The sequence below is a fragment of the Streptomyces spororaveus genome, assembly GCF_016755875.1.
GTDB classification, from domain to species: Bacteria; Actinomycetota; Actinomycetes; order Streptomycetales; family Streptomycetaceae; genus Streptomyces; species Streptomyces spororaveus.
Map to the genome: position 1 here is coordinate 110,649 of NZ_BNED01000002.1, position 54,519 is coordinate 165,167.

The 54,519-nt window shown below is 69.4% G+C and carries 60 protein-coding genes and 1 pseudogene (1 of these 61 cut by a window edge); 29 read left to right on the plus strand and 32 right to left on the minus strand.

Features of this window, described 5'->3' with window-relative positions:
- Together Sspor_RS00795 and Sspor_RS00800 are read left to right on the plus strand one after the other, a co-directional pair.
- Window positions 1-856: the 3' end of a putative T7SS-secreted protein gene (locus tag Sspor_RS00795; protein WP_202197223.1), read on the plus strand. 3,875 nt of this gene lie to the left of the window's left edge; the window shows 856 of its 4,731 coding nt (coding positions 3,876-4,731); its start codon lies beyond the left edge, outside the window; its stop codon occupies window positions 854-856.
- 97 nt (window positions 857-953) lie between these two features.
- Window positions 954-1,487 carry an SMI1/KNR4 family protein gene (locus Sspor_RS00800; protein WP_202197224.1) on the plus strand — a complete coding sequence of 178 codons (534 nt, stop codon included), beginning with the start codon at window positions 954-956 and terminating at the stop codon, window positions 1,485-1,487.
- 970 nt (window positions 1,488-2,457) lie between these two features.
- Here Sspor_RS00800 and Sspor_RS00805 read toward each other — a convergent pair.
- From Sspor_RS00805 to Sspor_RS00825, 5 genes are all read right to left on the minus strand, one after another.
- A complete protein-coding gene (locus Sspor_RS00805; RefSeq protein ID WP_202197225.1) occupies window positions 2,458-2,604 on the minus strand; it encodes a hypothetical protein in 147 nt (48 codons plus the stop codon).
- Window positions 2,592-2,876, minus strand: coding sequence for a hypothetical protein (locus Sspor_RS00810; RefSeq protein WP_202197226.1), 285 nt, complete (start codon window positions 2,874-2,876; stop codon window positions 2,592-2,594). The genes Sspor_RS00805 and Sspor_RS00810 overlap by 13 nt, the downstream gene beginning before the upstream one ends.
- A gap of 150 nt (window positions 2,877-3,026) precedes the next feature.
- Entirely contained in the window at window positions 3,027-3,401 is a 375-nt protein-coding gene (locus tag Sspor_RS00815) for a DUF6009 family protein (protein WP_202197227.1), read from the minus strand.
- Window positions 3,398-4,912 carry a DNA primase family protein gene (locus tag Sspor_RS00820; RefSeq protein WP_202197228.1) on the minus strand — a complete coding sequence of 505 codons (1,515 nt, stop codon included), beginning with the start codon at window positions 4,910-4,912 and terminating at the stop codon, window positions 3,398-3,400. Before Sspor_RS00820 ends, Sspor_RS00815 begins: the two co-directional genes overlap by 4 nt.
- Window positions 4,909-6,012, minus strand: a complete 1,104-nt coding sequence (locus tag Sspor_RS00825) for a bifunctional DNA primase/polymerase (RefSeq protein WP_202197229.1) — start codon at window positions 6,010-6,012, stop codon at window positions 4,909-4,911. The genes Sspor_RS00820 and Sspor_RS00825 overlap by 4 nt, the downstream gene beginning before the upstream one ends.
- Window positions 6,013-7,070: 1,058 nt before the next feature.
- On the opposite strand from Sspor_RS00825, the gene Sspor_RS40990 reads away from it, so the two are divergent.
- Window positions 7,071-7,205: a hypothetical protein gene (locus tag Sspor_RS40990; RefSeq protein WP_272934809.1), complete on the plus strand. Its 135-nt coding sequence runs from the start codon at window positions 7,071-7,073 to the stop codon at window positions 7,203-7,205.
- A gap of 560 nt (window positions 7,206-7,765) precedes the next feature.
- Here Sspor_RS40990 and Sspor_RS00830 read toward each other — a convergent pair.
- Window positions 7,766-8,428: a hypothetical protein gene (locus Sspor_RS00830; protein WP_202197230.1), complete on the minus strand. Its 663-nt coding sequence runs from the start codon at window positions 8,426-8,428 to the stop codon at window positions 7,766-7,768.
- Between the two features lie 358 nt (window positions 8,429-8,786).
- Complete coding sequence (locus tag Sspor_RS00835) at window positions 8,787-9,728, minus strand: LysR family transcriptional regulator (RefSeq protein WP_237403572.1); 942 nt, start codon at window positions 9,726-9,728, stop codon at window positions 8,787-8,789.
- A gap of 64 nt (window positions 9,729-9,792) precedes the next feature.
- On the opposite strand from Sspor_RS00835, the gene Sspor_RS00840 reads away from it, so the two are divergent.
- Entirely contained in the window at window positions 9,793-10,791 is a 999-nt protein-coding gene (locus tag Sspor_RS00840; protein ID WP_202197231.1) for an NADP-dependent oxidoreductase, read from the plus strand.
- Window positions 10,792-11,474: 683 nt separating this feature from the next.
- Window positions 11,475-11,726, plus strand: a pseudogene (locus Sspor_RS00850) (transposase family protein); the annotation flags it as partial.
- Window positions 11,727-11,782: 56 nt separating this feature from the next.
- Here the strand turns inward: Sspor_RS00850 and Sspor_RS00855 are convergent.
- The gene (locus Sspor_RS00855; RefSeq protein ID WP_202197232.1) at window positions 11,783-12,202 is read right to left on the minus strand and encodes a MarR family winged helix-turn-helix transcriptional regulator; all 420 of its coding nucleotides are present in this window, start codon (window positions 12,200-12,202) and stop codon (window positions 11,783-11,785) included.
- 104 nt (window positions 12,203-12,306) lie between these two features.
- Here Sspor_RS00855 and Sspor_RS00860 point away from each other — a divergent pair, with 104 nt between their 5' ends.
- Window positions 12,307-13,065, plus strand: coding sequence for an alpha/beta fold hydrolase (locus Sspor_RS00860; RefSeq protein WP_202197233.1), 759 nt, complete (start codon window positions 12,307-12,309; stop codon window positions 13,063-13,065).
- A 492-nt stretch (window positions 13,066-13,557) separates the two neighbouring features.
- On the opposite strand, the gene Sspor_RS00870 is transcribed toward Sspor_RS00860, so the two are convergent.
- Entirely contained in the window at window positions 13,558-13,884 is a 327-nt protein-coding gene (locus Sspor_RS00870) for a helix-turn-helix transcriptional regulator (protein ID WP_202197234.1), read from the minus strand.
- 125 nt (window positions 13,885-14,009) lie between these two features.
- Here Sspor_RS00870 and Sspor_RS00875 point away from each other — a divergent pair, with 125 nt between their 5' ends.
- From Sspor_RS00875 to Sspor_RS00885, 3 genes are all read left to right on the plus strand, one after another.
- On the plus strand, window positions 14,010-14,363 hold the full coding sequence (locus tag Sspor_RS00875) for an STAS domain-containing protein (protein WP_202197235.1): 354 nt from the start codon (window positions 14,010-14,012) through the stop codon (window positions 14,361-14,363).
- 297 nt (window positions 14,364-14,660) lie between these two features.
- Window positions 14,661-14,843: a DUF5133 domain-containing protein gene (locus Sspor_RS00880; protein WP_272934811.1), complete on the plus strand. Its 183-nt coding sequence runs from the start codon at window positions 14,661-14,663 to the stop codon at window positions 14,841-14,843.
- Window positions 14,844-15,620: 777 nt separating this feature from the next.
- Entirely contained in the window at window positions 15,621-16,904 is a 1,284-nt protein-coding gene (locus tag Sspor_RS00885; RefSeq protein WP_202197236.1) for an AI-2E family transporter, read from the plus strand.
- A 207-nt stretch (window positions 16,905-17,111) separates the two neighbouring features.
- Here the strand turns inward: Sspor_RS00885 and Sspor_RS00890 are convergent, their stop codons facing one another.
- The 5 genes from Sspor_RS00890 to Sspor_RS00910 form a co-directional block, all read right to left on the minus strand.
- Complete coding sequence (locus Sspor_RS00890; RefSeq protein WP_202197237.1) at window positions 17,112-17,279, minus strand: hypothetical protein; 168 nt, start codon at window positions 17,277-17,279, stop codon at window positions 17,112-17,114.
- A gap of 1,019 nt (window positions 17,280-18,298) precedes the next feature.
- Complete coding sequence (locus Sspor_RS00895; RefSeq protein WP_202197290.1) at window positions 18,299-18,442, minus strand: hypothetical protein; 144 nt, start codon at window positions 18,440-18,442, stop codon at window positions 18,299-18,301.
- Window positions 18,443-19,154: 712 nt separating this feature from the next.
- Window positions 19,155-20,075: a hypothetical protein gene (locus Sspor_RS00900; protein ID WP_202197238.1), complete on the minus strand. Its 921-nt coding sequence runs from the start codon at window positions 20,073-20,075 to the stop codon at window positions 19,155-19,157.
- Window positions 20,072-20,983: a hypothetical protein gene (locus Sspor_RS00905; protein ID WP_202197239.1), complete on the minus strand. Its 912-nt coding sequence runs from the start codon at window positions 20,981-20,983 to the stop codon at window positions 20,072-20,074. Before Sspor_RS00905 ends, Sspor_RS00900 begins: the two co-directional genes overlap by 4 nt.
- Before the next feature lie 143 nt (window positions 20,984-21,126).
- A complete protein-coding gene (locus tag Sspor_RS00910; RefSeq protein WP_202197240.1) occupies window positions 21,127-21,594 on the minus strand; it encodes a hypothetical protein in 468 nt (155 codons plus the stop codon).
- Window positions 21,595-21,927: 333 nt separating this feature from the next.
- Here Sspor_RS00910 and Sspor_RS00915 point away from each other — a divergent pair, with 333 nt between their 5' ends.
- Window positions 21,928-22,503: a zf-HC2 domain-containing protein gene (locus Sspor_RS00915; protein WP_202197241.1), complete on the plus strand. Its 576-nt coding sequence runs from the start codon at window positions 21,928-21,930 to the stop codon at window positions 22,501-22,503.
- Here the strand turns inward: Sspor_RS00915 and Sspor_RS00920 are convergent.
- Together Sspor_RS00920 and Sspor_RS00925 are read right to left on the minus strand one after the other, a co-directional pair.
- Window positions 22,407-23,660 carry an NAD(P)/FAD-dependent oxidoreductase gene (locus tag Sspor_RS00920; protein ID WP_202197242.1) on the minus strand — a complete coding sequence of 418 codons (1,254 nt, stop codon included), beginning with the start codon at window positions 23,658-23,660 and terminating at the stop codon, window positions 22,407-22,409. The two genes, Sspor_RS00915 and Sspor_RS00920, sit on opposite strands and share 97 nt — an antisense overlap.
- 416 nt (window positions 23,661-24,076) lie before the next feature.
- Window positions 24,077-24,559, minus strand: coding sequence for a hypothetical protein (locus Sspor_RS00925; protein WP_202197243.1), 483 nt, complete (start codon window positions 24,557-24,559; stop codon window positions 24,077-24,079).
- Window positions 24,560-24,922: 363 nt separating this feature from the next.
- Between Sspor_RS00925 and Sspor_RS00930 the strand changes: the two genes are divergently transcribed.
- Window positions 24,923-25,225 (plus strand): hypothetical protein, encoded by a 303-nt coding sequence (locus Sspor_RS00930; protein ID WP_202197244.1) that lies wholly within the window; start codon window positions 24,923-24,925, stop codon window positions 25,223-25,225.
- 71 nt (window positions 25,226-25,296) lie between these two features.
- Here the strand turns inward: Sspor_RS00930 and Sspor_RS00935 are convergent, their stop codons facing one another.
- Window positions 25,297-25,596 carry a hypothetical protein gene (locus tag Sspor_RS00935; protein WP_202197245.1) on the minus strand — a complete coding sequence of 100 codons (300 nt, stop codon included), beginning with the start codon at window positions 25,594-25,596 and terminating at the stop codon, window positions 25,297-25,299.
- 276 nt (window positions 25,597-25,872) lie between these two features.
- On the opposite strand from Sspor_RS00935, the gene Sspor_RS00940 reads away from it, so the two are divergent.
- Together Sspor_RS00940 and Sspor_RS00945 are read left to right on the plus strand one after the other, a co-directional pair.
- Window positions 25,873-27,030, plus strand: coding sequence for a hypothetical protein (locus Sspor_RS00940; protein ID WP_202197246.1), 1,158 nt, complete (start codon window positions 25,873-25,875; stop codon window positions 27,028-27,030).
- Window positions 27,031-27,065: 35 nt separating this feature from the next.
- The gene (locus Sspor_RS00945) at window positions 27,066-27,392 is read left to right on the plus strand and encodes a hypothetical protein (protein ID WP_202197247.1); all 327 of its coding nucleotides are present in this window, start codon (window positions 27,066-27,068) and stop codon (window positions 27,390-27,392) included.
- Between the two features lie 9 nt (window positions 27,393-27,401).
- Here Sspor_RS00945 and Sspor_RS00950 read toward each other — a convergent pair whose 3' ends face one another.
- Entirely contained in the window at window positions 27,402-28,028 is a 627-nt protein-coding gene (locus Sspor_RS00950) for a hypothetical protein (protein WP_202197248.1), read from the minus strand.
- Window positions 28,029-28,461: 433 nt separating this feature from the next.
- Complete coding sequence (locus Sspor_RS00955) at window positions 28,462-28,773, minus strand: hypothetical protein (protein WP_202197291.1); 312 nt, start codon at window positions 28,771-28,773, stop codon at window positions 28,462-28,464.
- Between the two features lie 236 nt (window positions 28,774-29,009).
- On the opposite strand from Sspor_RS00955, the gene Sspor_RS00960 reads away from it, so the two are divergent.
- Together Sspor_RS00960 and Sspor_RS00965 are read left to right on the plus strand one after the other, a co-directional pair.
- Window positions 29,010-29,972: an IS481 family transposase gene (locus Sspor_RS00960; protein ID WP_202197249.1), complete on the plus strand. Its 963-nt coding sequence runs from the start codon at window positions 29,010-29,012 to the stop codon at window positions 29,970-29,972.
- A 67-nt stretch (window positions 29,973-30,039) separates the two neighbouring features.
- A protein-coding gene (locus Sspor_RS00965; RefSeq protein ID WP_417839375.1) for an IS5 family transposase occupies window positions 30,040-30,869 on the plus strand; the annotation gives its coding sequence in 2 pieces (ribosomal slippage) (window positions 30,040-30,376 and window positions 30,376-30,869; 831 coding nt in all).
- 17 nt (window positions 30,870-30,886) lie between these two features.
- Here the strand turns inward: Sspor_RS00965 and Sspor_RS00970 are convergent.
- Window positions 30,887-31,804: a LysR family transcriptional regulator gene (locus Sspor_RS00970; RefSeq protein WP_202197250.1), complete on the minus strand. Its 918-nt coding sequence runs from the start codon at window positions 31,802-31,804 to the stop codon at window positions 30,887-30,889.
- A 71-nt stretch (window positions 31,805-31,875) separates the two neighbouring features.
- Between Sspor_RS00970 and Sspor_RS00975 the strand changes: the two genes are divergently transcribed.
- From Sspor_RS00975 to Sspor_RS00985, 3 genes are all read left to right on the plus strand, one after another.
- Window positions 31,876-32,538, plus strand: coding sequence for a maleylpyruvate isomerase family mycothiol-dependent enzyme (locus Sspor_RS00975; RefSeq protein WP_202197251.1), 663 nt, complete (start codon window positions 31,876-31,878; stop codon window positions 32,536-32,538).
- Complete coding sequence (locus tag Sspor_RS00980; RefSeq protein ID WP_237403573.1) at window positions 32,535-33,023, plus strand: anthrone oxygenase family protein; 489 nt, start codon at window positions 32,535-32,537, stop codon at window positions 33,021-33,023. The genes Sspor_RS00975 and Sspor_RS00980 overlap by 4 nt, the downstream gene beginning before the upstream one ends.
- 228 nt (window positions 33,024-33,251) lie before the next feature.
- Complete coding sequence (locus tag Sspor_RS00985; RefSeq protein WP_237403574.1) at window positions 33,252-33,797, plus strand: GNAT family N-acetyltransferase; 546 nt, start codon at window positions 33,252-33,254, stop codon at window positions 33,795-33,797.
- 29 nt (window positions 33,798-33,826) lie between these two features.
- On the opposite strand, the gene Sspor_RS00990 is transcribed toward Sspor_RS00985, so the two are convergent.
- The 3 genes from Sspor_RS00990 to Sspor_RS01000 form a co-directional block, all read right to left on the minus strand.
- On the minus strand, window positions 33,827-34,657 hold the full coding sequence (locus Sspor_RS00990) for an IS5 family transposase (RefSeq protein ID WP_237403579.1): 831 nt from the start codon (window positions 34,655-34,657) through the stop codon (window positions 33,827-33,829).
- Window positions 34,658-34,693: 36 nt separating this feature from the next.
- Window positions 34,694-34,957, minus strand: coding sequence for a hypothetical protein (locus Sspor_RS00995; RefSeq protein ID WP_202197253.1), 264 nt, complete (start codon window positions 34,955-34,957; stop codon window positions 34,694-34,696).
- Between the two features lie 244 nt (window positions 34,958-35,201).
- Window positions 35,202-35,741: a hypothetical protein gene (locus Sspor_RS01000; protein ID WP_202197254.1), complete on the minus strand. Its 540-nt coding sequence runs from the start codon at window positions 35,739-35,741 to the stop codon at window positions 35,202-35,204.
- Between the two features lie 327 nt (window positions 35,742-36,068).
- Between Sspor_RS01000 and Sspor_RS01005 the strand changes: the two genes are divergently transcribed.
- On the plus strand, window positions 36,069-36,527 hold the full coding sequence (locus tag Sspor_RS01005; RefSeq protein ID WP_237403575.1) for a lamin tail domain-containing protein: 459 nt from the start codon (window positions 36,069-36,071) through the stop codon (window positions 36,525-36,527).
- 270 nt (window positions 36,528-36,797) lie between these two features.
- Window positions 36,798-37,085 carry a hypothetical protein gene (locus Sspor_RS01010; RefSeq protein WP_202197255.1) on the plus strand — a complete coding sequence of 96 codons (288 nt, stop codon included), beginning with the start codon at window positions 36,798-36,800 and terminating at the stop codon, window positions 37,083-37,085.
- 113 nt (window positions 37,086-37,198) lie between these two features.
- On the opposite strand, the gene Sspor_RS01015 is transcribed toward Sspor_RS01010, so the two are convergent.
- From Sspor_RS01015 to Sspor_RS01035, 4 genes are all read right to left on the minus strand, one after another.
- Window positions 37,199-37,786 (minus strand): IPT/TIG domain-containing protein, encoded by a 588-nt coding sequence (locus Sspor_RS01015; protein WP_202197256.1) that lies wholly within the window; start codon window positions 37,784-37,786, stop codon window positions 37,199-37,201.
- 16 nt (window positions 37,787-37,802) lie between these two features.
- Window positions 37,803-38,387, minus strand: coding sequence for an IPT/TIG domain-containing protein (locus tag Sspor_RS01020; RefSeq protein ID WP_202197257.1), 585 nt, complete (start codon window positions 38,385-38,387; stop codon window positions 37,803-37,805).
- Window positions 38,388-38,707: 320 nt separating this feature from the next.
- Window positions 38,708-40,840, minus strand: coding sequence for a group II intron reverse transcriptase/maturase (gene ltrA, locus Sspor_RS41255; RefSeq protein ID WP_308445510.1), 2,133 nt, complete (start codon window positions 40,838-40,840; stop codon window positions 38,708-38,710).
- Between the two features lie 463 nt (window positions 40,841-41,303).
- On the minus strand, window positions 41,304-41,522 hold the full coding sequence (locus Sspor_RS01035; RefSeq protein ID WP_202197259.1) for a hypothetical protein: 219 nt from the start codon (window positions 41,520-41,522) through the stop codon (window positions 41,304-41,306).
- A 373-nt stretch (window positions 41,523-41,895) separates the two neighbouring features.
- On the opposite strand from Sspor_RS01035, the gene Sspor_RS01040 reads away from it, so the two are divergent.
- Both Sspor_RS01040 and Sspor_RS01045 read left to right on the plus strand, forming a co-directional pair.
- The gene (locus Sspor_RS01040; RefSeq protein ID WP_202197260.1) at window positions 41,896-42,150 is read left to right on the plus strand and encodes a hypothetical protein; all 255 of its coding nucleotides are present in this window, start codon (window positions 41,896-41,898) and stop codon (window positions 42,148-42,150) included.
- Window positions 42,151-42,418: 268 nt separating this feature from the next.
- A complete protein-coding gene (locus Sspor_RS01045) occupies window positions 42,419-43,234 on the plus strand; it encodes an alpha/beta hydrolase (protein ID WP_202197261.1) in 816 nt (271 codons plus the stop codon).
- Here the strand turns inward: Sspor_RS01045 and Sspor_RS01050 are convergent.
- Window positions 43,231-44,529: an NsdA family TPR-like regulatory protein gene (locus tag Sspor_RS01050; RefSeq protein ID WP_202197262.1), complete on the minus strand. Its 1,299-nt coding sequence runs from the start codon at window positions 44,527-44,529 to the stop codon at window positions 43,231-43,233. The genes Sspor_RS01045 and Sspor_RS01050 overlap by 4 nt on opposite strands.
- Before the next feature lie 225 nt (window positions 44,530-44,754).
- On the opposite strand from Sspor_RS01050, the gene Sspor_RS01055 reads away from it, so the two are divergent.
- The 5 genes from Sspor_RS01055 to galE all read left to right on the plus strand — a co-directional run bounded on the left by Sspor_RS01055 (window position 44,755) and on the right by galE (window position 49,719).
- The gene (locus Sspor_RS01055; protein WP_202197263.1) at window positions 44,755-45,135 is read left to right on the plus strand and encodes a DUF6415 family natural product biosynthesis protein; all 381 of its coding nucleotides are present in this window, start codon (window positions 44,755-44,757) and stop codon (window positions 45,133-45,135) included.
- Between the two features lie 552 nt (window positions 45,136-45,687).
- The gene (locus Sspor_RS01060; RefSeq protein WP_202197264.1) at window positions 45,688-46,287 is read left to right on the plus strand and encodes a sigma-70 family RNA polymerase sigma factor; all 600 of its coding nucleotides are present in this window, start codon (window positions 45,688-45,690) and stop codon (window positions 46,285-46,287) included.
- A 1-nt stretch (window position 46,288) separates the two neighbouring features.
- Window positions 46,289-48,067 (plus strand): IclR family transcriptional regulator domain-containing protein, encoded by a 1,779-nt coding sequence (locus Sspor_RS40140; RefSeq protein ID WP_237403576.1) that lies wholly within the window; start codon window positions 46,289-46,291, stop codon window positions 48,065-48,067.
- Window positions 48,068-48,226: 159 nt separating this feature from the next.
- Window positions 48,227-48,466: a chaplin gene (locus tag Sspor_RS01070; protein WP_202197265.1), complete on the plus strand. Its 240-nt coding sequence runs from the start codon at window positions 48,227-48,229 to the stop codon at window positions 48,464-48,466.
- A gap of 257 nt (window positions 48,467-48,723) precedes the next feature.
- Window positions 48,724-49,719 carry a UDP-glucose 4-epimerase GalE gene (galE, locus tag Sspor_RS01075; protein ID WP_202197266.1) on the plus strand — a complete coding sequence of 332 codons (996 nt, stop codon included), beginning with the start codon at window positions 48,724-48,726 and terminating at the stop codon, window positions 49,717-49,719.
- Between the two features lie 15 nt (window positions 49,720-49,734).
- Here the strand turns inward: galE and Sspor_RS01080 are convergent.
- The 4 genes from Sspor_RS01080 to Sspor_RS01095 all read right to left on the minus strand — a co-directional run bounded on the left by Sspor_RS01080 (window position 49,735) and on the right by Sspor_RS01095 (window position 53,336).
- A protein-coding gene (locus Sspor_RS01080) for an IS5 family transposase (RefSeq protein WP_371589749.1) occupies window positions 49,735-50,564 on the minus strand; the annotation gives its coding sequence in 2 pieces (ribosomal slippage) (window positions 49,735-50,223 and window positions 50,226-50,564; 828 coding nt in all).
- 67 nt (window positions 50,565-50,631) lie between these two features.
- Window positions 50,632-51,183, minus strand: a complete 552-nt coding sequence (locus Sspor_RS01085; protein WP_202197267.1) for an alpha/beta hydrolase — start codon at window positions 51,181-51,183, stop codon at window positions 50,632-50,634.
- 287 nt (window positions 51,184-51,470) lie between these two features.
- Window positions 51,471-52,040 (minus strand): GNAT family N-acetyltransferase, encoded by a 570-nt coding sequence (locus Sspor_RS01090; protein ID WP_202197122.1) that lies wholly within the window; start codon window positions 52,038-52,040, stop codon window positions 51,471-51,473.
- Window positions 52,041-52,049: 9 nt separating this feature from the next.
- Window positions 52,050-53,336, minus strand: coding sequence for an NsdA family TPR-like regulatory protein (locus Sspor_RS01095; RefSeq protein ID WP_202197121.1), 1,287 nt, complete (start codon window positions 53,334-53,336; stop codon window positions 52,050-52,052).
- A 194-nt stretch (window positions 53,337-53,530) separates the two neighbouring features.
- On the opposite strand from Sspor_RS01095, the gene Sspor_RS01100 reads away from it, so the two are divergent.
- Together Sspor_RS01100 and Sspor_RS01105 are read left to right on the plus strand one after the other, a co-directional pair.
- Entirely contained in the window at window positions 53,531-53,950 is a 420-nt protein-coding gene (locus tag Sspor_RS01100; RefSeq protein ID WP_202197120.1) for a hypothetical protein, read from the plus strand.
- Entirely contained in the window at window positions 53,947-54,405 is a 459-nt protein-coding gene (locus Sspor_RS01105; protein WP_202197119.1) for a DUF6415 family natural product biosynthesis protein, read from the plus strand. The genes Sspor_RS01100 and Sspor_RS01105 overlap by 4 nt, the downstream gene beginning before the upstream one ends.
- Window positions 54,406-54,519 lie beyond the last annotated feature (114 nt).

Here is a 54,519-nt window from a genome sequence, read left to right on the forward strand (position 1 = left end):
GGGCCAGCGGCCCCTGTCCCAGACGGAACGCCGCACGGACACCGACGACGAGCGCTTCTTCGCCATCGTCACCGACCTGATCGGTACCCCGACCGAACTCGTCGACGAGTCGGGCGAGCTGGCCTGGCGCACCCGCGCCACCCTCTGGGGCACGACCACGTGGAACCGTGACGCCACGGCATACACCCCATTCCGCTTCCCGGGCCAGTACTTCGACCCCGAATCGGGACTCCACTACAACTACTTCCGCTACTACGACCCCGAATCGGCCCGCTACCTCAGCCAGGACCCCCTCGGCCTCGCCCCGGCCCCGAACCCCACGGCCTACGTCCACAACCCCCTGTTGTGGGCCGATCCCCTCGGCCTCCTCCCCTGCAAGAAGAACGAGCCGGACGACCCAACGTGGGACGGCAGGGTCGTCTACGGCAAACCGGACGCCGAGGGACGCCCAACAGCAATGCACGCCACGCTGGGGCGGGACATGATGGGGAAGAACCCCACAGATCCCCACGGGGATCCGCCCGGTTGGCAGAAGGACCAGGGGTACAACCGAGCCCACCTCCTTGGCGCACAGCTCGGCGGATCCAACTGGAATCCAGCGAATTTCGTCACCATGCACGCCTACGCCAATTCTCCCGTCATGCGGCACATTGAGAACCAGGTCAGGGCCGCAGTGGAAGGCGGCGAGACAATCCAGTACAGCGTCACCCCCCGATACAACGGGACTGATAAAATTCCCACCGGGGTATACATCGAGGCTTATGGATCCAACGGCTTCAAGTTCACCCAGCACCGCAGCACCGGAATAACCGAATCAGGCAACACCGCGTTCATTCCCAATCAACCGAGGCAGTGACGAGAGCAGTCGAGCAGGCACGACTCGCCGACACCTGCCCGCCTACCGTCATCCCGTCCATCCGGACTCGCCAACCCTCAGGAACAGGACCCCCGCCGTGAGCAACGCCCTTGCACGCCTTCTCGAAATCGCCCCTGCACCGAGCCAGCCCCTCGACAAGGGCTGGAGCGAGGTCGAACAAACTCTCGCGGTAGGGCTCCCCAACGACTACAAGGAGCTCATCGGCGTCTACGGAGGAAGCAACTGGGACGACTACCTCTATGTCCTGGAGCCCGACTGCCCCAACAAGCACTACGACCTCCTCAAGTGGGCCAAGTACCAGTTCGAAGACCTGCAAGAACTGTGGACGTTTGAAAAGAAGCCGGAAGAACTGGAGACCGAAGGGTCCGTAGTTATCCCGTGGGCAACCACCGACAACGGAGAATGCCTTTACTGGCTCGTTCTTCCTGGTGTCGATCCGAACGAATGGACCGTCATGGTGAACGAAGCTAGGGGCCCCCGATGGGAACATTACTCCGTATCGTGCACGCAATTCCTCGCGTCCGCCCTTACCGGAGAGCTGCAGTCGAACATCCTCTCCTCATCGTTCCCCCTGGCCACCCATGAATTCCGCCGCCTCGGCCCTGTATGACGATGCGGCGCGCCGGCCGCCGCGTTAGCGGCCGTCCACGACCAGCTGCCGCCTGCCTACAGACGCGGTCTGGTCCGCTCCCGCGCCCGGTGACTGCACCAGCCCTTGAACGGTCCCCATAGCGACTCCTCCCGGCGCCGGGACGCCCCGGCCTCTGCCCGAAGTCCGGGGAAGTAGTCGTAGCCAGCCGAGAGCTGACGAGCAGCTACGAGTGCGCCTGCGGTACCTGGGCCCGGATCACCCACAGGGAGACTCTCCCCCAGCTCCCCATGCCGGAGGGGGGGGAGCGGTCCCCGTTGTCCGGAGAGCCGATTGAGGCTCCGGCCGCTCCACGTCCCGTCGTGGACGGGCTGCTGCGCATGGCGCCGCCCGTACCAACCCAAGGGTGGCGGGCGGCCCCGACCGTCAGCAGCGGCGGCTCCAGCGTGTACGCGATCACGGCCTGGCTGCCCGGCCACGGGCGAAGGCGCCGCTAAACGCCCACCGTCGGTGACTCGACGGAGAGGACCTCGATCGAGGACGGCCTGGCAGTGAGCCGCTACGCGATCTCAGGCGACCGCCGCGCCCTGCGCGGCACCCTTCTGTGATGACGACCTGCTGCCCCTTCGCCCGCTGCTTGTAGCGGTAGCAGCAGGCTGCCAAGTTGTTGCTGCTTGTCGGCGTGGGGGTGCCACTCCTGGTTCTGGTGGCGGCCGTCGGACAGCAGCAGGGTGCTGTCGTGGGTACAGCGCAGCATTTGCATGGACACAAGCGGGGCACGGGTAGCAGGCCGGCCCCGGCGGGGCAGCGGCGGGCGACTGCTGCTTGCTGCTCCTGCCTTGCTGCAAGTAGCAAGGCAGCGCTGCCGTGTTCTACTGCTCCAGAACAAACTGGTGCAACTGGTGCTACCGCACAGGCACCGGCCGGGAACGACCACGGCGCCGCTCCCGGTGGGGAGGTCGCCGTTGTGGTGCTGGCGTGTAGCGGCGGTTCAGCCGGCGAGCCGGAGCTTGGGCCGCACCTCAGGGGCCGGGGCGTCCTCGCCGCCGTCCGGGTCCGGGTCGAAGCCGTTGCCTGTCCGGGCGCCTCGGGCCCGCGGGGGCCGGATGTCGCCGGTGGGGAAGGTCAGCGGCCACACGAAGGTCTCGGGGTCCTTGAGGTGGTTGACCCTGTGGTCGAGGACTCGTAGCCGGCCTGGAGCGGGTGGATGAGGACGGTGCCCTTGCGCTGCCGTTCGCTGAGGATGCCCTTGTCCCGTAGCTGCCCGATCGCGCGGGAGACGACGGACTGGGTGCGCCCCGAGGCGTTCGGCGATGTCCTGCTGTCGGATGCGGAGCAGGCCCCCGGGCCTTTGCGGGCGGTGAGAACGTCGAAGGCAGGCGTCCCGGCATGGGCTCGGTGGGGGCTCATCGCTACCTCGGCTCCATGCCTCCGGCGGCAGTCTCGGTTCAGTCGCTTCCTTAAAATTGCAGGTCAGAGACCTGTCGACGGAAAGTCAGCGACTGAAGCGACCCAAGGGCAGACACGTGTTCTCATTTTTCGGATTCTCAGCTTGAGGCGTTAGATCTCGGCGGCCTGCGCCGGCCTCTCCGACCTTTGGGTCTTCCGGCCCTTGCTCCCGGCCGTCAGCGTGGTCGGGTCGACAGCTTCGGCGGGGGCTCCGGAGGAGTAGAGGCCGTCCGGGACGGTGTCGCGGTCGTGGGGCAGGAGCCAGAAAACGCGACGGCGGAAGGTTCCGCTGGAGCGGGAGGGCTTTGCCTGCGGCCCCAGCTGGGCGTAGCCGACGAGGCGGCCGTCGCGGTGGTAGGCGGGTTTGCCGCGGCGGGTGGGGAGCCGGTCGAGAGACTGGCGGACGTAGTCGAGTTCGGTGACGTCTTCGAGCCAGATCAGGTCGACTTCGTGGTGGATCTCGTCGTCGGAGATGAGCGAGCTCATGCGTTCTCCTCCTCTGCGAGCAGTCCGATGCCGGGGTAGTACTTCTTCGAGTTAGACAAGATCATTTCTTTGGGTGAGGCGAGGCCTACGAGCTCGCGTGCCCGGGCCGCGAAGGCTCGGGAGGAGATGGTGGGCGCGCCTTCATTCTGGCACCAGGTGCGGTAGACGCTGTAGAGGCGGGCTTGTTCGGCCCTGTGGTCGGCGTGGAAGGTGCAGCATTCTTCGAAGAAGCGGCCGGTGTGGTCCTCGGTTTCCGCGTATGCGGTGGTCGCGATCCGGACCGGGGCGGGCCCGGTGAGGTCTTTTTCGCCGGCGAGGTAGCGGCGTGCGCCGTCGATGAGCCAGGCGAGGATGCCGGGGCCTTCCTCGGTTACGAGGATGTCTGCGAGGTTGTCGATCTTCCGGTCGTCGGAAACGACCTTCTCGAAGGGGACGAGCCTCATGCGGCGCCAGAAGGCGAAGCCTCCGGTGCCGACCTCGGGGCGGTGGTTGCCGATGAGCCAGAGCTTGTGGGTGGGGGCGAAGGAAAAGAAGTCCTGCCTCATCCGGCGGGCCTTGATCCGGTCGCCGCCGGTGAGGAGCTTGACTCGGGCTTCGTCGAACTTGTCGCCGGGCTTGACCTCTGAGCAGACGATGACGCGCCGGCCGTGGAGCTCGGCGAGTTCGGTGGGGTGGCCGTCGAAGGTGCGGGCCATCAGGAAGCCGGGCGGGGCGGCGTCGGCGTAGTCGCCCAGGAGTTTCATGAGGACGTCGAGGAGAACGGACTTGCCGTTCTTGCCAGCTCCGAAGAGGAAGGGCATGACCTGGGCGCCGACGTCTCCGGTGATGGAGTAGCCGAGCATCAGGTGCAGGAAGTCGATCATCTCCCGGCCTTCTGCGTCGGCGCCGAAGGTGTCGGTGAGGAAGCGTTCCCAGCGGGGGGTGGGCTGCTGCTTGGGGCCGGTGGAGGTCGAACGGGAGTGGAAGTCTTTGTCGGGCTGGGGCGCGCGGATGAGTCCGGTGTACAGGTCGACGATGCCCGCGGGGGTGCACAGGGCGTACGGGTCGGCGTCGAGGAGCTCGGCCCGCAGGACCATGCCTGGAGCTGACTTGGCCTGGGTGAGCATCGCGTTCATACCGGAGGTGCTCAACGCGCGGCGGCGGTGCTTCTGCAGTGACTGGTTGCTGTGGATACCGCGGGGGTCGGTCGTTGCGATGGCCTCGGCAAGGTCTCCGGCGGCCCAGACGACTGTGTCGTCCTCGTCGACCTGCCAGCGGGTGGTGTCCCAGCGGTACCAGCCCAGGCCGGGAACGTGGCGGTAGTCCCCAGCGTACAGGCGGACGAAGAGCTTGGCGTTGCCGCGGTCGCTGAGGGTGTCGGGCAGGAGCCCGGCGGCAGTCGCGTGATCTGCGTGCGCTCGTTCGCCGCCCTGTGCAGGCAGGGCCGGCGGAGCCTGGGCAAGGATCTGCGCGGCGACGGCCTCGGGGTCGAAATCGAAGAGGAAACCGTCGGTTTCGGGTGCGGGGCTCACCGGCGGCCTCCAAGGTGCAGGGGGCGCTTGGCGCCGGCGGCCATGCCGCTGCGGATGATCTGGGCCGAGCGCTGCTCCTGCCCTGGACGGGCTGCCGCGGCAGCTGCCCGCAGGGCTTCCTGGGCGACGGCGTCGGTGAGATGGCCTGCCGCGACAAGCCCGCCCAGGCTGTACGCGGCCCTGTTGAGCTTCTCGGTGAAGCCGGCCCCTTCCGCAACCTCGGCGCACATTGTGACCTCGGCGAGGAGGGCGGTCAGGAGGCGTGAGGTTCTGTCCTGTCCTCCGCCGGCCGCGAGGACGGCCTGTCGGGCCCGCGGGGGAACAGGGCGTGGCGCGGGAATGTGTGGAGCCGGCAGGTGACCGGTGCGCTGGAGTTCCTGGGCCAGCCACGCGGGCAGTGGAGCTGGCTGCCGGATCTTCCCCAGCGGCTTGTACGACCCCGCAGGCGTGCTCGTCCCCGGCGCGACGATGTAACCGCCGTGCGCGCGGACATCGACCTGCCATGCGAGGGCCCTCTTTCCGGATCCGGTGGAGCACTGCCACTGACGGCCGTCGGTGGCCCGGTACCAGACGTGCATGCCGCCAGAGGGCGTCCGTACACGCAGGGTTGCGTCGTCTTCGGCGGGAGAGGTCTCACCGCGGAGAGCCGCCAGTACGGCCAGGGAGTGAAAGCCTGTCCGCAGGCCTCGCAGATCGACGGCATCCCCGACTGGGATCCCCGGGAGGAGCCGGTCACGGGACGGCAGTTCACTCGCGTGCGCATCGATGTCGATGACGACCAGGTCTGCAGGCCCGCAGGCAACACCGACGCCCAGGGCTGGGTTGCTGGTCCACCAGTCCTCGATGCGGGAGTAGTCCAGGGTCGCGGCATGGAATCCGTGACACCAGCGACCGGCCTGCAGGCAAGGGCAGTCGGTGTGAGTATGGCCCGGTTCAGCACAGTCCCGGCAGTTGGCCGTGGGCGTCTTGCGACCGGGTGCGAGCGGGTGGACAGGCCAGCCGTTACTGGCACACCACCGCGCCAGCCTCAGACCAGCGACCGAGCGCTCAGAGGTCGACTGCCCTGAGTCGCTGCGAGAAAACCGCAGCTCAGAAGGCATGTACTTCCCCTCACAGCGACTGAAGCGACTCAACGACGAACACAGACTAGCGAAGTCAGTCGGGAACCGTGCGCAGCGTGTCGGAGCCATCTGGCCCGGCGTGTCGCTTCCCAACCCACCGGGAGCCGAAAAGCGACTGACGCGAAGACCAGAGTGACCGAACCGCTTCGGTCGCTGTGAGTCCCTCTCAAAGAACCTGCAGGTCAAGAGCCTGTAACCCTCCATGCAGCGACTGAAGCGACTGAAGCTGCCTATATATGACGCACACACGCACACAGGAATGTCCTCATATACCGGAAGTTGAGTCGCTTCAGTCGCTGCATGGACCTCCAAACATCATCTGACCTGCGGTTTCATCGAGCGACTCAAGTAAGCGACTCAACTCTGCAAGGTCGCTCCTCAGCCTGCGCCGCCTCGCTGGCCGCCCCCGGCCAGCGAGGCCATCGTGAGCACCACGGGCCGCGGGAAGTGGGATACGGCGACGGCAAGCAAGAGCTGTAAAAACGTGCGCGGGTCACGTGGGCGCAGTTCCGAAGTTGAGTCGCTTCAGTCGCTGAAGCGCAGTCCAGTGGCCCCTGACCTGCGGGTTTCCGAAGTGACTGAAGCAGCGACTGCTCAGTCTCGACCCAGCTTGTCACCACGCGCAGCGGGAAGTGGGCGGGGGATCCGGGTGCAGTGGCGTGCCAGGAGCCCGGTCCGGGGTCGGCCATGTCGTGGTTGGCGTACTGCCCCAGAACCGGAGGCAGGGAGAAAACCCCGGGCCGCGCAGGCTGGGCCGACCCCCTTCGGCGCGGGCCGCTGCCCTGTACCTGACGGCCACCTCTGCCTACGTCCGTCCGCGCTGGCGGCTGCCGCCCCGCCACCGGCCTGACCTTCGCACTACCGGCCCCAGCCTGAGAAGGTTGTCCATCCACCAGTCGCGGGCACGGCGGTTTACGGGATGCCCCCACGCAGGGCTCCTATCCTGTCAGGATCCTGAAGCCCTGCGAGGCTCTGCGCCGCCGATCGGGTACCGATGCTTCGCCGGAACGTCCACGTCCTCGCGCAGCATCTCGTAGATGAAGCCCCACCGGCTCCAGCACCACGTGGAGCCCGATCTCACCGGAAATCCGGCAGCGCCCGAACTCGCCGGAAACGTGGCGCCCAACCACCCCGAAAAGATCCTCCCCCCCGGCCATGTGATCGCTTGGTAGGCCCGCAGAGAGGCGTAGCAGGGCGTCTCGACGGTGACGTCAGATGGGTCGCGTGAGGTGTGGAAAGGTGCAGACTGGCCGCCCCGTCCAGGACCATCGGCAGCCCGCGCTTTGGCGAGCGTGGCTGAGGCCCGGTGCCCGGCGAATCCCGGGACAGAACCACGGCCGCAGCGTGGGAAGCGGAGCCCGCCCGGAGCCCTTCGCACGTCGACCGGGCGGACCGCCTTTGGAGGAAGTCCTGGCGCAAGCCTCAGTTAAGCCGTCGATAGACGAGCGCCCCGCGAACGGGTCGTGTGTTCGCGAACATGCGCGGCGCCTTTCGGGCACCCGTGTGTTTGTGCGGTCTGCGCGGTGTTGGTCCCGGTGCTACTGATCGGCATGTTGCGGATGGGTTTCGGAGCCAGCGGTGCTCGGGGAGGACGACACGGCGTGGGGCTGAGCCGTTGCCGCCGGAGTCGGGGGTGTGGTCCCTGTGTAGCGGATCCACAGGAGAGCTCCTGCCAGCAGCGCAGTGCCTCCCAGCATCCAGGTCGGCGCCTCTGGCGGAAGCACACCAATTATCAAGCCGGTGAGTGCTCCCACGAGTTGCAGAGCGAGCGACTGGACGGACAGCGCGGTGGCCCGCCCCGAACTTGGGACGCGGCGGTGCAAGAGGTCCCTCTCACTCGGCCGCGCCGCGCCGAGCCCGAGGTAGACCAGGCCATAGCCGATGGCCGCGAGGACCAGCCCACTCCTGTGAACGCTGCGGTGGCGCCGAGCAGAAGCATGCCGCTCGCGCTCGCGCCGAGGCTCACCATGACCGCACGCTCGCCGCTGCCTGCAAGCCGGGCGGTCAGTGGCGCGAGGTGGCTGCCGATACCCGCGCAGATGAATCCGGCGCAGGCGAGTGCGGAAAAGGGCACCGCTCCCGATTCTGATGCGCCTGTGAGGGCCGCGGCACGGCCTGGCGTGAGCAGTTCGATCGCGGCCAGGGCGCTGCCGGCGGCCGCTGCGTTGAGGAATACCCGGCGGACCAGTGCATCGCGGCTCCCCAACCGCAGTCCGCCCACGACAGTGGGCAGTTGCGGAAGTTGTCGCATGATCACCATGTGGTGATCGGCGAGCTTGCGCGTACGGCGCGGTCTCTGGCTGCCGAGGCCGGTCGGGCGGTGAGTGAGCCGGTGGTGCACGAGGTCGAGCGGATCCTCCACGCGGTCCTCGCCGATCCCGGTGTTGCCGGGCATGGTTTGGAAGGCAGGCTGGCGAAGGCTCCAGACACGGTGAGGGGTTTCACCGGCCTCGAACCGCTGCCGGGTGCCGCTGGGCTACGCCGGGCGTAGGGCGCCGCGCCGACCGGATCCGCAGGGGGGACACGTTCCGGTCCCGGAACCGGACGCGGGCAAGCGGGCTGTGAGGGCGCGCCACGAGCGGGTGGAGGCGGCCCGGACGGAGTTGGCCGAGGTGCAGGTGGTGACAGAGCGTCTGGAGGCGGCGCGGGCGGCGGGCACGGATGCGGCCGCCGGCCTGCGGGAGGCCAGTCGAGTGGCTGCGAAGGCGCGGGCGAGTACCGCTTGGGGCAGTTCAGTGCCAAGCGGGTCCTGGTCAGGCTGCCGGGGCGGTCAGGACGGCCTTGGCCGCCAGCCGAAGATTCCTGATCATCGGATTCGGGTCGCCCTTGCGGCTGACCAGGACGACCCGGCTCGGGGGAGCGCCCTCGACCGGGACGGTGACGAGGTTGGGACGCAGCGAGCCACGCCGATCACCGACCGGTAGCACGGCGATCGCCCTGCCACTCGCGACGAGTTCGAGCTTGTCCTCGTAGCTCTCGATTGGCGGCACGCCAGCCCCGAGGATCCGGTAGGAAGTCCAGTCCGCGGTCTCGAACGCGCACGGAGCTGCCTCCTCTCCGGCCAGTTCTTCCGCGGTCACCGACGCGCGGTCGGCCAGGGGATGACCGCGCGGGACCACGAGCATCCGGGGCTCCTCGTACAGCGGAGTGATGACCACGTCGTTGGCGGCGAGCGGTAGCGGGGCCCGCGCGATCAGGGCGTCGACGCGCTTGTCGGACAACGCCCCGACGTCGCGGCAGCTCAGGTACCGGGTGGCGATCTCGGCGTCCGGGTGACGGCGGCGCAGTTCCCGTACGGCGGCAGTGATCACCAGGTCTTCAACGTAGCCGATGGCGATTCGTTCGGTCTCGGCTTGTTCACGCACGGCCAGCTCGGCCTGGCGGGCGGCCTGCAGCAAGGCTTGGGCCCGGGGGAGGAACCTCTGGCCGGCCGGAGTGAGCCGGGTGCCCTGGGGTACACGGTCCAGCAGTCGTGCGCCGAGATGCTTCTCGAGCCGTTGGATCTGGCGGCTCAGCGCCGGTTGGGCCACGTGCAAGTCAGCGGCGGCCCGGCCGAAGTGCTGGTGCGCCGCCACCACGGTGAAGTAGCGCACGAGCCGCAGTTCCAGGTCCTGTCCGAGATCGTTCACCCATCCAGCGTACGCGTCATGCCGTTTCGGAATGAGCAGGTTGCCGAACCGGTCTTGGACGGCCATGCCGTCCTGGGCCTTGACTGAGGAGCAACAGGAGCAACGATTCTCTAGGAAAGCGACAGGCGCGATGAAGGCGATCCAGTTCCACGAAGCGGGCGGGCCGGAAGTTTTGCAGTATGACGAGGTGACGGTTCCCGAGATCGGCCCGGGCGAGGTGCTCGTCCGGGTGCACGCGGCGGGCGTCAACCCGCCGGACTGGTACCTGCGTGAGGGGATGAAGGTCATGCCGGCCGGGGTGAGGCCGGCGCTGGAGTTCCCCCTGATCCCCGGAACGGACATGTCGGGCGTGGTCCAGGCGGTCGCTCCGGACGTGCTGGGGTTCGCCGTCGGTGACGAGGTCTTCGGCATGCTGCGGTTCCCCGGATTCGACGGCCGGACATACGCCGAGTACGTGGCCGCGCCGGCTTCGGACCTGGCACACAAGCCAGCCGGTATCGACCACGTGCAGGCGGCTGGGGCGCCGATGGCCGTGCTTACGGCCTGGCAGTACCTGGTTGATCTCGGCCACGAGGTGCCGTCCCCTTTCATCGGCCAGGTGCACCAGCCGGTGCCGATCACGCCAGGGATGACCGTGCTGGTCAACGGAGCAGCCGGTGGAGTGGGCCACTTCGCGGTGCAGCTGGCGAAATGGAAGGGGGCACACGTAATCGCGGTGGCCTCGGGCCGGCACGAGCAGTTCCTGCGCAAGCTCGGCGTCGATGAGTTCATCGACTACACCAGGACGCAGGCCGCGGACGTGGTCAGCGGTGTCGACCTGGTGATCGACACCGTCGGCGGCCCGGACAGCTCACGCTTCCTGACCGTGCTCAAGCGCGGCGGCACCATGCTTCCGGTGTTCTTCGCCGAGTACGACGCGGAAGAGACGGCGAGTCTGGGCATCACAGTCTCGAACATTCAGGTGCGTTCCAACGGCCCCCAGCTCGCCGAGATCGGGCGTCTGTTCGGCGAGGGCAAGCTCCAGGTCGGGGTGGACAGCACTTACCCGCTGCCCGAGGCGGGCAGTGCACACACCCGAGCCGCGCAGGGCCACCTCCAAGGCAAGATCGTGCTGACGGTGGTCTCGTGATCGCCGAACTTGAGAAGGCGGTGGCGAACTGCGCCCACGCCCTGAACGGGCTGAATGTGACCGATCTGGAAGCGGCCTGACCGAAGACACCAGCGGCGGGTGCCTTCGAGTAGGCCGCCTGCGCCCCCAGCGCCCGCTTGCTGGGGCCGCGCCCATGCCGGTTGGAGGGCCTTCACTGGGGCGTTGGAGCATGGGCCACGGGGTGGCCGGGCGGCGTGGTGTTGACGCTGCTGTTCGCGCTGGTGGGGGCGGTGGAGCCTGCCGCTTGGTACTGGGCGCAGGGTCCGCCCTGGACTCTTCCTTGAGCATGTTCAAAATGAGTTGCAGGGTTCGGGTTCAGAGATTGTTGAACGTCATGGTGGCGCTCCGAACAGTGGGGCGAGCTGGCGCATGGTCAGGTTCGTTCGCCAGTAGGTCACGACCGGCAGGGCCCTCCAGTCGAAGGCTCCACGGCCAGCCGTTGCGGATGGTGTCCGCACCCTGGCGCCGCAGACCGTCACCTCGTTCTCTCATCGATGCCGACTTCAGGCCCTGGTGAATCCCGGGCCCCGTGCGGCCCGCAATGGCAAGCACGGTGGCAGGCCGCCGGTCGTTACCGACGACATGCTCCGGCGGCTGAGCGGGCGGCGAGTCCGTCGCGGCCCTCCAGGTCGAGGGGTCCCCGGACCCGCCGCGCTATCCCGACGGTCATTGCCGACGGCGCCTACCTGGGCACCGGCCTGATCGTCCCGCACCGCAAACGTGCTGGACGCCCCCTCCTGCGTGGTCAGCAGGAGGACAACGCCGAACACCGAAGGGTCCGTGCCCGCGTCGAGCACTCCTTCGCCCGCATGAAGAACTGGAAGATCCTCCGCGACTGCCGCCAGAAAGGAGACGGCCTCCACCACGCTGTCCAGGCCGTCGCCACCATGCACAACCTCGCGATGACACGGTGAACAAACAGGTCCACTCACACACAGACCTGCCCGCACCCAACCTTCCGCAACAACCTTTAGCTCTCCCCGGCCGCGAGTACCTGCTCCAGCAGCGCGCCGAGCTGGTCGAGTTGGGCCTCTGCGAGGGGAGCGAGTGAGCGGTCCACCTCGGCGGCGACCCGGCGCTCGCCCTCCTGCCGGATCTCTTCGCCATGCGGGGTGAGGGCGTGCCGGACCGCCCGGCCGGGGCCCGGGACGCGTTCGATGAGGCCGCGGGCCGCCATCCGGGCGGCGAGGGTGCCGAACGCCTGGTCGGTCTGGAAGGTGAGCTGGGCCAGGTCGTGCAGTGAGGCGTCCGGGTGTGCATGCAGATGGCGGAGGGTGTCCCACTGCGCAAGGGAGACGCCGAGCGGGGCCAGGGTGGCGGTCAGCGCGCGGTGGTGGCGGTTCTGGAGGCGCTTCACGGCGAGCGCGACCTGCTGCGGGGTCCGGGTCACGGGATTCAGGCTAGCGCAAACCAGCCCACTGATCTAAGGTTGCTTATATAAGCCTGTTGATTAGTGAGCCCCGACGCGGCCGCAGTTATCCCCCTGGAGACCCCATGAACGCCACCGCCCCCGTCCCGTTCACCGTCAAGGAGACCGGCTCCGGCCGCCCCGTCCTGCTGCTGCACGGCGGCGCCGGGCCCGCCTCCATGCGGCCGTTCGCCGCGCTCCTGGCCGAGCGCCAGGACGCCCGGGTACTGCTCCCCACCCATCCCGGCTTCGACGGCACCCAACGCCCCGCCACCCTGGACGGCATCCGCGCGCTGGCCGCTGCGTACACCGCGCTGCTGGCCGAGCGCGGGCTGACCGGGGTCACCGTGGTGGGAAACTCGATCGGCGGCTGGATCGCCGCCGAGATGGGCCTGCTGGACGATGGGCGGATCGCCGCCTGCGTCATCCTCAACGGCGTCGGGATCACCGTGCCCGGCCACCCGCTCGCCGACTTCTTCGCGCTCCGCCCCGACGAGGTGGCCGCGCTCTCCTTCCACGACCCGGCCCGCTCCCCACTCGCCGCCGCCGACCGGTTCACCCAGGCCCAGCGCGCCACGATGGCCGCCAACCGCGAGACACTGTCGACGTACGCGGGCCGGGAGATGGCCGACCCGACGCTGGCCGGGCGGCTGGCGGCGACCCGCGTGCCCACCCTGGTGGCTTGGGGCACCGCCGACCGGATCGCCTCGCTGGGCTACGGCGAGGCGTACGCAGCCGCCATCCCCGGCGCCGTCTTCCGACCGCTGGCCGACACCGGACACCTCCCGCAACTGGAGACGCCGGAGACGGTGCTCGCAGCCGTCGCGGAGTTCACCACGCCCTAGGTGTATTGACCCGCAGCGTTGTTCACGCGGCTGATGGGTGGGTGCCCGCCCAGTGCGGTGTGGCAGCGGTGGTGGTTGTAGGCCTCGGCATCGAAGCCGGGCGGGCGACCGCCTCGGTGGCCTCGCCGCAGGCGGTGGCCGATCTGGTCGGACGGCTGCGGGATAACCGCGCGGATGCCCTGGCCTCGCAGGTGGTTGCGGATGGCGCGTGTGGAGTAGGCGCGGTCGGCCCGGGCCGCGTGCCGCGGGCAGGTCACCCGACCGGCAGCGTGAACTGGGCGGGAGGGTGTTCCCCTGAGGGTGGTGCGGGCTGCAGGCGCGCGGGGGTTGACGTCCCGCGTGCGTGGACCTCTCGTCGCCCTGCCACCGCGCCATGCGCGAGACCGCACCGCCCGCCGTGAGGCGGGAGGCGTAGCCGGTTGGGGGAGTTTGCCGCACGCCCCCCGCTGTACCTGTGGTCGCCGTTCGGACCCGGGGCTGCCGTGGTGTCGGTTAGTTCCGCTGTGGTGTCCGGGTCGTAGGCGGGTCGTCGGTGAAGAGAGCGAGAAGCCCCGCGAGGTCGCGGCCCGCCTCGGCGGGGTGGCGGAACTGTGCCCCAGGGCTGATGCGGTAGTGGTTGCGGCGCCCCCGGCGTACCCGGGTGAGGTACCCCTCCTGCTCCAGGTCCGCGACGATCGCCTGGACGGTCCGTTCGGTGAGTAGGCAGGTCTCGGCGACCTCCCGCAGGCGTACTTCGGGGTCGCGTGAGAGGGCGAGCAGGACGCGGGCGTGGCTGGTCAGGAACGTCCACGACCCGCCGGGAAGTCCTTCGGCGCGCATGTCTTCAGCATGCGTCCGTTTTGTGTATACGTCCTGTTTTTCACGTATTTCTTGACGTATGTTGGATGGTTGCCGACGATGCTGGTGGAAGCAGAAACAGCCCCAGGAGGTGTGGGGAGGCAGCGATGAGCGGGACCGTTCAGGACGAGCGCCCCGACCTACCGGTAACAGCCGGCCTGGAGGTCGGGGTGACCCCCGGCCCGCTGCCCGGGACGGTCCGAGTCGTGGTGAGCAGCGAGATCGACTTCGACAACGCCACGTTCCTCAACGAGGCCCTCCTGGCCGCCTTCTTCTCCCACCGCGCCACCCTCCTTGTGGACCTGGAGCGGGTGACCTTCTGCGACTGCGCCGGCCTGAACACCCTCCTGACCGCCCGACACGCGGCCCTTCAGTCCGGACGCAGCCTGCACATCACAGCGGAAGGCCGCCGGGTCGAACGGCTCCTGAACCTCACCGCCACCCGCTCACTCTTCACCTGAGCACGCGCGAAAGCAGGCGAACGCTGATGGCGACGACCCTGGCCATGGCCCGCGAGGCCGAGCACATCCTGTCCGCCGCAGCCGTGCGGGCCGGCCTGCCGGCGACGGTCCTGGCCGCCGAGCTGCTCGACGCGTCCCGCGGCGTACCCGTCCTGTTCGCGCTGAGCGGGCGCTGCGCCAGGCTGTTCACACGGCCCCGCACCCCGGACCCCGCACCGACCTCGTCGTCGGGCCCGTACCTGCTGCCACTGCGAGAGGACGCCGAGAGTCGGCCGCTCGATCGAGACTCACCTGCGACTGACCGCCGCACCCGCAGACCCCGAAGCGCGCCGCGCCTTCGAGGACTCTCTGTTCACCCTGTGCATCCTCATGGGCCAACCCTGCGCCCCCGAGGCACGGCACGGGGCCCAGCACGGCCCCGAAGCCCGGGCCGGTCGGCAGAGCCCCGCCCATCCGCAACGGACAGATGGTCGATCATGAACGCCAAGAAACACGGCCCGCGCCCGAAGCGGCTTCCCGATGAGGGAGCGGCCGTGGACGAGCACGGCCGCCCTCCGAAAGCCCCGTCACGGACAGGACCCGGCTCCAGCCCGCCCTCCGACCCGGCCCGTGTGGAGCGTGCAGGCAAGGAAGGGACACACCAGAAAGCCGGTGCGAAGCTGCCGACGGAATCGGGGGGCGAGCGCGCCACATGTAACGGGGGACCGAATGCGCGGGAGCCCGCGCTATCGGGCTCCAGGTCAGCCCGTCCGGACTTACGGCCCGCTGCGTGCGAAGCGGTTGCGTCAGGTTGGCGAACCCTGCACATCGCGGCGCGGTAGCGCAGCGTCGGCCGGGCCGCGGACCGAGGCAACGCCGCTGGTGACGGACGCTTCCCACGCCTATGGGGGCACCAGTTCGCCCCCAGGCAGCCGCCGCGGTCCCGCTGCTCAGGGGGTGAGAAGGCCCCCGTGGTGGTTCGCATCGGCGGTTTCGGCTGGTGGGGCAGGAGGAGCGGGAGTGCGGGCGGTTAGCACATGCGGCCCGGGGGTAGTCCTCGGGGCTGGGTGGTGGCGCCACACAGACCGCTGGCCTTGTCCCATAGAGGGCGCAGATCCGCACAGGCTCGGCCTTACCAGCCTCGCACGCCCCGGTACGTCCGAAATTCGCTCGAAGTCTGCTCGTAGTCCGTCCGAACCCTCCGCGAGCGCGTCGGGCCGCACCGGCCTGATCCCCCGAAGCCGGGGCCAGACGGCCGGATGAGGAAGGAGGTTCCGCATGCCTGGAATCCGTACGTGGTTCGGTCGGGTGAAGGACGGCGCCGCGGCGCTCGGTGAGCGTCGTGCGCAGGTTCAGGCGCGGCACGAGGCCGAGCTGCTGGCCGAGCGGCAGCGTGTCGCAGAGGCCCGCCGGGCCCGTCCGCGCAACCCGGACCCAGCCCGGGCGGTGCCCTGGGGCGTACGGGTCGCGGCCGAGGCCGGCTGGCGGTTCCTGGTCCTCGCAGCCGCCCTGTGGGTCATCATGCGGGTGATCGGTTCGGTCCGGCTCGTTGTCCTCGCCTTCGCGGCCGCGCTGCTGATCACCGCCCTGCTGGAACCGACGGTCGCCCGGCTGCACCGTGCGGGGCTCTCCCAGGGGCTGTCCACCGCCCTGACCGCGCTCTTCGGGTTCGTCGTCCTCGGGCTGATCGGCTGGTTCGTCGTCTGGCAAGTGCTCGACAACCTGGACAATCTGTCCGGGCGGCTCCAGGAAGGCATCGAGGAACTGAAACGATGGCTCCTCGACAGCCCCTTCCACGTGACCGAGCAGCAGATCAACGATGTTGCCGGCAGCCTGAGCGACGCCATCGGCACCAGTACCAGCGAGATCACCTCGACCGGGCTCCGGGGCGTGACCGTCCTGGTGGAGATCATCACCGGAACGCTGCTGGCGATGTTCTCGACACTCTTCCTGCTGTACGACGGCAAGCGAATCTGGCAGTGGACGCTGAAGCTGGTCCCCGCCGCCGCCCGGCCGGATGTCGCCGACGCGGGCCCGGCCGCCTGGGGCACCCTGACCGCCTATGTCCGCGGAACCTTGATTGTCGCCTTCATCGACGCACTCTTTATCGGTCTCGGCATCTACTTCCTGGGCGTGCCGCTCGCCGTGCCCATCGCCGTGGTGATCTTCCTGGCCTCGTTCGTGCCCCTGGTGGGCGCCGTCGCGTCCGGGGCCCTCGCGGTGGTCGTCGCACTGGTCACCCAGGGGGTGTTCACCGCGCTGATGACCCTGCTGGTGGTGCTCGTCGTCCAGCAGATCGAGGGCCACGTGCTGCAGCCGTTCATCCTCGGGAGGGCCGTACGGGTTCACCCGCTGGCCGTGGTCCTGGCCGTCGCCACTGGAGGAGTGGTCGCTGGCATCGGCGGAGCGGTCGTCGCCGTCCCGCTGGTCGCCGTGGCCAACACGGTGATCGGGCATCTGCGCGCCAACGGCGGGGACGACGGTTCGGCGGATGGGTCGCCCACGGCGGTCGAGGAGGAGCGGGCGGATCCACCCCCGGCACCGGACCCGGAACCCGCCTGACACCCCGGCCGGGGCCGCAGGACGCCTGCGGCCTGCGGCCGCCGCTCACGCCGTAAGGGGTGATCATGGTGCATCTGGGAAGCCGTAACAGGTGATCACGGTCGGCGTCGAAGAAGAGTCGGTGACGGAGCTGTGCTGGGGCTTGGCCGTCGGCGATGCCGGGCGGGACGGCCGCTTCGGCATGCCGACTCTCACCGCCGCTCTCTCCTACGCCAGGCGCTTCTTCGGTCGGGGTTCGGCGTCGAGGAGTGCCCACCAGGTGTGGCCGTGGTGGTCGGTGTGGGTGCCGCAGGCGTCGACGGTGCGCTGCAGCGCCACCTCCGTCGGGACCTGGCCCGCACCCTCTTGTTCGCTGGTCTGGTGGTTGAGGACCATGATGAGGATCTTGTTGTCTTGGTCGGCGAGGTGGACGCTGACGCATTTCCCGCCGCCTGCCACGGCCGCGTGGACCAGGCCGTGGACGGCCTTGAGGAAGTCGTGCTCGTCCCGACGGTTCTCCGCCGTCCGAGCGGAGAACCGTCACTGTCGAAATCTCGACCGACGAACGGCTACAACTGTGCGGAAGCGTCGGGCCACAGGGCCATGTCGAAGCCTTCATCAGCAACGCCCTCCTCATACAAGCCCCGGCCCGCCAGCCAGGTCTCAAGCCAGTCTGTGAGGCTCCCCGCATCCACGAACCACGCCAGGGACAGGTCCTGCCTTCTGATCACGTTCGGCTCGAAGAGGAGAACGGTTCCGTCCTCGCTCCGACGTCGACGCACGCAGCCATGGCACAACCCCAGTCCAGGATCGGCAGGACACCCTTGGGTCACGATCACCAGGTGTCCGCATCTGCAGCCGGGATCCGTCCCAGGTAGTCCTCGACCGCGGCCTCCTCTCCATCCGGATTCGGACCACCTGACAGAGGCAGCAATGGGTCCATCGGACCGAAACTGCCGTTGCCCACCTTCAAGTACAGCGTGGCAAGAAGCGGGTGCGGACGGAAGCCGGGACTCCGCTCGGCCTCGTCCAGAGCCCCCCCAAGAGACCGGGCCCTGCAGCCGCCTGCTCTCGGCTCAAAGTTGTCCACGGCGACATGCTCGCCCACGACTCCGACAGACTTACGGGCAGGTCGGGCCGGGGGCCTCCACGAATCCGGGCGGAGCTAGTCTCGACGACCCCATCACTGCTGGGTGACGTCATATCTGGGGTTATGGCTCAACTTCTGTGGTGACGACACGACGGCCAGTGCATCGGGACGCCGAACACTGGAAACGAGCAGTTCAGTGCGTTGGCCCGAAGCGGGCACGAGCCCGCACTGCCAGCTCCACAGAAGTTGAGCCAGAACCATAACTGGTGAACATCCGCAGCGCTCAAGATCACTAACTGCTGCCCAAAGTGCTGACCAATCGCTGCTACTTCACGCGAACGAAGCCAGTTTCGTAGTGACGCCCTTTGCGGGTCGCGTACTCATCGACCCCGACCACGCGCGGGGCGGGAACTTCCGGGTCGGGCAAGGCTTCGACAAGCCGCAGCACCGTGCTGCGGCTGACCGCCACGCCGAAGACTCTCGCCATGCGGGCCCCGGCCGGCCCGGCGAGTGCGAGGCCCGACCGCGGCCAGTATCGACCGCAGGCGCTCGGTCCGACGGGTCAAGCCTGGTAGCTGTTCGGCGAAGGTCCGCCGCCCGCACGAGATGACCGGGCAGAGGAACCTGCGGACGCGCAGACAGAGAGCGACCCGTCTGCCTCCGCTGGGCAGCACTAAACGAAAACACCCACCTCGGCCGATAATGTCGCAGCTCAGCGCGGCGGGCCTCGACCCGGCGCAGGGCCGCCAGGCCGTCGCGGCTCCGCCGTGCGGTTCGCGAGAATGATGACGGCCAACGCCCTTGCACCCGAATCTGGTTGGTGCGTGGACAGGAAGCAGTGGCCGGTGCGGAGAGCGACAGGACATCGTCCGCGACCTTCGTCCGCTTTCCGGCCGCCTCGCGATACAGGGAACCAGTGTTGCAGTAGGTGATGCCGTCGGCCCGTTCCACGGGGCCGTTGCAGTCGGGGATGACCAGCACCATCCTGGTGTCGCGGTCCAGCGGGCGGACCACGGTCGCCGGTTGGTCGCCCGCGCTCACCCACCGGTCACCGTCCAGCCGGAACAGTGTGGCCGGGCGGTGCGGCCGCTTCTTGCCGTCCTGCGTATCCTGGCTCTTGTCACAGGTCCAGGCGGAGATGGTGGCGTACAGGTGCTGGTCGGGTCCCCACCACAGGTCGCTCACGCCGATCCCGCCAGTGACGCCGGCGATGTATCCGGGCGGCAGAGCGGCCGACTGGTCGGTGCCGCCGACCTCGCCCTTCGGCCCGAGGATGTGGATCGGGAAGGGCGCGGTGCAGCCGCCGGGGTTGTGGCGGGCCGCCACCGCGATTCGCTGGCCGCCCCCGACGACGGCGAGCGCGGCCGGCATGTAGCGTTGGATTCGAAGCGCGGGTAGACGGTGATCCCGGCGGTGTTCAAGTCGTTCAGGCGCAGTGCCATACCGGGGTCGCCGCCGGACATCTCGTACTGCCCGGTGAGCACGTGGGTGGGGGTGGCGCCGAGGAGCTGCGGCTGCCAGTAGCTGCCGTTGTCGAGCTCGGTTCGAGGGGTGGTGGGCCGGTCCAGGTCGATGCGGAACGCGCTGGTGGGGCCGGGCTCGTAGGACAGCACCATGACGTCGTGGTCACCGACCGGGGTGAGGTCGTGGCAGCCGGGACAGGGCAGCCTGCGCACCTCGCCGGTCCGGGCGTCGACGGTGATCAGCCGGGTGTCCTCGCGTCGGTCGAGCAGCTCGTCGTCGGAGAAGAACGCCACCCGGTGCCCGTCGTGGGTCCACACCACCATGTTCCGATGCGGGTCGGCAAGGTCGAAGACGCGCGGAACCCGGGTCGGCGGCCGGTCACCGCGCACGAGGACCAGTTCCTGCTCGGTGGTATACGCGTACGGTGTCCCGCCCGTAGGTCCGGGCGTGGCTCCCTTCGACGAGGCCCGGGAGGGGCGGCCGTCCCCGGTCTCACCCTTACTTTCCCCGTCTCTGCCGCCTGCGCCACTCCCGTCCGTGGCCCGGGTGATCAGCAGGGTGGCGACGACGGCGACGGCCAGGACGAGCACCACGAGGGCGGCGAGCCGGCCCGCCGTGATCCCGCGCGCCCCGGTCATCGGTCCGCCTCCATTGCGGCTGCGGCGGCCGGGTCGGCGGGGTGCCAGCCGTCGCGGTCCTGAGCGTAGGCCGCGCGGTATCCGGCGGGCGGGCGGCTGCCCTGGACAGCCGGGGCGCGGGCTGTGAGCTCGAAGGGCTTGCCCTGCCGGTCGATCTGCTGGGTGAGAACCCCGTCCCGGGTGGCCACCGCCAGTTCGAGGGTGAACGAGCAGCGGTGGCGGGTACTGATGACACCAACGCTGAGGGTCTCCCGTTCGCCAGGCTTGAGGGTGAGGGTTTGCTCGTCGAAGTAGTTGCGCCGCGTCCACTTCAGGCCCGCGCCGGTGCGGGCCCGCAGCTGCGGATACGGGTCGGCCGCGTCCAGGTCGAAACCGATCGCCACCGTGTCGCCGCCGCCCTGTGAGTGCCCCTCGAAATGCGTGCCGTCCAGGGGTGGTCCGCACTTCTTGTGCACGTTGATGTCGGTGACCTGGACCTCCTCCGCCGCGTTGCCGCGCAGGGCCACGGTGATCGTGCCGGACTCGGTCACCACCGCGCCGTGCCGGTCGTACCAGGATGCGAACGCTGCCGAGTCGGGCACGATCTCGGAGCCGAAGCGCGCCAGCTCGGCCTCGCTCATGCGCAAGGCGTCCGGCAGCGCGAAGTCCCGTCCGGGCAGGTCGCTTACCGGCCCGGTAACGGAGGCGACCAGCACGGGCGGACTACCGGACGGGGCGGGACGGGGCCGGGTGTCCGCCGGGGGCCGGGCCCGGTCGACGCCGCCGTCCGCGTCACGGCTCTGCCACCACAGGGTTCCGCCGACGGCAGCACCGGCGGCCAGTAGCAGGCAGAGCACGGCGGTGAGCGGACCGACGGCCCGGCCGCTGCGGTCGGAGCCGTGGTAGAAAATGTTCTGCGCCGAGCCCACCGCGAGCACCCCGTCGCCGGAGGCGTGGGCGCTGCCAGGTGTCCGGCCCGCGCTTCCAGGGACGTCGGAAGAGCCGGAAGTACTTTGGGCATCGGAAGCGTCAGGGGCATCACCGGCGGGGGTGCCGCCGGAGGCCGGTCCGGTCAGCCCTCGGACCGGACCGGCGGGGGAGGGGGGCTGAAGGTGACGTTCCCGTTGATCAGGGCCGCGGCGAGCGAGCCCTGCTCGGCGTGGACGCGGATGTCGCCCCGGACGTTCTGGCCACCGCCGGGGGCCGGTGCAGGCGCCGTCTCCCCGGTCACCAGCCGGCGCAGCTCGCGGGCCGCGTACTCGCGGTCGGGTCCGTCCAGCTGCTCCAGAGTGGCGGCCACCCGATCCCGCCAGGCCGCACCGTACCGTTCCAGCTCGTTGCCGTTCGGCGTACCGGCCTCCAGCAGCCGTTCGGCGCTGCTGTCCAGCTCGGCGAGCACGCTCTCCTCGAGCCGGGCGTCGCCCCGGCCGAACCAGCCGCCGAGGCGGGTGCGCAGTTCCTCCCAGGCGTCGGTGCCCGCGGCGGTCGCCACCGCGGCGCCCGCCGCGGCGGCGAGCGTCAGCAGTTCTTCGGTCAGCATGGTGTGTCCCTCCTGCCCCGTGACCGGGCCCGGTCCCCGGGGCCCGCTGCCGCCAGGCGCCGGGATGCGTCCCCGGCCCCCGTACGTCGGCATACGCACCGTAACCGGCCGGGCCCGAACCGTCAGGGAAACGCCCGCATCGAGGTCGCGGGAGCCACGTGTCGCACGGCGCCGCGGTAATGCTCTTCGCATGCAGCCAGGACATTCAGCCACCACCACGTGGCGGGCATCGAGGACTTGGACGAGGCATACGACCGAATGCCGACGGAGCTCGCTGCCGCCTCCGACCCCAAGGCGCGCGCAATGGTCGCAGCCACCTGGCGGGACCGGCCCATGAAGCACCACGCATCCGACGCCCACACCCTCGCCGCCGCCTCTGCCCTCGGCGCGCTCGACCCCGACGAACGCAAGTACTTCAACGCCCACCTACAGGCCTGCGAGGCCTGCCGCCAGGAAGCCGCAGAATTCGAGGCCACCGCGGCACGCCTGGCAGCAGCGGTGGCCCAGCCACCCCATGCGTCAGCCAAGCCGCAGGTCATGGCGGCCATCGACGGCGTACGCCAGCTGCCACCGCGCGTCGCCTCCGCCGCCTCCGCCCTCGGCGACATCCTGCGCCGCCGGGCCCTGCCGCTGGCGCTGGCGGCCGGCGTGGCCGCTGCCGCTGCCGCCCTCGGCGGCGTCGCGCTGTGGCAGGCGGAGAACCGACAGGACCTCAAGCAGCAGGCCCACCAGGCCCTGCAGCAGCTGGACGAGGTCAGCACCGTCCTGGCGGCACCTGACGCCCGTACCGTCCACGGACGGGCCATAGCGGTTCACGCCATGCCATGGCGCCGCAGGTCGTGCAGCACCTCGCGGGCGGCCCTCGCACCGGAGGCCAGCGCACCCTGGGTGGAACCGGTGGCCCGGTGATCACCGCACACATAACGGCCCGGCGCCACGCGCGTGGTACGGGTCAGCGTCTGCGGCGGAGCCATGGCGGGCAGCGCGTCCTCGATGGTGCGGACGGTGACGAGGTCCCAGCCTTCTGTGCCCGTGCCGTACGCATCCGCGAGCGCCGTTCGGAGCTCGTGCTCACGCCCCCGCCGGTCCCGGCCTGTGACCGACGTGGCGATGAGGGCGTGGCCGGGTGGGGCGTAGCCGGGCACGACGTCGCTCAGGACACAGGTGTTGAGGAAGCGGCGGTGGGCGTCCACGAGCAGGGTCGGCTCGCCGAGGGGGGACCGCGGAGCGACGTGGTAGTACGTCGTCACCGTTCGGTAGGCGGGCAGGGTCACCTCGGGGAGCAGTGTCGGGACGGACCCCGGGCCGGTGGCGACCACAACGGCGCGTGCCGGGATCTCCCGTCCCTCGGTGGTGAGCACACCGTCGGCCGTGAGCTCGGCCACTGGGGTCTCAAGCTGTACGGCACCCTCTGGTAGGCCGGTGGCCAGGGCCTGCGGGACCGCCCCGATGCCCTCGGTCGGCAGGCAGATGGTTCCGCGCAGCATGCTCCGCCAGACCATGTGGAACACCCGGGCGGAAGTCTCCAGTTCCTCCTCCAAGAAGACCCCCGACACGAAGGGGCGGAAGAACCGCTCGACGAATGCTTCGGAGATCCCGGCGTCGGCGAACGCGGTGCGGGCGGTGGTGTCCGGCCGTCGTTTGAGCCAGGCCGGGGGCAGCAGCATGTCACGGGCGGACAGCAGGCCGAGGGCGGCCAGGTCGCGACGGCCGGCGAGGCGACCGGAGAGCAACTCGGGCAGCGTGCGCGGGCGACGGGTGGGATCGTTGAAGCTGAGTCTGCCGGTCGGAGTGTGAACGAGGAACCCTGGTGTGAAGGGCCGAAGGCGGAGTTTCTTCAGGTCGAACCTGCGCCGGACCTGGGGGTAGGCGGTGTTGAACACCTGGAACCCGCGGTCCACGAGGAAGCCCCCGACCCGGTCCGAACGCATGCGTCCGCCGACCGCGTCGCCGGCCTCCATCACCCGTACGCGCATGCCGGCCGCCAGCAGGTCCCGGGCGCACGCCAACCCGGCGACTCCGGCACCGACGACCAGCACGTCCGCTGCGTCGAGGCCTGAGGACATACGGCCACCTCTCTCACGTGTCGCTTCGATGCGGCCCGTGCCGCTCGTTCACTGTGTGCCGCAAATGACCCCGACACGTAGGCGACACCGCCCGAAGGCCCGACGGCCGCCCGTCCGGGTGTGTCCATGTGCGCGTGCGGGTACGGGACGGACAACCATCGCCAACTTCCTGCGCGCCTCCGACTTGGGAACCTTCTCGACCGACCTGACGATCCGGCAGCTCATCCGGACAAGCCCCGCCTCCATCCGACCGCCCGGGTGACGGACTTCGTCGCTGCGAACGCCGGCTGGCCCACCGACTTCCATTTGCCGACCTACGCCTTCAGCCGTGGGCGTTTGGTCACTGGTCACGCGCGGCCTGGGCAATCTCGGCGCCGCCGACCGCGGGCAGATCACGCGCGAGGTCGAGCGCAAGCTCACGATGCTGCGGTACGGGTCCGGCTGCCGATGTGGCGGAGATTGTCGCTGGTGCGGGCCCACACCGACTTCGGTGCACAATTCCGCCGCCGTTCTTCTCCCGTCGAACGCCGACCGGGCGGGCGTGCCAGCCGTCGTGATGGGAGGTCGTCCAGCGCGGCGTGGGCGGTGCCGACGGCGGTGTCGCCGGAGCGGGCCGGCATCAGCCCACGATGTATCTCCAGGTGGGTCGCGAACCGGAGCAGGGTCGCGGGCAGCTCCGCGCGGGGCGCGTCCTGCTTGCGACGGCTGTGGTCTCGTCGTCGAGGCGGGCCGCCGAGCAGGGAGGTGAAGACGTCGAGGCGCCAGTGGGGGACGGCGTCGTCGGAGGTCTGGTCGTGGGAGCCGGCCCGGTCGAAGATGCGCCGGCCTCGGGTGAGGAGCTGCCTTGCGGTGGTGTGGTCGCCGCGGTCGACGGGCGGCCTGGGCCGCCGAGCATGCATGGGCCGAACCCGGCCTGCACAACCGACGCGCAGCCGGTTGCGTGGCTCGGAACAGATGACGTTGCGACCGCCGGGTGAGCCGATGCCGGGGCGGGCCGCGGAGCCGGTGCCGGGCCCGGCGGCGCTGCGGGCGGGGGTGGCGTACGAGCAGAAGTTATGGAGAGAGTTTGCACGGGTCCGTTGGTACGACCGGAGCCGGCCCGCTTCGGGCTCGCGGCGTCCAACCGCTACACCGGCGACCTGAGGTCGTAAGGGCCGCCATGTACGAAGAAAGTTGCAGATCGTGCCGCCGTCCTAGATTCATCAGGTCTTCTTTGCCTGTTCATGGTGGTCATCATGGGTCGAAACTCCAGGGGGTAGGGCTTGAGTACCGAACGATTTGATGAAGCTCTCAGGAAGTGGATGGACAGGGGAGGAGAGGCATGGGCGGATCCCATGGAGACGGATGCGGAACTCAAGCGCACATTCAAGGAGTACAAGGAGGGACTTCGGAGGGCCGCCCGTTCCGAGGAGTTGAGGAGGAAGCGTGATATGGAGTTTGCTGCGCAGGAGGAGGTACAGCGGCAGGAGCGGAGGCAGAGGAAGGATCGAGGAGATGAGCTCCGGGACAGGATGAAGCAGGCGCTGATCAGGCTCAGGGGGAGCAGCCATCGGAAACCGGATTAGTGCCCCTTGTCTTGATAATGGAATGGGGGGCGGGTGGCCGGCGTGCGGCCACCCATTTTTCTGTGACGGCTCTACGGTGCGTCGTTGTTCTCCGTGGGTGATCCGTGCTCTTGGTCGCGGGTCGTTTCCTGGGGTTCTTGGGTGAGGTGCTTTCGTGTCCGTGTTCCGCGTCGTGCGGTCCCGTCGGAACCTCGCCGCCGGTTGGCGGCGTCGGCCCACTTTTCGTACATCAGCCCCATGCCGAGTCCGATGGGGAGGATGGCGGTGGGGGTCACGCCCAGAGCGATGAGTGCGATGACGGTGGCCAGGACGGCCATGTAGGCGATGAGGTGCTCTCGCTCCGGACCGCGCCGGCTCGTACGGTTGGTCATGGTGCCTCCTGGGTGAGGTGCCGGGGGCCCGTCGGGTTTGCCGCGACGCTGAGCCGGCGGGTCCCGCTGGGAAGGCGCATTCAGGCGAATGACCCTCTGACCACACCGTGCTGTGCTGGAATGACCACCCGCAAGGAATGTCCGGACAACTCTGGACAGGGGCTCTGGAGCGGGGTAGGAGCCGGACGGGCAAGGGGGCACCGGCAGGTGCAAGGGGGCCGAAGGACGGGGCGGGGATGGGGCCAGACCCGTGGCCCGACGCCGGAGATCAATGACTTGGCGATCTTGCTGCGGCAGTGGCTGGACGAGTCGGGCCTCGGTATCACGGGGCTCATCGCCAAACTCACCCCGGACCACTTCGCGAACCACAGCGTGCCTGCCCGCGCCACGGTTTCGGACTGGCTCGGCGGCGTTGCTCTGAGATGGGACTTCGCTGAGGCCGTCATCGAGATCTGCTCGCCCGGCACCGCGATCGCGCGGGCACGGCGGCAGGAAGCGCGCGACCTGTGGGACAAGGCGGAGACGGCAAGAAGGCGGCTACAGCAGAACGATCAACCGGTCATCTCTCCCCGCCACCTCTCACGTCACCAGTTACTGTCCTGGCTCAGTCGACCTCTCGTCGGTCAGGACGAAGGGCAGCAGGAGCCGGAAGGCGCGAACGCCGGCCGGACGATCCGCGAAATTGCTCAAGAGGCGACGGATGCTGATGTCGCCGACATCGTCGACGCGCTGATGGACAGCATCCACCCCAGGACCTGGCTAGCCCTTCTCAAGGAGCTGAGAGTCCTCGGCAAGAAAGACCATGCGCTTCTGCTGGTCCATGAAATCGGAAAACGGGGAGACAGTCACAGAGTCCCGTCTATTGTGGAATTCCTCCGGACGGAGGGGCGATTCGGAGATGAGGTCATCCTCATCGATGCCATCGCAGAGTACCGGAACGCGGACTTCATTCTTCAAGTCCTGAGGGCCCTCAGAGCCGACAGGCAACTGTGGCCGGAGAAAGTCCTCGGCGAAAGAGTGGGCGTAAAGCGAGAGCCGTCAGAAACCCTGGCGATCCTCTCAGAACTGCGAGAACGTAAAGAATTCAATGTCCTGAGGAACGTGCTCTTGGGTGCGGCTAAGTGGCGTGAACCCACAGACCTGGCGCAACTGATCAAATATTTGCGTGAGAACAACATGGGCGAAGTGGCGGATCTGCTTCTCATGGCGGCGGGATCTGAGAGAGGCGCATCCTCGTTCGGTCATGTAGTTATGGCGGTAAAGGAAACTTGCCGTCCGGAAGACGTGGTCAAGCTTGCCCATGCCGCAGTCACCCAGCGAGCTGCCCAGCGGCTCGGCCCGCTCGTGAACACCATCGACAAGTCCGCAGTGTTCGACGAGGGCGTTCGGCACATCCTGACGAAACACAGCCGCATGAGATACGACTCCGCTTAACAGCCTGATGGTGATGGGCACGGCGGTGCGAGTTCGTGTTCACCGCGATCCACGCCGCCTGGCGAAGGAGGTCCGCCGCCGCGCGGGACACTCCGAGCAGCCGACGGCCGCGATCATCGACGCGCAGTCGATCAAGGCCGCAGGTCACCAAGGTCTGGGCGGACCACGGTTACGACGGCGAACTCGTGCCCTGGAGCCGCCGGACCCTCGGCCTCGACCTGGAGATCCCCGACCACCCCGGCCGCTGCAAGAGTCAGGGCTTCCAGGTCATTCCCAAACGCTGGATCGGGGAACGGGCCCTGGTGTGGATCATCCGGCGGCGCCGCTGCCTGCGCGACGCCCCGGCGATGGGGGTGCGGTAGACGGGGCGGTCAGTGTTCGAGGTCGGCGCGCATGGCGGTGAAGAGGCGGGCGGCGTCGGCCGGGGTGGTGCGGGGGAAGAGTGCGACGGCAGCGGTGGTGGTGTCGGACCAGCCGCAGATGACGTCGGTGGCGTTGGCGGATTCGGGCAGGCTGAGGCACTCGAGGGATCCGCCGAATGGGCCGGGCTGGTACGGCTTGGCGGTGGTGGGGGTGCCGGTGGAGCCGTTTTGCAGCGCGTAGTCGATCAGGCCGCGCCAAAGGTGCTCGCGACGCTTGTTCGGGTCCTCGGGAACACTGTCGACGCCAACGAAAAGGATGCGGCGGCCGGAGGTCTGCCCGGCACGGTTGTAGTCAGCGACCACCAGGTGCATGCCATCACGCATCTCGCCCGGGTCAACCGGGACGTCGGAGACCGCGCTGGCACCGGTGGCCTTGGTGAGCCCGCCGGCGGTGGCGGACTCGGCCAGCGTGTGCTTGCCGGAACCGGCGGGCGACGTGGAGGAGGCGGGCGCGGAGACAGTGGCGGAGGCGGCGGGAGGGGCTTCGGCTTCGGCTGCGGGGTCGCAGGCGGTCAGCGTCAGGGTGGTTGCGAGGGCGATCGTGGCGAGGAGGGTGCGGGGACTACGGATGGGCATGGCAGAGTCTCCCGGGGTGTGGTGGTCGGCTGGGCTGCTGGGCCCAATGGCCGCACGCTAGTGGCTGACTGGGCGGGCGGGTGGCCCGAGCCCAGTTCCCTTACAGCACCGGGACATGGTGGTGACGCAAGAACCTGGTGATGACGGGCACGCTGGTTCGAGTGTTGCGGGACGCGGCCGGTAGGCGCTGGACGGGGAGAGCGGTGGTGATGACGGGCAGGCGGCGCTGTACGGCGCCGCTGTGCTGGCGGGGACGGCGGCGCTTACGGCCCGTGGGCCGACAGGGCCGGGCACGAGACCGTCGTCCTGGCTTTGACCCTGCTGGCCAGCGCGTGGCGCGGGTGCCCTGCACCCTCCGCGCCCCCGCTCCACAAAACCTGGACCAGAACCGCTTTGCAGCCGCGCCTAACCCGCGCACCGGCGGGCGCCCGCCTTAGTCCGCCGTGCACCGCGGTGCCCCGCCCTCGATCGCTGCCCGCAGCCGCTCGGCCTCACCACGGTGCTGAAACGACCGCGCCGGCAGCGGGACTACCCCGACCTGATGCGGCCACACCTGGCCGCTCTGCGCGGGCAGGTACTGGTGGGTGATGGAGTTGTTGTCACCGATGACACTGTTCCGCACCATGATTTCGTTGTCGTCGCCGGAGACCCCGAGCCCCATGTTTCCGTCGGCCGACAGCCCGCGCTGGCCCGGCACACCCATGCCCGGCCCGCCCTCGTTCTTGCTGCGGCGGAAGGCGCTCATGGCTGCTGGTTCCCGTCGCCGGTGACGGCATCGCCGATACTGCCGCCCGCGCCCACGCCGCGCTCCCCGGCAACACCCAAGCCGACAGCCGCACCCGCGCCGCCGCCTGCGGTCGGTAGGGGCCTAGATGTGTTGTCCCGGGACGTTGGTGACACGCGTGCTGGGTTCTTGAAATGGGTGAGGGCCTTCTGGCTCGGTGTGGATTGCGACATCTACGCCAACTTCAGGAGGCCCTCGTGGTCCACCGTAGTGCGCCGCTGACCGAGACCGGGCGACTTCGTCTGGCGCGTTGTGTCGTCGATGACGGCTGGCCCGTGCGCCGGGCGGCAGAGCGTTTCCAGGTCAGCCACACCACCGCGGCCCGCTGGGCCGCCCGCTACCGGCTTCTGGGCGTCGCCGGAATGAGTGACCGCTCCAGCCGGCCCCGCCACCAGCCCCGCAGGACAGCAGCCGAGATCGAGACGGAAGTGCTCCGCCTCCGGCGGGAACACCGGATCGGTCCACTGCGGCTGGCAGTCCGGTGCCGTATCGCGGCCTCGACCGCCCACCGCATCCTCGTCCGCAACGGCCAGCCGCCCCTGGCGGCTCTGGACCGGGCCACCGGCGAACCCGTCCGCCGCTATGAACGCGCCCGGCCCGGCGAACTCGTCCACATCGACGTCAAGAAGCTCGGCCGGATCCCCGACGGCGGCGGCCACAGAGTCCTGGGCCGGGCCGCCGGCAGCCCGAACAAGGACCGCCGCAACGGCGCCGGATACGCCTACCTCCACACCGCCCTCGACGACCACACCCGACTCGCCTACACCGAAGACCTGCCCGACGAGACCGCCCCGACCTGCGCCGCCTTCCTCACCCGGGCCACCGCCTGGTTCGCGTCCCTGGGCATCACCGTCGAACGGGTCCTGACCGACAACGCCTGGGCCTACACCAAGCACACCTGGAGCCAGACCTGCCGCGATCTGGACATCCAGCCCCGATGGACCAGGCCCTGGCGCCCACAGACCAACGGCAAGGTCGAACGCTTCCACCGCACCCTGCTCGAAGAATGGGCCTACCAGAAGCCCTACACCTCAGACCGGCAGCGCCAGGAAGCTTTCACCGACTGGCTGCACTGGTACAACTACCACCGACCCCACACCGGCATCAGTGGCCAGACACCCGCCAGCCGCGTCACCAACCTGTCCGGACAACACACCTAGAGCGTGTCTCTTTGATCGGCTGGTCGGTTGATCGGATGTGTCCGTCCGGTTCGTGATCACTGATGCGATGTGGGGCCGGATCGAGCCGCTGATGCCGGCCGATCCGGTCCGCGGACGGCGGTGGGCCGATCACCGCCGCACCTTGGAGGCCATCGCGTGGAAATACCGCACCTGCTCGCCTTGGCGGGACCTACCGAAAGAACTCGGCTCATTCCAGACCGCTCACAAACGCCTGATCAGGTGGGCCGTGGACGGCACCTGGGAACGCATCCTTGCCGCGCTCCTGGCAGCGGCCGACGCTGATGCCGACATCGGCTGGACCGTCTCGGTGGACTCCACTGTCTGCCGGGCCCACCAGCACGCCGCCGGAGCCAGGAAAAAGGGGCTCCAGGCCAGGCCGAACCCGACGACCACGCGCTGGGACGCTCGCGCGGCGGCCTGACCACGAAGGTCCACCTCGCCAGCGACGGCCATGCGCGACCCCTGGCCCTTCGCGTCACCGCAGGCCAGGCGGGCGACGCTCCGGCCTTCGAGATGGTCATGACCGCCATCCGTGTTCCGCGAAGCGGAACCGGACGGCCGAGAACTCGCCCGGACATCGTCCTGGCGGACCGCGCGTACTCATCCCGCGCGATCCGAAGTTACCTCCGCCGACGCGGAATCCGCGCGGTCATCCCCCAGCCGTCCGACCAGGTCGGCCACCGGCTGCGGCGAGGCAGCGCGGGCGGCCGCCCGCCGACTTTCGACGCTGCGTCGTACAAGCAGCGCAACGCGGTCGAGCGATGCATCAACCGCCTCAAGCAGTGGCGCGGCCTGGCCATGCGAACCGACAAACTGGCCGTCGCCTACCAGGCCGCCCTCCACGTCGCCGCCATCCTCATATGGGCACGACGGTGATTAAGGACGGAGGCAGTCTAGGACTCGGGGGGCTTGGGGATAACTTCGCGTAGGCGGTCGAGGAGAACGCGGGCCGCAGGGCTCGAAGGGCCGCCGGCCTGCCAGGCGAGCGCGATGCGGGCACGCATCTCGGGCCGGACGATCCGCAGGGTGCGAAGGCGTCCGTCGAGGGGGGACTCGTTCTCACCGGCAGGTAGCACGGCGATGCCCAGGCCCCGCGCGGCAAGCTGCGAGAGCACGTGCGGGGCTGCCGCCTCGAAGGCGACCCGGGGCCGGAATCCTGCCTGAGCACAACCGCGTTCGAGCGCCGTGCGCACCCCGGTGCCGCGCGGCAGGCAGATCAGCGGCCGATCCCGCAGATCGGCGAGCGGGACGCTCGTACCGTCGACGCGGTCGAGAACGGGATCGCCTGGCGCGACAGCGGCGACCAGCGGGACATCGATCACCGTCTGGAAAGCCGCTCCGGGCGGGGGCGTCTCCTCTGCCGTTCCGAGGATGGCGATGTCCAGCTCGCCGGCCAGGAGCGCGGCCTGCATCCGCTCCGTGGTGTCCTCGGTGAGAGCCACCTCCACCGAGGGGTGGGCATCGTGGAAGTCCGCGAGTAAAGCGGCGATGTCGAAGGCGTGGCCAGTGGCGCCGGAGACCAGTCCGAGCGTGACCCGGCCACGTAGCAGCCCCGTGTAGGCATCGACCGTCTGCCGCACCGACTCCGCCGCGGCCAGCGCGGCCCGGGCGTACGGCAGGACCGCCCGGCCCACCTCGGTCGGCGTCACCGACCGGGCGGAGCGGTCGAGCAGGGGCTGCCCCAGCTCCTTCTCCAGCTGGCGGATCTGGGCGCTGAGGCCGGGCTGGGCCAGATGCAGCCGGGCGGCGGCTCGTGTGAAACCGCCTTCCTCGACGACACAGACGAAGTAGCGCAGCTGGCGGAGTTCCATAAGCAGTGATTCTAGATCGCAGCAGAACTATCTACTGGCGCTATCGATCTGTCGGCCTCAGGCTTGATCACATGGGGAACTCAACAGCCCGCAAGGGGAAGAGTGTCGAGGTCAGGGCGGCGATCGCGGCGGAACGCCGGGAACTGGCCGACTTGTTCGACACGTTGCGAACCGACCAGTGGAACGAGCAGAGCCTCTGTGCGGGATGGCGCGTTCGCGAGGTGGCGGCGCACATGTCGATGGGGTTCCGGCTCTCCTTGCCCACGATGCTCGGTGAACTGGTCAAGGCACGCGGGAACCTTCACCGCATGACCGATCAGGTCGCGCGCAGGGATTCGGCCGCCCACTCCACCATCGCGCTCGCCGCCTTCCTGCGGGACAACGCCCACCATCCCTGGACACCACCGGTCGGCGGGCTCACGGCGGCGCTCGGCCACGACGTCGTGCACGGGCTGGACATCACCGTCGCCCTCGGCCTCCACCGGCGCGTCCCCGAGAACCGGCTGCGCATCCTCCTCGATGACATCCGGCCCAGCGGCCTGAAGTTCTTCGGCGCCGACCTCGACGGAGTGCAGCTGTGCGCCGAGGACCTCGACTGGGCGTACGGCTCTGGCTCACCTGTCTTCGGCGCCGCCCAGGATCTCCTTCTGTTGGCCTACGGTCGCAGGCTTCCGGACGGCCGGCTACGAGGAGAACCGAGCGATCGTTTCACGCGATCCGCCGAGGAGGCATGAACCAGATGCGCACCCGCCTCCTCCTGGGTCTGTCCCTGTTCTCCACCGGTCTGCTTGCCGGAGCCTTCGGCTACGGCGCCGCCAACCTGGTCCCCACCTTCAACTCCGTGCCGATCGACATGAGACTGGACTTCCACACCGAGCTGATGAAGATGAACGGGATCACCGTGCAGGGGGCGATGGCGGTCTCGGCCCTCAGCGCCCTCACCCTGGCCGCCCTGACACGCGGACGAACCCAAGTCCTCGCAGCCACCGCAGGGCTCCTGACTGTCGCGTCCTTCCTGATCACCCGGTTCGGGAATGTCCCGATCAACGGCCGCATCAAGCAGTGGGCCGCCACCGCGCCGCCGGCCGACCATGCGGAGATCCTGAGCCGCTGGGAACTGTTCAACGATGCCCGTACCTGCACTGCCGCAGCTGCGTTCGCCATCCTGATCTCTGTTGCCCTGCGCCAGGCAGGCAGGCGAGCGACCGAGCACCACTGAACCCACCGCCGTCATCTCGACAGGTCGATGCGTCGCCCCTGGCGAACCCGTATGAGGGCGCGATCCGTGCCACACCACATTGGTCACCGATCACCGGGTGCGGCTGATCCACTGGCAATCCGTCAAGGAGACACGACCTAGGGGGTGTCTGCTTGAACGCGTGAGTAGTAGGTGGCTCCGGAGACTCGGCTCACTTCGATGTCAGCACCGACTGGGATGCTCCTGCGCATGAAGCAGAAGATCATGCCCACTCTCACCCAGATCACCGGAACACATGAGGTCCCTTCCGACCTGAGGCGTCAGCTCGTCGACTGCTGGATCGCAGTCACGAACGCGGGTGGTGCTGCCGGATTTCCTTTCCCCCCAGTCCATGACGACGACGTCGCACCGGTCGCAGACGAGCTCCTCAGCCATCTCGACCCGTCGCGCAGCCGCCTCATCATCGCCAGGTTCGGTGAGGCTCTTGCCGGATGGGTTGTCCTCAAAAGTGATCCCTTTCGGCTCGTCGCACACTGGGGAACGGTCCACCACCTCCAGACCCACCCCGGCTTCCGCAGCCTTGGTGTCGGCTCCGCTCTCATGCGAGAGCTGCGGACGGTGGCCCGTGACGAGCTGGGGCTTGAGCAGCTCCGTCTCACAGCCCGGGGGAGAGAAGGGTTGGAGGACTTCTACGGCCGCCTGGGATGGCGGGAGGTCGGCCGCTGGCCCAGCGCCTTGCGCTTCGCGCCCGACGACACCCGAGACGAGGTCCTGATGCTCCTCGATCCCCTCTGACCGACAACCCCTGAGGCGTGTCCTTTCGATCACTCGCGAGCCCAGATGAGGGTGGCGGAGAGGTGGAGGGCAGCCTGATAAACGATGGCCAGCTTGTCCGTCCGCATGGCCAGACCGCGCCACTGCTTGAGCCGGTTGATGCACCGTTCGACCGCGTTGCGCTGCTTGTATGTCGCGGCGTCGAAGACAGGTGGCCGACCACCGGTTCGGCCTCGCCGCAGACGGTGGCGGATCTGGTCGGAGGGCTGAGGGATGACTGCTCGGATCCCGCGTCGGCGGAGATGACTTCGGATCGCGCGGGACGAGTACGCGCGGTCCGCCAGGACGGCGCCTGGTCGGGTCCTCGGTCTTCCCGGCCCGCTTCGCGGAACACGAATGCCGGCCATGACGGCATGGAAGGCTGGTGCGTCGCCCGCCTGGCCCGCGGTGACGCGGAGGGCCAAGGGTCGTGCGTGGCTGTCGCTGGCGAGGTGGACTTTCGTGCTCAGGCCGCCGCGGGAACGTCCGAGCGCATGGTCGTCAGGCTCAGCCCGATCTGGCGCCCCTTTCTTTCTGGCTCCGGCGGCGTGCTGGTGCGCTCGGCAGACGGTGGAGTCCACCGACACGGTCCAGCCGATGTCGTCAGCACCGTCGGCCACTGCCAGAAGCACGGCGAGGATCCGTTCCCAAGTGCCGTCCACGGCCCACCTGAGCAGCCGTTTGTGAGCGGTCTGGAACGAGCCCAGCTCATCTGGCAGGTCCCGCCAGGGCGAGCCGGTGCGGTATTTCCACGCGATGGCCTCCAGGGTTCGGCGGTGATCGGCCCATCGCCGACCGCGGACCGGATCGGCCGGCATCCACGGCTCGATCCGGTCCCACATCGCATCAGTGATCACTAACCGGACGGACACAACGGATCAACCGACAAGCGAATCAAGGAGACACGCTCTAGGGGTCGGCGAGGTGAGGTGGTTGTTGTCGCCGGTCGTCGCCCGCCCGATGCCACCGCCGGCCTGAACGGACCGGGCACCGGCCACAGGCAGGGTGCCATCGCTGCGGGTGAGCGCGAACACCGACACAGCCAGCCCGATCACCCCCACGCCAGCTCCCACCACGCTGGCGATCTTGTCCACCTTCTCCAGATACGCCAGTCCCACGACCAGCACCAGTCCCACGACCACCGCAGCGCACACCACCGCGACAGCCGTCCATCCCCAAACCCCCTCGTCCAACAGCTCTTCCAGACCAGCCCCGTCCCTGGGCCGTCCACCGAACCTAGCGGCCGGCGGGTCCGGACGGGCGGGGTTCACCCCGGACGACCCCGAGAGCGATGGGAGGCGGCAGGGGCCGACTCCCGCTGGTTGCGGTACCGAAGGTGCCACCTCTGCTTGCGGCTTGTGGCAGCGTTCTCACCAGTACCCCGTGTTACGCCAGGTGCTTCTTCGGTCGGGGCTGGGCGTCGAGGAGTGCCCACCAGGCGTGGCCGTCGTGGTCGGTGTGGGCGCCGCAGGCGTCGACGGTGCGCAGTACCGCGACCTCCGCCGGGACGGGTCCCGCATCGTCCTGTTCGCCGGTCTGGTGGTTGAGGACCATGACGAGGATCTTGTCGTTCTGGTCGGCGAGGTGGACGCTGACGCGCTTCCCGCCGGCTGCCACGGCCGTGTGGACGAGGCCGTGGACTGTCTTGAGGAAGTCGTGCTCGTCGAGCAGTGGGTAGTCCCACTCGGCTACAGCAAGCGCGGCTTGTCCGGCGGCTTTCTTAGCCGCCCACTGGTCCGCACGGAACGCCAGCACCCTTGCCCGCCGACTGGTGACGACCAGCCGGGGTGGCACCCCGGTGAGCGATTTCGGCTTCGTCGTCGGCTGCGGCCGCGGCGGTTCCACCGGCTTCTTCTGCGGAGGCGGCGACTTCGGAGGAAAACTCGGCGGAACCTTCGGACCCCTGGCTTCCACAACCTCGCTCATATCCCACCACGCTACGCCGGTTGACTGCCCCGGCGCACGGGCATCGACCACAGTCGTCCACCGGCAACCCGTGTGAGGGCTCCCCGCTCGGGCGCCCCCTCGTGGGGATCGCAGCTCGATGCTCCCCTCGGGGACTGTCACGAGATGCGGGCATGCGGCAGAGCGGGTGCGGCGCCGCTGGAACGGGCGGGGGCTGGCCGTGCCGTTCTTACCGGCTTGCCGTTGATCTCCGGTGAGCAGCCGATGGTCCCCCGTCGCGGACCCACCAGCTGCTGCTGCTCACACCGCGGCGGTGCGTTGACACCGCCTGAGGGAGGGAACGCCATCATGAAGAAGACCGCGATGCTCGCCGCGACCGCGGCACTCGCCACCACGCTCCTCGCCGCACCGCAGGCTAGCGCTGCCACGCATCAGGGCGGGCTGCACTTCGGCGCGCTACAGTTCGACGGCCCGGGAGCGGATCTGCCGCAGACGAACGCGAAACTGAACGCCGAGTACGTCGACCTCCACAACAACACCCGCACCGCCGTCCAGCTCCGCGGCTACACCGTCAGGACTGCTTCCGGATACCTGTACACGTTCCCCACCTTCACCCTGGGCGCATGGAAGACGGTCAAGCTGAAGAACGGCCAGGGCGCCAACAGCACCGGCACCGTGTTCCGGAAGAAGAACAACTTCTGGTTCAACAACTCCTCCGGCTCCCTCACCCTCACCGCGCCCGGCGGCACCAAGAAGGACACCTGCTCCTGGCGGGCCAACGGCCGCGGCTCCACCACCTGCCACTGACACCGCGCCCGCTCCGGCCTGTCCGACCGAGACGCTGGGCCAGGCCGTCGCCCTTTCCGCGGGCGCTCGCGCCCGGCCCCTCGGGGGGATCGACCGCCCTCCGGTTCGGGCCGTCCGGAGCGACCCGAAACCGCTCGTTGCCGAACAGCTCGGCCGGACTGACCTCCGCACGTCTGACCACGGCAGGCGGCGCCGGGCCGTGGGAACCGACCGCCGACTCGTACGAATGGCCCGGCGCGCCCCATCCCCGCCCCTGAGAGGAACCCCCATATGACCACCATCGGCGACCCGACATTGTGCGTCGACCGCGCCCGGGTGCGCGGGGCGGCGGCTCGTATCGCTCCCGCGCACAGCGACTTCATGGACCAGCACCGCGCCTGGTATGCCCTGGTCGGCACGAACCTGTACTACGTCCGCGAACTGCTGGGGCAGGCCACCGGAGAGCCCGCCCCGGATGTCGTCACCTCTCGGAAGATCCTTGACGCGCTCGGCTTCCCCGTTTTCGCCCTCGGGTACCGGGACCTCCTGGACCACGGCCACCCTGCCCACCGCGAGTAGCACGGAGCCCGGCGGTGGGTTGCCCGGCGACCACGGTTGCTCTGCCGCCGGAGTCGGCCACCGTGACCAGGCTGCCGCTGTAGCCGCCGGGTCCGAGGGAATTGCAGCAGGCGTCAGCTGCCGTACGTGTACTGCGTCCGGTTGTCCACCGGGCTGGTGCCAGCGGCGTTGACGGCCTGGACGGAGACCTTCGTGGAGGCGGTGTCGGCCGGGGCCGTGACGGTGCAGGAGGTGGCGGTGCAAGCCAGGCCGGTCCCATTGCGGCCGGTCCCGAAGGTGACGGCGGTGGTGTCGGCCAGGTTGGTGCCGGTCAAGGTCACCTTGTTGCCTCCGGCCGCCGGACCGCCTGCTGGGCTGACCGCGGTGATGGTCGCTGGCCCGTACGCGTACCGGCCTGCGGCTACGGGGGCGCTCCAGCCGTACGGGTTGTGGACGCGGACGTCGACCATGCCGATGACACCGGCCGGGACCTTCATGGTGCAGATCGTCGGTGAGGAGCAGTTGCCGGAGGCGGCGTAGTTGGTGCCGAAGGCGACGCTGTTGGCGCCGGTGAAGTTGGTGCCGGTGATGGTCACCAGGTTCCGGCCTGCCACCGGCCCGTTGTTCGGGCTGAGCGCGGTCAGGGGCGGGAGGGGGGAGGTGTAGGTGAAGCGGGTGGCGCTGTTGGCCGCGCTGGTGCCGCCGGGATTGGTGGCCCGCACGTCGACCGCGGCGCCTTCAGTGCCGGAGGGGGGTGGTCGCCGTGCAGGTGGTGGACGAGGTGCAGGAGACGTTGGTGGCGTTGCGGCCGGGGCCGAAGGCGATCGAGGTGGTACCGGTCAGCGAGGTACCGGTGATGGTGACCTGGGTGCCGCCGGCGGCCGTTCCCGAGGTCGGGCTGATGCCGGTGACCACGGGCAGCCGGTGGTAGATGTAGTAGACGTCCGGGCCGTGGCCGAGGCTGTCGCCGCCGTCGGTCTCCAACGACACCGGGTAGGACGTCGCGTACTGGCCGGGCGGGACCGTTCCGGTGCAGGTAGTGGCCGTGCACACGACGTCGGTTGCGTAGGCGTCGGTCCAGAACGCGATCCTGGTCGCCTTCGGATCGGTGCCGACCAGGTTGGTTCCAGTGATCTTGAGCGTGTTCCCGCCCGCCTGCGGGCCGGCCGCAGGGCTGATCGAGGTGACCTGCGGCCGCTCAGCTGCCGCTGCGGTCCCTGACACCGTGACGAGACCGGCCAGGGCCAGCAACGCTGCGGCGACGGCAGCAGCCCGGTTTGTGAACCGGCGCCGGCGGGCGGGAGATAGGCCGGAGGATGTCATGAGGTGGTCCTCTCTGAGAAGCTCCCGGCACGGTCGGGAACCCGGCGGGTCCCCGACTCTCACGCCGAGAGGTCGCATTCCTGACCGGCGCTGGCCGGCCGTGTGACCGATCCCCTGTACTCGCTTAGCAGCAGCCGAACGTGGCAGAGGTTGTCGGAGCCCGAGACGATGACGCAGCCGCATTCTGGTCAGCGGAATCCTGCGCAGGGCGGAGCAGCTAGGCCAGGGTCTGCAGGCTCGCCGCCGACAGGTTCCCCGGCCGGCAGCATCGAGCTTTTGGGGCTTCGACCGAAGGCACACGTCCATCGGGCCCGGCGGGGTTAGGCGGCGGGGTCGTAGGTGATGCGGGCGTTGGGGCAGTCGGCCGCGTACCGCAGGAGTGCCTCGCGCTCGGCGGGGTCGACGGCCAGGCCCCAGCGGTGCTTGGTGGCCACCCATTCGCCGAGGTAGCGGCAGTGGACCGCGGGCATCGGCATCCAGGTGGCCGGGTCCTGGTCGGACTTCTGCCGGTTGGAGCGGGCGGTGACGCCGACGAGGGTGACGTCGGAGCCGAGGTCGTTGGCGTAGCGGCGGCGGCGTTCGGTGGTCCAGCCGTAGCCGCCGCTGTCGTGGACTTCGGCGAGCGGGACCATGTGGTCGATGTCGACGCCGGACGGGCCCTGGACGAGGACGTCGTCGTAGTAGGAGTGCCACACCCCGCCGGTCAGGGAGCAGCCGGCGCCGACGGTCGGGGCTTCGATGGCCTCGGCGATCAGGACGTCGTTGCGGGCGGTGCAGCCGTTCTTGCAGAGTAAGCCCGGGACGCGGTGGCAGGGTTGCCCCTGCTCCGTCTCCCCGGGCTTCTCGCCGAACCCGCCGTGCGCCTCTCGGCGCAACGGGCTCTCCACGACACCTGCCGTCAGGCCGGTTGCGTCCATGGGTTGGGGATCTTGCTGCCGCGATGGCGGTACCGGACGATCGGGATATCCGCGATCCTCCGCAGCTTGACCTCGCCCGCTGTGATCGGCTGCCACTCCCCGGAGGGGGTGCAGCCGCCGTCGGACGTCTCCGAAGCTCCAGTCGTGCCGCGATCGCAGCATCCGTACGACTCTCCACCAGGTGAACGCATCCACCATGGCGAAGACCCGTTTCGCGATCGCGTACTTGAAGTACTGAGCCCATCCGTGTCTGATCAGGTTGAGCCTGGTCAGCACGTGTTCCATGTCGTGTTGCGACAGCCTGTGGGTCAGGGCACGAACCTTCATCTTGACCGAGCGCACGGCGCGCCGGGAGATGTCGGTGTAGACGTGCCACTTGTTCGTCCCTCGCTTGCGGCGCCACTGGATGCGGAACCCCAGGAAGTCGAACCCCTCGCTCAGGTGGACGATCCGGGTCTTGGCTGGTGACAGCCTCAGCCCGATCTGCGCCAGAACCTGTGCGATCTCGTCGCGCAATGCCGTGGTGTCCTGCTCGGTCCCATGGACCATGACCGCGAAATCGTCCGCGTAGCGGACGATTCGCCATCTTGGCAGGCCATCGCGGCGCCGGTTGCGCCTCAGCCGGTCGGTGGACAACACCCCGCCGTCCTCCCACGCCCCGTGCACGTGCTCATCGAGCACTGACAGAGCGATGTTGGCCAGCAGCGGGGACAGGATGCCCCCTTGCGGTGTACCGGTCAGGGTGTCCCGTTGCTCGCCGATTTCCGTCAGGATCCCGGCTTTCAGGAACGCCTTCACCAAGCCCAGGACCTTCTTGTCCTTGATCCTCCTCCTGACCCGATCCATCAGTGCGGCGTGGTCGATCTCGTCGAAGCACGCCTCGATGTCCGCGTCCAGCACCCAGCGGTAGCCCTTGGTGCCAAAGGAGTGGATCTCGGCAATCGCGTCCTGCGCCCGCCGCATCGGCCGGAACCCGTACGAGACCGGCTTGAAGTCGGCCTCGAAGATGGGCTCCAGCACCAGCTTCAGCGCAGCCTGGACGACCCGGTCCGCGACGGTCGGAATTCCCAGCCGCCGCAGTTTCCCGGACCCGCCCGGCTTGGGAATCTGCTTCTCCCTCACCGGCAGGGCTCTGAACGCCCCCGACCTGAGTCGGGCGCGAAGGTCGTCCAGAAACCGCAGAACCCCGATCTGCTCTTCCACGTCGGCGACCGTCAGATCGTCGATGCCGGCAGTACGGGCCCCCTGGTTTCCCGCGACCCGGTCGAACGCCATCGTCAGCGTCGCCGGGTCGTGCACGAGGTTGAACAGGTCGTCGAACCGGCGGCCAGGATCGGCCGCCGCCCAACGGTGAAGTTTGGCCTGCATCTCCGATACCCGCTGCCGGGGCCCCAACGGAGCCTCGTCTGGCGGTGCGCCGTCATTCGCCGGTGCGTCTTTCGGCATTGCAGCCTCCTCCCCTCTCGATATCGCTGCCGCCCTTCCCCATGTGCCGGGATCTCCCCGGCTCGGAGTACTACGGCGGCTCCGCCCCACCAGGCCATTCGGCGGTCGATGCGCCTATCCCCTCCCGCACGGCTGGAAGCCGCGGGTCAGGGAACCGCACCTGGTGGTTCCCGTGTTCACTGTGATTCGCTCGATGGAGTAGGAGCCCGGCTATGTCCCCGCGGCATCGCCATGAGTACGCCGCAGACATTCCTCATGGCCTCCGGGTCAGCGACAACAGACCTCCCCAGGAGTTCCGACCACCCTTGCGGGTGATCGTGCGCACCGCATCCGGCCCATATCCGCCAGGTTGGAGCCGGTGGAAGAGTGAAGGACGTAACAACGCCGGTTCCTCGCGTACTCCTCTCCATCACGCTCGTCGGACCCACGTCATCTGGCAGTGCTGACGCGTCCCGTCTTTGTCAGGGCTGCTCCCGTCCTCCCCGGCACCACCCGGATCAGACTGCCCTCAGCTTCACCGTCCTGCTGCGACAGGATCAGCAGCGGGGGTCTCTCACCCTCGCTCGAACCACAGCGCCTCACGGCGCAAGTCGTCGTCCTTCCAGTGCGGGTACAGCTCCCGCTTGTAGCCGTCGCGGATCTCCTCTGCCACCGGCAGTGCGGTGATGCCGTCGATGAGGGTGACCTCGTCGGCCTGGGCGGGGGAGGCGGGGGCGAGTACGGCGAAGGCGAGGGCAGCGGCCATGAGGCCACGCCGGAAGTTTGTGATCATGAACCTGGTGATACCGGCTCAGCAGTGCACCGATCGAGCCGGGATCGGGCGTCTCACTCCACCGGGGGAGGGGATTCACCGCAGAACCGTGCCTGCTTCCGCCGATCCACCCGAAGGCGGTGGCACCGGTTTGTCGAGGAGCTCACCTCGCTGGCGAGTGCCGTCGGAGCCGCCGGTGAGGGTGCACCCGTCGTGGCGGACGACCCGGTCGATCATCGTGGCGGCCACGACGATGTCGGAGAAGTCTCTCCCCGCGATCAGCGATGCGATTCGGAGATCGTGGCGACTGATCGCAAGGGGACAGCCGGGGTAGGAGGAGATCCTCGGCGAGTGGCTACGGGGCACTGTCGTACCTGCCGCCTAGGATCCGGGCGTGGCAGACGAACAAGTAGACGAACCAACAGCCCGGCAGAGACTCGTCGAGCTCAAGTTGGCCAGCGAGGCAGCACGCGTCGAGGCGCTGCAGGGGCCGTACTCGGCGGAGCGATGGCGCCACTGGTTGGAGGCGGCGGCCGTCTTCGGTGACGCGGTGACGGAGCACGCCAAGCAGTACGGGCTGGAGAATCGATTCAAGCTGGAGAAGGACGTTGTGACGAAGGCGCTGCACCCGAGTCCGGCTGAGGACTGACAGACATCACGCCCGGTCCGCTGACGTTCAGATGCCCCACCCTGGGTGGAGGCGGCAAGGCCCTGCGGCGGGCCGGCTTGGTGGTGTACGCGCGGTTCGGGGTGGCCTGCGATGACGTCCTCCGGGCGAGCGTCCGCAGGGCGGCGGCCGGCGGCGGTTTCCAAGCCACCGTGTCGCTGGTGGAGGCGGGTTTCCAGGGCCGGCGGACGTCGCGTGGCCACCGTTGGTGGTCTCGTTGACGGCGGTGCGTATCCCTACGATGGCCGCTATGGCCTCTGAGTGGGAAGTTCGGTTCCGGTCGCTGGACGGTACGAACCTGGTGGGGACGGTGACGCCGCCCGTAGGAGCGACCACCGGGCTCGCTGTGCTGGTGCACGGTGCGGGGGTGACGCGGGAGGAGGGCGGCTTCTTCACTAGGCTCGCGGTCGGCCTGGCCGGGGCGGGCGTGAAGTGTCTGCGGTTCGATCTTCGGGCACACGGGGGGAGCGGTGGCCGCCCTCACGACATCACGATCGCGGGGATCGCCAACGACATCCGGGCCGCCAGCGACCGGTTGCGGCAGGAGATCGGCGTGGACGGTCCGCTCCATGTGATCGCGGCGTCGTTCTCCGGGGGCGCGGCGGCCCTGCACGCGGCTTCCCGGCCGCGGGATCTGGAGCGTCTGGTGCTGCTGAACCCGCGTCTGGACTACCGCGACCGGTACGTCGACAGTCGCCCGTACTTCCGGGGCGACTACATCACCGCCGAGGCGGGCCGGGACCTGGATGAGCGGGGCTTCACCGAGATGTCGCCGTTCGAGCTGGGCAGGGCCCTGCACAACGAGGCCTTCCACCTGGACCCCGAGGTGTACCTGCGGGGGGTGCGCACGCCGGTGCTGATGGTGCACGGAACGAAGGACACCTTCGTCCCGGTGGAGTCCTCCCGCCGGTATCTGCCGCACTTCGCCGGTCCGGCCGAGCTTCTCGAACTGGAAGGTGCGCAGCACGGTTTCGCCGTGCACGAGGATCCCGGCTATGCGGATCCGCAGACGCAGCTGTGGCAGGCGCAGGTCATCGAGCGGGTGACGGGTTTCCTGACGGTTTAGACGGTCAGGGCGGTGAGAGCCTGACGGAGTTCGCGTACGGCGGGCCGTCGGGCGTGGGGGCGTAGCTGGGCGGCGGTACGGCGCAGTTCTCTGAGGGCTTGGCCGTAGCCGGGGGCGGCGGCAAGGCGGAGTGCGGTCAGGCCGGTGGACGCGGCCTGGTCGGGTTCGCCGGCTGCGGCCAAGGCGCCGGAGAGGTGGGCGGTGAAGAACGCCCGGTCTCTCGGGGCGAACGCACCCCGGGTCAGGTGCTGCTGGAGGAGGTCGACGGCGCGGCCGGCCTGGCCGGCCTCGCGGTGGCTGATGGCGCTCTGGGCCATCAACCGGTCCAAGCCGTATCCGGCGCACAGCGGGCCGCTGCAGCTTGCGGGTTCGGCGGGCGGGGCCTGGTCGAGGGCGTGGTGGGCGGCGGCGAGGGTGCGGGCGACGGCGTCGGGCGGGGCACCGGTCAGCGCGAGCGCGCGGGCTTCCTGCTGGAGGGCTTCGGCCTGAGCCCGTGGCGGAAGCGCCCAGGGGCCGTGGGCCGCGGCGTGTGCGAGGTCGAGCATGCGCGCGGGATCGTGGCGGTCGGTGGCCTGGGCCTTGCGGAGCAGGACGTAGGCGTGCATCGGTCCGTCACCGGTGACGGTGGCCCACTCGGCCGCCCGGTCGTGGAAGTAGACCGTGACGTGAGCGGGTGATCCCCCGTCCCGGTGGAGCCAGGCGGTGAACTCGGCTGCCCGGGCCCCGATGGACAGCAGCTCGCTGCGGACCGGTGAGGTGACCTCACGGACCAAGGCGTCGATGACGGCCAGGAGTTCCATCGCGGCCGGCAGGACCTGGCGTGGGCCTGTGCTGCTGTCGGCGCGGGCGATCTCATCGAGGGCGGCGCGCAGGTGACCGGCCAGGCCGTGACCGCCGTACCGGCGGGCGTTCGCGAGCGCGGCCTCCAGCCGCCCCGGCCCGCCGACCGGAGCGAGCCAGGACGTCGCCGCGACCCCGCCCTGCAGAAACGTCCGCCTGCGCACCGCGTCCTCCTCGACGCCGGTTGCCCGTTCTTCGGCAGTGCCGGCGGGCGGGGTGAAACCCAGCTCCTCCAGGGGGCAGTGGAACATCGCCACCAGGATGCGCCGTGCCTGGATGTTGGGCCACCCGGGCCTCGCGGATTCCCACCGTCGCACCTGGCGCACGTCGATGCCGGCGGGCTCGCCCAGCGCGGCGGCGTGCGCCGCGTAGGCGTCGGCGACATCGGCCTGGCTGTGCCATCCGCGTTCGCGGCGGGCGGTACGGAAGGCGGGGTTCCCCGGCTGTTGGGACATGGCGACCCTCAGGACGGCTGCAGGCTGCACCGGGATCGGGCCGGTGCTGTGTGTACCCAAGACACTACTCCCGCGAAATGTCCTGCGATGTGTCCTCGTTGCTTCCCGCGCCCGCTTCTACCGTCCGAGGTGAGGGTTACGCAGGCGGTCTGCCAGAGCCCGGCCGCACCGACTGTCGAGGGAGGACACGTGAGGACACCCGTGCGAGCTCACACGTTCCGAGCCGTGAGGGAGGAGGACACCCTTCGTAGGCTGCCGGTCGACGTCGTCGCGATCAGCGAGAGCGTCTCGACGATCCTCGAACCCCGCGACATTCCCCCTCCGGCCGCCCTGCGTGGCCTGTGGCTGTCCTGGCTCGACGGCCACCTCAGACTCCTGCTGTCCGTCCTCGATGCCCGCGGCCAGGAGCCGCCCAGTACCGGAGACGCCACGCTCGTTGCGGACGCGGCCGCCTACGTCGATGACATATTGGGAGATGGGCTGGAAGATGACGCCCCGGCGGCGTACGTCCAGCTTCAGGAACTCGCGCGCACCTGCGGCATCCTTCTGGGCCTCGCCACCGACCTCACCGCGGTACCGAACACGACAGGGCACTCGGACCGTTGAGGCGAAGGGACGCGATGTGAGGGCGAGGGAGCGCGGGTCCGGATCCGATGCGCCGCTTCCTCGCAGCTGTTCTCGCCCAACGGAGCGCGAGGCCGCTCTGCTTTCGTGGCCGGTCAGCAAGGGACGCACAGACCAACAAATGTGATCACCGCATGGAGGTGTTCCGGGCAAAACCGGGCTCTTTCCGGTGCTCGTTAACGGCAGGCTTCGCCGAATCCGTTGATGAGTGACGGCGCACAACACGCGCCGTGACCATCGAAAGATCGGAAGCCTTCGCATGACCTGGGAGTCGGTCGAGCACATCTCGACCATCTTGAGCGCGGTCAACGCGCTGGGTGCCCTCGGGTACCAGCCCTGGGCCGTGAGGTTGCTCAGGTGCCTGCCCCGCAGCAAGGAACCGGCAACGCCGGGACCACCCCCGCGCCTGCCAGAGCAACCCCATCGGTGCGCGGGCCGTACCGTCGTACGGGTCGAAACCCCCGACGGCCACGTCGTGACCATCTGGTCGAACCACCCGCCCGCCGTCGCGGCGCCGAACGGGGAGTCCTCTCTGTGGTAGCCGACGGAACGTCCGGCGAGGCGCTGCTGCGCCGGCCGCCGGACGCGGAGCGCCGGCTGGAGGCTATCTACCTCGACTACCTGCGCGAGGCCAACGCGCGCCTGTCGAAGTTCTCCGCGCTGCCGCCGACACAGCGCGAAGACGTCGCCCAGGAGGCCTACATCAACGTCTCGGAGAGCCTGCGGCTGCGCGGCTTCGACCCGGGCGAGAAGCTGATGGCCTATCTCCTGCGAGCGGCGGAGAACCTCGCCAAGGACGGCCTGCGCCGCGAACGGATGATCCCGGTCGACGACGAACTGCTCGATGTCCTGCGCGAGCAGAAGACGGCTTGGCCAGAGGACACAGACGACCGCCGGGCCGAACTCGTCGAGGACGCGATCGAGGCGATGACCGAAGGCAGACAACGCCAGGTGGCCGCACTGATGCTGGCGGGCCTGGAATCGAAGGAGATCGCGGAGGAGCTCGGCATATCCACCACCCATGTCCGGGTACAGCGCCACCGGGCGGTGCGGGAACTGCGGCAGCGGCTCCAGGACCTTCCTACACGGCGGCCAAGAGAAACACAGCAAGGGGAAGAGGGCTCAGGTGAGTGACATGAGCGGGCACGGCGGCCGGCGCGGCGGACAGCAGGGTCCGCCGACGTCTCCATCCGGCTTGGAGGGGCTGCTGGCCGCGCTGAGGGGCCCCATCGACTTCTGGGACCGTCCGGCCGGTGACTGGCCCGGTGACCCGGGCGCCGACGGCACCTCCGACCAGGCGCGCGCCCACGCGAACGCCTGCTACCGGCTGGGAACGAAGGCGCTGCGACGCGGCGAACTGCAGTCGGCGGCGAACTGGCTGTCTACGGCGGCCGAGCAGGACCACCCCGGAGCCCTGTTCCGTCTCGCCGTCGTCACCCACCGCCTCCTCGGCGACGAGGGGCTCGACGACGTGCTCTTCCTGCTGGCCGCGGCGGCCGAAGCGGGTCACGGCGACGCACGCCCCCTCGCGCGGCTGGCGGCTGCCTCCGGCCCCGGTACGCCCGAGCCCGGTGAGGACGGCGCCCCCGCGGAGGACCCGGAATTCGCCGACGAGCTGCGCCGAGCCCTCACCCGCGGACACACCCCACCCCACCCCACACCCGAACCGGAAGGGGTCTGGGCGACCGGGCACGGCCAGCCCGCCCCGGCCACCCCCTCCACCGGATTCCGCCCACCTGCCGCCGACAGTCTCACCTGGTCGGTAAACCCGCTCCGACCTCCCGGCCTGACCGTAGCCGCCCGTCAGGTCCCCGGCCGCAGCCCCGCACCCGAACGTTGGCGAACCGTCGAAAGGTCGCTGCGCATCCTGCACACCCTGCAGGGATCCTCGGTGGCCCTGAGCGCGGCACAGCTGGCCAAGGCCACCAGCCTTCCCAAGCAGATCCTGGAGCGGCTCCTGGTCTGGCTCTGCGGACAGGGCCTAACCCAGCTCCTGGCCGACGGAGGGTTCGCACCCGGTCCCGTCCTGGGAACACTCACCGACCGCCGGGCAGGGCCCGCCCAGGACGCCGTGCAGCAGACACTGGCCGCGCTGCGCGACGCGGTCGGGGCCGCCGTATACGTCAGCCGCTACACCGACGGGGAGGTCGACATCGCCCGCTACTCGGCGGGCCCCGCAGCCCCACAGGTGTACGAGTGGGTCGACTTCAAGGCGTCCGCGCGCGCCAGCGCCGTCGGCAAGAGCCTGCTCGCACAACTCTCCTACGAGGAAAGGATGGATCACCTCTCCCGCCACCGGGCGGCACGACTGACCTCACGGACCATCACCGACCATCGGCTGCTGTTCCACGATATCGACGGACGCGGTCCCGACGCACCCCAGTTCGACCGGCAGGAATACTCCACCGGCGAGGTGTGCGTCGCCATCCCCCTGCACCGCGGCGGCGGCGCCGACTGTCTCGCGCTGTCCCTGCCTGTCGCCCAGCAGCACCGACTCGAAGAAGCCGCACGGATCCTGTCACGCAGGTCCAACGCCGTCCTGCTGTCGCTACTGCTCGCGGGCGAACCCCCCATGGAGCGATCCGCGCAGATGCAGGGAGCGATCGTCGTGGTCCCGCCCCTGGAATGGACCCAAAAGCCACAGGATGCCATCACCCTGGTGCCGCCCCAGGCAGTGCTGATCCCCCAGCACTCCAGAAGCGCGCCACCGACCCCCGAGCACGGAATACCAACCGACCCCGCCACCACGTCCCCAGCCCGAGGGCCTAACCCGCCCGGTGCGGAAAGGAGCAACCACCAGCACAACGACTTCTTCAGCGACACCCTCGTGCCACCCCCGACAGGACACGAGAACACACCGGACCCGAGGCCTCTGGTCGCAATGGCGCCCATGAACGAGGTATGCCCGGCGTGACCTCGCCGGTCCTCCAGGACGAGGGATCAGGCCGTGGTGGCCAAGCCCTCGGGCGGACAGTGGCGCAGACGGCGATGCGGGAAGCCGGAAGGCCTTCCGGTCCCGTAGGCCGTGCGGGCTTTCCGCGTGGCCAAGACACATATACAGGGAGAAGTTCACATGCTTGGTGCGCGACGAAGCCTGATGGTGGCGATGGTGGCCGGCGCGGCAATGATCGGCAGTGCTGCGATGGCCTTCGCCGATGCTGATGTGCAGGGAGCAGTCACGTACTCGCCCGGAGCGGGCTCGGGCAACCTCGTCCAGGTGCCGATCCACATCCCGGTCAACGTCTGCGGCAACACCGTCATCATCATCGGGCCACTGAACCCATCGTTCGGCAACATCTGCGGCAACGCCTGATCCGGACGGTCCGAAGACCCCGGTCCACGCTGCCGAACAAACGAGGCGGCGTGGACCGGTGACCCGGCCGACCACAGAGCAGCGGCTGCGCCTCGATCGCCCTCGCGGTGAGCTGGCCGGCTGTCGGTGGCTGTTGGTGCAAGCGCCCGCAGCACCTCGCAGCGGGCAGCCGAGAGGCCGCCCTGGCCCGCGTGCCTTGTCCTATAGCCTTGCTCGGTCGCCTGCTGGGGCTGGAACGAGGCCGGGAGAGAAACATCGTGGAGAAGGTCCTTATCGCCGGTGGAGCCGGCTACATCGGCAGCACGGTCGCTTCGGCCTGCCTGGACGCGGGCATCACCCCGGTGATCCTCGACAACCTGGTTCGGGGCCGCCGTGAGTTCACCGAGGGCCGCACCTTCTACGAGGGCGACATCGTCGACGGTGCGCTGGTGGACCGGATCTTCGCCGAGCACCCGGACATCTCCGCCGTGGTGCACTGCGCCGCGCTGATCGTGGTCCCGGAATCCGTCGCGGACCCGATCGGCTACTACACGGCGAACGTGACCAAGAGCCTCGAGTTCGTCAGCCACCTGCACCGCAACGGCTGCGACCGGATCATCTTCAGCAGCTCGGCCTCCATCTACCAGGCCGAGGACGGCTCGCCGGTCAACGAGGACTCGCCGCTGGCGCCGCAGAGCCCCTACGCGCGGACCAAGGCCGTGTGCGAGGAGATGTTCGCCGACATCTCAGTGGCCGGCCCCCGCGTGCTGTCCCTGCGGTACTTCAACCCGATCGGGGCCGATCCCGAGCGGAGGACCGGGCTCCAGCTCAAGCGGCCCAGCCACGCCCTGGGTGTGCTCATCCAGGCGCACCAGGAGGGCCGCCCGTTCCCGATCACCGGGACGAACTACCCGACGCGAGATGGCTCGGGCATCCGGGACTACGTGCACGTGTGGGATCTCGCCGCGGCTCACGTCGCGGCGATCCAGCGCTTCGACTCCATCCTCACGGAGTCGAAGCGCTCGATCGCGATCAACCTCGGCACGGGCAGCGGGACCACGGTCCGCGAGTTGTGCGAGGCGTTCAACAACGTCGTCAGCGCGCCCCTGGCCACGATCGACGCGGACCCGCGCCCCGGCGACGTGGCCGGCGGCTACACCAAGAGCGACCGGGCTGCTCAGCTGCTGGGATGGACGCCGAAGCTGTCCTTGGAGGACGGTATCCGATCCGCGCTGGAGTGGATCCCGGTGCGCGACGAGCTGCTGAAGGACTAGGTTCTGTCTCTTTGGTCAGCGTCGGGTCCAGATGAGGATGCCGGCGAGGTGGAGTGCGGCCTGGTAGGCGATGGCGAGCTTGTCGGTTCGTGTGGCCAGGCCGCGCCACTGCTTGAGCCGGTTGATGCAGCGTTCGACCGTGTTCCGCTGCTTGTAGACCTCTCGGTCAAAGCCAGGCGGGCGGCCGCCTCGGTGGCCTCGCCGCAGGCGGTGGCCGATCTGGTCGGACGGCTGCGGGATGACCGCGCGGATGCCCCGGCGTCGCAGGTGGCTGCGGATGGCTCGGGAGGAGTAGGCCCGGTCGGCCAGAACGACGAAGGGGCGGGTCCGCGGCCTGCCCGTGCCTCTGCGGGGCACCCGGATGCGGGCCATCACCGTCTCGAAGGCGGGTGCGTCACCGGCCTGGCCTGCGGTGACGGTGAATGCCAGCGGCCGTGCCCCACCGTCCGCGGCCAGGTGAACCTTGGTGCTCAGCCCGCCGCGTGAGCGTCCGAGCGCGTGATCGGAGGGCTCGCCGGAGCGGGCCGCCCCCTTTTGCGTGCGCCGGCCGCGTGCTGGTGGGCTCGGACGACCGTGGAGTCCACTGACACGGTCCAGTCGATGTCGTCGTCGGCGTCCGCCGCTGCCAGGACGGAGGCGAGGATTTTCTCCCAGGTGCCGTCGACGGCCCATCTGAGCAGTCGTTTGTGAGCGGTCTGGAACGACCCGAGCTCGTCGGGCAGGTCCCGCCAGGGCGAGCTCGTGCGGTACTTCCAAGCGATGGCCTCAAGGGTGCGGCGGTGGTCGGCCCACCGCCGGCCGCGGACCGGATCGGCCGGCATCAGCGGCTCGATCCGGCCCCACATCGCATCAGTGATCACTAATCGGACAGACACATCCGATCAACTGACCAACCCATCAAAGAGACACGCTCTAGCCCTTCACCCGCCCGCTTCGCCCCTCCCGGACGTCTGCCGGGACAAGCGCCGCTTCGAGGGCGAGGATGCGCTCGACGGCGGGCCCGATCCAGGCCCCGTCCCACCGGTGCACTGCCGGGGCGTCCCGGTAGGCGTCATGGGGGACATCGAGCCTCTGGAGTAGCCGGCGGCCGGCGATCCAGTCGGCTCCCAGGGTTCCGACACCCCCGAGCGCGATGCGGCGGGCGCCGCGGAGGGCGTCCGCGTGACGGCGAAGGTTCCGCCGTACGTCGTACTCGTCGAGCCGCGCGGCACTGCCTGCGACCCCCACGAGTTGCGGGCGCTGCGGCCGGTCGGCGAGCAGCGAGGCGTCCCAGACGCTGGCCACGCCGAAGAGGTCGGGATGCCGGGCAAGCAGGTTCAGCACAGCGAAGCCGCCCTTGCTGAAGCCCAGCAGGTGCACCAGCGCCCGGAATCCCGTCGAGGCTGCGGCCGTACTTGCTGCCGTCCCCTTCTCGACGGGCAGGGCGAGTACGACCCTGTGCACCCGCTGCTCGGGGAGAACCACGGTGACGGGCCTTGGCCGTTCTGGGTCTGATCAGACCGTAGGGCCATGTGCGCTGGAGTGCGGCGAGGGCCTTGCCGTCAGGTGCTGGCGTTGCCGTGGTTGTCGATCACGGGAATGAGGACGCGGAGACGGCCCAGCTGTTGAGCACCCTGCTGCCGAAGCCCTCCTCCTGCGCTGACATCCGACATAGCTGTCGGCCAGCGCGGCCTCGGTTGCAGCTGTGCTTACACGGTGGCTGTCCAGAGGCCCTGCGATGTGAAGAGAGCCAGGCGCCGGAGGCTGTTGGCTCAGGCGGGCTCGACGTGGAGCAGCAGCAGGTCGAACTCGGGGCCGTCGGGTGTGTTGCGGTAGGGGCCGGCGTACTGGTAGCCGAGGCGGGTGTAGAGCTGGCGGCCTCGGTCGTTGGTGGGCAGGGCGAGCAGGGAGGACCAGTTCGGGGCGATGGCGGTGATGAGGGCTTGGTGCATGCGGGTTCCTATGCCCTGGGATTGCCAAGGCTGGCGGACGGCCAGCTCGCACAGTCCCATCAGCCGTTCGGTGCGTGCGGCTTCGGGGACGGTGGGGAGGAGGTCGGTGCCGAACCAGTAGGTGGCGGTGCAGGGGAAGGCGTAGCCCATGCCGGTGGGGGTGCCGCCGGAGTAGGCGATGACCAGGGTGATGCCTTCGTGGCGGAGGTGGCCGGTGATCTGGCGGCGGAGCGCGGGGACGGACAGCCCGGCGGTGGCAGCCTGGGGGTTGCTGACGAGTTCGGGGTGGGCGTCGGCCCAGATGTCGGCGGCGACGTCGAGCAGGGCGGGGACCTGGCCCGGGCCGTAGGTGCGGATCACCGTGTCCGTGCTGGTGCTGGGGGTGGTCACCTTGTCCTCCTAGCTGCTGGCCGTGGTGGTGCGGTAGGCGTCGAGCCAGTCGGCGACGGCTGGGACGGCGGTGTGCCGTTGCAAGGCGCCGGCGACGTTGTGGAGCTGGCGGAGCAGCCGGTCGGAGCGGACGTCGGGGAGGTAGCTCAGGACGCGGTGGGCTGCTTCGGCGGCGGCTTCGGGCTCGGGTCTGGACCTCACTGCATGCTGGATCGCGACGTCGCCCAGATACAGGGCGCGGTTGCGGGCGAACTGGTCGCCGTGCAGAAGTACGGCCTGCTCGGCGCCGGCGGCGGCTCGCTCGTGCTGGTCGAGGTCGGCACGGGCCAGGGCTTCGAGGCCAGCGAGCTCGGCGGGGGTGAAGAAGGTGAGCCAGTCGGGGTCGGCTTCTGCGGGGCCTTGGGCGTAGAGGTGGTGGGCGCGGACGATGGCCCGGTCGGTGGCGTCGGCATCGCCGAGGAGCGCCCAGCCTCCGGCTTCGCGCATGGCCATGAGGGCGAGCATGCGGGCGGATCCGTAGGTGCGTACCGCGCTCTGGGCGCCTTGGGCGGCGGCTACGGCCTCACGGGGGCGCCCGGATGCCTTGGCGACCAGGGACAGGCACCCGAACGCGTGGCCTTCAAGGGCGAGGTCGTCAGCGATACGGGCCGCGGCGAGGGCTTCGCCGTACAGGCTGCGCGCGTCAGCGGGGCGGCCGGAGTCGAAGGACAGCCATCCGGCCGCGACCGACAGATGGCCGGTGGCGATGCGCAGCTGGCGCCCAGTGCGTTCGGTGTAGCTGCCGTCTTGTAACCACTGGTAGGCAGTGTGCATCGCGGTGGACGCGGACCGGCGCAGCTGCGCCGATCCGTGCTCGGTGTCGTGGGCGTAGATGGCGGTGACGGTCCGCGAGACCGTGCGGACGTCGGCGGCCCCGATCCGGCCGGTCCGTTCCGCGGGCAGAGGAAGCAGCGCCAGGGCGGCACCGGCGCCGTCGAGCAGGAAATCGCGGCGGTCCACCGAGGCCTGCGACAGGTGGCTCGTCGTCGCGGTGGCGGGGGCCGGTGTGGCGGTGAAGCCCAGTTCCGACATCGCTCGGCCGCTGATCTGGGTGAGGATCCGCCGGTATACGGCTCGGGGCAAGGTCACGTCCCCGTCCTCCCAGGCGGCGACCAGCCGCGCGGTGCAGCCGACGTTCTCCCCCATGCTCGCTCCGGTGTCGACGACGAACTTGGCGAACTCGCTTCGGGACATCTGCAAGTCCAGCTCGCGTACGGAACGCAGCTGGGCGTTGGGGGGATGCCGTCTGCCGGCCATGCTCCATCTCCATATCCAGGCGGGTGGATGCCGAGACCGTACCGGTCCCGCCCAGGACATGCCCGCCAGTCGGGCCCATTTCACCCCGCCTGGGCGGCAATTACATCGCTCTTGCATCGCCGCGGCGTCGAACCCGCCGTACGGCGGCTGCTTGCGTGGACCTGGGACACGAACGCCAGCCTCGGGAGGCCCTCATGCCGGACACCTTTGCCGCTCTCAGCGCCCTCGTGCCGTCCGGGGTGGGGGCGGCACCGATAGGCGCCGTGGCGGTGTACGCCGTCGTCCCGTCCGAGGCCGACTCCCTACGGGTACTGGACGAACTGCGGTCCTACGCCGCCGGACAGGGTTGGCACGTTCCGGCCGGCTGCGCGGCGGTGGACGTCGGCCCGCTCGGCGCGGACCTGAACCGGTCGGGGTGGCTGCGGGTGCGGCGCACGGTTCAGGCCCAGGCGGTCACCGGGCTCGTCGTGCCGTGCTTCGCCCACATCGGCTACCGGTGGGCTGACTGGAACCGCGAGTGGACGTGGCTGCTGAGGCACGGCCTCTTCGTTGTGGCCACCGATCCCACCGAACTGTCCGTCGGAGTCTCTCCAAAGGAAGTGACACACCCATGAGCGGCTTCCACAGCGTCGTACACGATCCCGACGGGCGACTCGGGCACGAGCTGCCGCTCGACCGCGAACCGCACTTCCGGCTGGCCGCGTCCGTCCTGGCCTGGACGCCGGAAACGGTGCCGCCGGTGGCGGATACCGCGCTCGCCGTGCTGGAGCTGACCGGGCACGCGCGGCTGCTGCGTGACGAACTCGCGGACCGGATCGGGCGGCTGCCGGACGACTGCGAACTTCGCCAGCTCCTCACCTACTCCTTGGGCGAGGCGAACCGTCGCCTGTCGCCGGCGGCGGCATCCCCGTGCGGTGACCTCGCCCACGCGCAAAACCGCGCCCGCCTCCTCCAGGCCCTGTACGGCGCACTGGATCGGCTGGAGGCAGAGCACCCCGTAAGCGGCCTGTCCCCACGGTCACGGTCCGGAGCACAAGCACACGAGGTTCGCCCCCTCACCGGCGGCTGAACTCCACAGCTCCCGCCCCGGCCAGGGGCGGGCAAGCGGGCCGCCGGGGGAGAACCCGTGCGGTCCGCGGCACCACACGGTTCGGGCAGTGGGCCCGTGCCGGAATCGGCAAGG

What these genes read in the sequence shown, in the direction of transcription:
- Sspor_RS00810 (WP_202197226.1), bottom strand. Translation starts at nt 2,876, where the DNA reads ATGAGCCCCCACCGAGCCCATGCCGGGACGCCTGCCTTCGACGTTCTC.
- Sspor_RS00815 (WP_202197227.1), bottom strand. Translation starts at nt 3,401, where the DNA reads ATGAGCTCGCTCATCTCCGACGACGAGATCCACCACGAAGTCGACCTG.
- Sspor_RS00825 (WP_202197229.1), bottom strand. Translation starts at nt 6,012, where the DNA reads ATGCCTTCTGAGCTGCGGTTTTCTCGCAGCGACTCAGGGCAGTCGACC.
- Sspor_RS40990 (WP_272934809.1), top strand. Translation starts at nt 7,071, where the DNA reads ATGAAGCCCCACCGGCTCCAGCACCACGTGGAGCCCGATCTCACCGGA.
- Sspor_RS00830 (WP_202197230.1), bottom strand. Translation starts at nt 8,428, where the DNA reads ATGCCCGGCAACACCGGGATCGGCGAGGACCGCGTGGAGGATCCGCTC.
- Sspor_RS00835 (WP_237403572.1), bottom strand. Translation starts at nt 9,728, where the DNA reads ATGGCCGTCCAAGACCGGTTCGGCAACCTGCTCATTCCGAAACGGCAT.
- Sspor_RS00840 (WP_202197231.1), top strand. Translation starts at nt 9,793, where the DNA reads ATGAAGGCGATCCAGTTCCACGAAGCGGGCGGGCCGGAAGTTTTGCAG.
- Sspor_RS00860 (WP_202197233.1), top strand. Translation starts at nt 12,307, where the DNA reads ATGAACGCCACCGCCCCCGTCCCGTTCACCGTCAAGGAGACCGGCTCC.
- Sspor_RS00870 (WP_202197234.1), bottom strand. Translation starts at nt 13,884, where the DNA reads ATGCGCGCCGAAGGACTTCCCGGCGGGTCGTGGACGTTCCTGACCAGC.
- Sspor_RS00875 (WP_202197235.1), top strand. Translation starts at nt 14,010, where the DNA reads ATGAGCGGGACCGTTCAGGACGAGCGCCCCGACCTACCGGTAACAGCC.
- Sspor_RS00885 (WP_202197236.1), top strand. Translation starts at nt 15,621, where the DNA reads ATGCCTGGAATCCGTACGTGGTTCGGTCGGGTGAAGGACGGCGCCGCG.
- Sspor_RS00890 (WP_202197237.1), bottom strand. Translation starts at nt 17,279, where the DNA reads ATGGTCCTCAACCACCAGACCAGCGAACAAGAGGGTGCGGGCCAGGTC.
- Sspor_RS00900 (WP_202197238.1), bottom strand. Translation starts at nt 20,075, where the DNA reads ATGACCGGGGCGCGCGGGATCACGGCGGGCCGGCTCGCCGCCCTCGTG.
- Sspor_RS00910 (WP_202197240.1), bottom strand. Translation starts at nt 21,594, where the DNA reads ATGCTGACCGAAGAACTGCTGACGCTCGCCGCCGCGGCGGGCGCCGCG.
- Sspor_RS00915 (WP_202197241.1), top strand. Translation starts at nt 21,928, where the DNA reads ATGAAGCACCACGCATCCGACGCCCACACCCTCGCCGCCGCCTCTGCC.
- Sspor_RS00920 (WP_202197242.1), bottom strand. Translation starts at nt 23,660, where the DNA reads ATGTCCTCAGGCCTCGACGCAGCGGACGTGCTGGTCGTCGGTGCCGGA.
- Sspor_RS00925 (WP_202197243.1), bottom strand. Translation starts at nt 24,559, where the DNA reads ATGCATGCTCGGCGGCCCAGGCCGCCCGTCGACCGCGGCGACCACACC.
- Sspor_RS00935 (WP_202197245.1), bottom strand. Translation starts at nt 25,596, where the DNA reads ATGACCAACCGTACGAGCCGGCGCGGTCCGGAGCGAGAGCACCTCATC.
- Sspor_RS00950 (WP_202197248.1), bottom strand. Translation starts at nt 28,028, where the DNA reads ATGCCCATCCGTAGTCCCCGCACCCTCCTCGCCACGATCGCCCTCGCA.
- Sspor_RS00955 (WP_202197291.1), bottom strand. Translation starts at nt 28,773, where the DNA reads ATGAGCGCCTTCCGCCGCAGCAAGAACGAGGGCGGGCCGGGCATGGGT.
- Sspor_RS00970 (WP_202197250.1), bottom strand. Translation starts at nt 31,804, where the DNA reads ATGGAACTCCGCCAGCTGCGCTACTTCGTCTGTGTCGTCGAGGAAGGC.
- Sspor_RS00975 (WP_202197251.1), top strand. Translation starts at nt 31,876, where the DNA reads ATGGGGAACTCAACAGCCCGCAAGGGGAAGAGTGTCGAGGTCAGGGCG.
- Sspor_RS00980 (WP_237403573.1), top strand. Translation starts at nt 32,535, where the DNA reads ATGAACCAGATGCGCACCCGCCTCCTCCTGGGTCTGTCCCTGTTCTCC.
- Sspor_RS00985 (WP_237403574.1), top strand. Translation starts at nt 33,252, where the DNA reads ATGAAGCAGAAGATCATGCCCACTCTCACCCAGATCACCGGAACACAT.
- Sspor_RS00990 (WP_237403579.1), bottom strand. Translation starts at nt 34,657, where the DNA reads ATGTGGGACCGGATCGAGCCGTGGATGCCGGCCGATCCGGTCCGCGGT.
- Sspor_RS01000 (WP_202197254.1), bottom strand. Translation starts at nt 35,741, where the DNA reads ATGAGCGAGGTTGTGGAAGCCAGGGGTCCGAAGGTTCCGCCGAGTTTT.
- Sspor_RS01005 (WP_237403575.1), top strand. Translation starts at nt 36,069, where the DNA reads ATGAAGAAGACCGCGATGCTCGCCGCGACCGCGGCACTCGCCACCACG.
- Sspor_RS01010 (WP_202197255.1), top strand. Translation starts at nt 36,798, where the DNA reads ATGACCACCATCGGCGACCCGACATTGTGCGTCGACCGCGCCCGGGTG.
- Sspor_RS01020 (WP_202197257.1), bottom strand. Translation starts at nt 38,387, where the DNA reads ATGACATCCTCCGGCCTATCTCCCGCCCGCCGGCGCCGGTTCACAAAC.
- Sspor_RS01035 (WP_202197259.1), bottom strand. Translation starts at nt 41,522, where the DNA reads ATGATCACAAACTTCCGGCGTGGCCTCATGGCCGCTGCCCTCGCCTTC.
- Sspor_RS01045 (WP_202197261.1), top strand. Translation starts at nt 42,419, where the DNA reads ATGGCCTCTGAGTGGGAAGTTCGGTTCCGGTCGCTGGACGGTACGAAC.
- Sspor_RS01050 (WP_202197262.1), bottom strand. Translation starts at nt 44,529, where the DNA reads ATGTCCCAACAGCCGGGGAACCCCGCCTTCCGTACCGCCCGCCGCGAA.
- Sspor_RS40140 (WP_237403576.1), top strand. Translation starts at nt 46,289, where the DNA reads ATGAGCGGGCACGGCGGCCGGCGCGGCGGACAGCAGGGTCCGCCGACG.
- Sspor_RS01070 (WP_202197265.1), top strand. Translation starts at nt 48,227, where the DNA reads ATGCTTGGTGCGCGACGAAGCCTGATGGTGGCGATGGTGGCCGGCGCG.
- Sspor_RS01095 (WP_202197121.1), bottom strand. Translation starts at nt 53,336, where the DNA reads ATGGCCGGCAGACGGCATCCCCCCAACGCCCAGCTGCGTTCCGTACGC.
- Sspor_RS01100 (WP_202197120.1), top strand. Translation starts at nt 53,531, where the DNA reads ATGCCGGACACCTTTGCCGCTCTCAGCGCCCTCGTGCCGTCCGGGGTG.
- Sspor_RS01105 (WP_202197119.1), top strand. Translation starts at nt 53,947, where the DNA reads ATGAGCGGCTTCCACAGCGTCGTACACGATCCCGACGGGCGACTCGGG.